Source organism: Streptomyces sp. NPDC008079, assembly GCF_042957385.1.
Classification (GTDB): domain Bacteria; phylum Actinomycetota; class Actinomycetes; order Streptomycetales; family Streptomycetaceae; genus Actinacidiphila.
In genome coordinates this window covers 1-55,523 of record NZ_JBIBIC010000012.1, presented here as the reverse complement: position 1 = coordinate 55,523, position 55,523 = coordinate 1, and the positions used below count along the sequence as shown (strand labels likewise).

The 55,523-nt window shown below is 72.8% G+C and carries 56 protein-coding genes; 24 read left to right on the top strand and 32 right to left on the bottom strand.

All coding sequences use genetic code 11. The annotated features are described in order from the left end of the window. Positions 1-44 precede the first annotated feature (44 nt). The gene (locus tag ACFZAM_RS23925; protein WP_391049142.1) at positions 45-1,865 is read right to left on the bottom strand and encodes a phosphoenolpyruvate carboxykinase (GTP); all 1,821 of its coding nucleotides are present in this window, start codon (positions 1,863-1,865) and stop codon (positions 45-47) included. Between the two features lie 256 nt (positions 1,866-2,121). Between ACFZAM_RS23925 and ACFZAM_RS23920 the strand changes: the two genes are divergently transcribed. The 3 genes from ACFZAM_RS23920 to ACFZAM_RS23910 all read left to right on the top strand — a co-directional run bounded on the left by ACFZAM_RS23920 (position 2,122) and on the right by ACFZAM_RS23910 (position 5,420). Further along, complete coding sequence (locus ACFZAM_RS23920; RefSeq protein WP_391049140.1) at positions 2,122-2,820, top strand: hemolysin III family protein; 699 nt, start codon at positions 2,122-2,124, stop codon at positions 2,818-2,820. A gap of 244 nt (positions 2,821-3,064) precedes the next feature. Continuing rightward, complete coding sequence (locus tag ACFZAM_RS23915) at positions 3,065-4,795, top strand: DHA2 family efflux MFS transporter permease subunit (RefSeq protein ID WP_391049137.1); 1,731 nt, start codon at positions 3,065-3,067, stop codon at positions 4,793-4,795. A 4-nt stretch (positions 4,796-4,799) separates the two neighbouring features. Beyond that, positions 4,800-5,420 (top strand): TetR family transcriptional regulator, encoded by a 621-nt coding sequence (locus tag ACFZAM_RS23910; RefSeq protein WP_355347827.1) that lies wholly within the window; start codon positions 4,800-4,802, stop codon positions 5,418-5,420. 148 nt (positions 5,421-5,568) lie between these two features. Here the strand turns inward: ACFZAM_RS23910 and ACFZAM_RS23905 are convergent, their stop codons facing one another. Both ACFZAM_RS23905 and ACFZAM_RS23900 read right to left on the bottom strand, forming a co-directional pair. Then, entirely contained in the window at positions 5,569-7,620 is a 2,052-nt protein-coding gene (locus tag ACFZAM_RS23905; protein ID WP_391049134.1) for a DUF255 domain-containing protein, read from the bottom strand. 141 nt (positions 7,621-7,761) lie between these two features. Continuing rightward, positions 7,762-8,175: an arsenate reductase ArsC gene (locus ACFZAM_RS23900; RefSeq protein ID WP_391049132.1), complete on the bottom strand. Its 414-nt coding sequence runs from the start codon at positions 8,173-8,175 to the stop codon at positions 7,762-7,764. A gap of 144 nt (positions 8,176-8,319) precedes the next feature. Here ACFZAM_RS23900 and ACFZAM_RS23895 point away from each other — a divergent pair, with 144 nt between their 5' ends. Next, positions 8,320-8,628 (top strand): metalloregulator ArsR/SmtB family transcription factor, encoded by a 309-nt coding sequence (locus ACFZAM_RS23895; protein WP_355350097.1) that lies wholly within the window; start codon positions 8,320-8,322, stop codon positions 8,626-8,628. After that, positions 8,619-9,767 carry an ACR3 family arsenite efflux transporter gene (arsB, locus tag ACFZAM_RS23890; RefSeq protein WP_391049129.1) on the top strand — a complete coding sequence of 383 codons (1,149 nt, stop codon included), beginning with the start codon at positions 8,619-8,621 and terminating at the stop codon, positions 9,765-9,767. Before ACFZAM_RS23895 ends, arsB begins: the two co-directional genes overlap by 10 nt. Positions 9,768-9,785: 18 nt before the next feature. Here arsB and ACFZAM_RS23885 read toward each other — a convergent pair whose 3' ends face one another. Further along, positions 9,786-10,331, bottom strand: coding sequence for a VOC family protein (locus tag ACFZAM_RS23885; protein WP_391049126.1), 546 nt, complete (start codon positions 10,329-10,331; stop codon positions 9,786-9,788). Between the two features lie 124 nt (positions 10,332-10,455). After that, complete coding sequence (locus ACFZAM_RS23880; protein WP_355350106.1) at positions 10,456-11,700, bottom strand: MFS transporter; 1,245 nt, start codon at positions 11,698-11,700, stop codon at positions 10,456-10,458. A gap of 127 nt (positions 11,701-11,827) precedes the next feature. Between ACFZAM_RS23880 and ACFZAM_RS23875 the strand changes: the two genes are divergently transcribed. From ACFZAM_RS23875 to ACFZAM_RS23860, 4 genes are all read left to right on the top strand, one after another. Beyond that, the gene (locus tag ACFZAM_RS23875) at positions 11,828-12,814 is read left to right on the top strand and encodes a LysR family transcriptional regulator (protein ID WP_355350109.1); all 987 of its coding nucleotides are present in this window, start codon (positions 11,828-11,830) and stop codon (positions 12,812-12,814) included. A gap of 152 nt (positions 12,815-12,966) precedes the next feature. Continuing rightward, a complete protein-coding gene (locus tag ACFZAM_RS23870) occupies positions 12,967-13,701 on the top strand; it encodes a trypsin-like serine protease (protein WP_391049122.1) in 735 nt (244 codons plus the stop codon). Positions 13,702-13,950: 249 nt separating this feature from the next. Beyond that, entirely contained in the window at positions 13,951-15,108 is a 1,158-nt protein-coding gene (locus tag ACFZAM_RS23865; protein WP_391049119.1) for a hypothetical protein, read from the top strand. A gap of 379 nt (positions 15,109-15,487) precedes the next feature. Next, on the top strand, positions 15,488-18,733 hold the full coding sequence (locus ACFZAM_RS23860; RefSeq protein ID WP_391049117.1) for a tetratricopeptide repeat protein: 3,246 nt from the start codon (positions 15,488-15,490) through the stop codon (positions 18,731-18,733). A 186-nt stretch (positions 18,734-18,919) separates the two neighbouring features. Here the strand turns inward: ACFZAM_RS23860 and ACFZAM_RS23855 are convergent, their stop codons facing one another. Both ACFZAM_RS23855 and mca read right to left on the bottom strand, forming a co-directional pair. Then, positions 18,920-19,207, bottom strand: coding sequence for a hypothetical protein (locus ACFZAM_RS23855; RefSeq protein WP_355350121.1), 288 nt, complete (start codon positions 19,205-19,207; stop codon positions 18,920-18,922). Positions 19,208-19,221: 14 nt separating this feature from the next. After that, positions 19,222-20,094 carry a mycothiol conjugate amidase Mca gene (gene mca, locus ACFZAM_RS23850; protein WP_355350124.1) on the bottom strand — a complete coding sequence of 291 codons (873 nt, stop codon included), beginning with the start codon at positions 20,092-20,094 and terminating at the stop codon, positions 19,222-19,224. 145 nt (positions 20,095-20,239) lie between these two features. On the opposite strand from mca, the gene ACFZAM_RS23845 reads away from it, so the two are divergent. Continuing rightward, positions 20,240-20,671: a DUF4307 domain-containing protein gene (locus ACFZAM_RS23845; RefSeq protein WP_355350127.1), complete on the top strand. Its 432-nt coding sequence runs from the start codon at positions 20,240-20,242 to the stop codon at positions 20,669-20,671. A gap of 230 nt (positions 20,672-20,901) precedes the next feature. Further along, positions 20,902-21,399, top strand: a complete 498-nt coding sequence (gene greA, locus ACFZAM_RS23840) for a transcription elongation factor GreA (RefSeq protein ID WP_188280881.1) — start codon at positions 20,902-20,904, stop codon at positions 21,397-21,399. Positions 21,400-21,531: 132 nt separating this feature from the next. Here the strand turns inward: greA and ACFZAM_RS23835 are convergent, their stop codons facing one another. From ACFZAM_RS23835 to ilvA, 3 genes are all read right to left on the bottom strand, one after another. Next, a complete protein-coding gene (locus tag ACFZAM_RS23835; RefSeq protein WP_355350130.1) occupies positions 21,532-22,383 on the bottom strand; it encodes an ABC transporter permease in 852 nt (283 codons plus the stop codon). Further along, complete coding sequence (locus ACFZAM_RS23830) at positions 22,380-23,399, bottom strand: ATP-binding cassette domain-containing protein (protein WP_391049111.1); 1,020 nt, start codon at positions 23,397-23,399, stop codon at positions 22,380-22,382. The genes ACFZAM_RS23835 and ACFZAM_RS23830 overlap by 4 nt, the downstream gene beginning before the upstream one ends. A gap of 282 nt (positions 23,400-23,681) precedes the next feature. Further along, complete coding sequence (gene ilvA / locus ACFZAM_RS23825; protein WP_355350136.1) at positions 23,682-24,911, bottom strand: threonine ammonia-lyase; 1,230 nt, start codon at positions 24,909-24,911, stop codon at positions 23,682-23,684. A gap of 207 nt (positions 24,912-25,118) precedes the next feature. On the opposite strand from ilvA, the gene ACFZAM_RS23820 reads away from it, so the two are divergent. The 3 genes from ACFZAM_RS23820 to ACFZAM_RS23810 are packed head-to-tail and all read left to right on the top strand — an operon-like array spanning position 25,119 to position 26,526. After that, the gene (locus ACFZAM_RS23820) at positions 25,119-25,676 is read left to right on the top strand and encodes a MarR family transcriptional regulator (protein ID WP_355350139.1); all 558 of its coding nucleotides are present in this window, start codon (positions 25,119-25,121) and stop codon (positions 25,674-25,676) included. A 32-nt stretch (positions 25,677-25,708) separates the two neighbouring features. Continuing rightward, positions 25,709-26,266, top strand: a complete 558-nt coding sequence (locus tag ACFZAM_RS23815; protein WP_391049108.1) for a sigma factor-like helix-turn-helix DNA-binding protein — start codon at positions 25,709-25,711, stop codon at positions 26,264-26,266. Then, the gene (locus tag ACFZAM_RS23810; RefSeq protein WP_391049106.1) at positions 26,263-26,526 is read left to right on the top strand and encodes a hypothetical protein; all 264 of its coding nucleotides are present in this window, start codon (positions 26,263-26,265) and stop codon (positions 26,524-26,526) included. The genes ACFZAM_RS23815 and ACFZAM_RS23810 overlap by 4 nt, the downstream gene beginning before the upstream one ends. A 95-nt stretch (positions 26,527-26,621) precedes the next feature. Here ACFZAM_RS23810 and ACFZAM_RS23805 read toward each other — a convergent pair whose 3' ends face one another. Together ACFZAM_RS23805 and ACFZAM_RS23800 are read right to left on the bottom strand one after the other, a co-directional pair. Then, positions 26,622-27,794 (bottom strand): cystathionine gamma-synthase, encoded by a 1,173-nt coding sequence (locus ACFZAM_RS23805; protein WP_355349930.1) that lies wholly within the window; start codon positions 27,792-27,794, stop codon positions 26,622-26,624. 22 nt (positions 27,795-27,816) lie between these two features. Beyond that, positions 27,817-28,380, bottom strand: a complete 564-nt coding sequence (locus tag ACFZAM_RS23800) for a PadR family transcriptional regulator (protein WP_355349927.1) — start codon at positions 28,378-28,380, stop codon at positions 27,817-27,819. A gap of 127 nt (positions 28,381-28,507) precedes the next feature. Between ACFZAM_RS23800 and ACFZAM_RS23795 the strand changes: the two genes are divergently transcribed. Continuing rightward, positions 28,508-28,960 (top strand): nuclear transport factor 2 family protein, encoded by a 453-nt coding sequence (locus ACFZAM_RS23795; protein ID WP_391049101.1) that lies wholly within the window; start codon positions 28,508-28,510, stop codon positions 28,958-28,960. 50 nt (positions 28,961-29,010) lie between these two features. Next, on the top strand, positions 29,011-29,901 hold the full coding sequence (locus ACFZAM_RS23790) for a DUF3626 domain-containing protein (protein WP_391049099.1): 891 nt from the start codon (positions 29,011-29,013) through the stop codon (positions 29,899-29,901). Here the strand turns inward: ACFZAM_RS23790 and ACFZAM_RS23785 are convergent. The 9 genes from ACFZAM_RS23785 to xylA all read right to left on the bottom strand — a co-directional run bounded on the left by ACFZAM_RS23785 (position 29,856) and on the right by xylA (position 36,999). After that, positions 29,856-30,194 carry an STAS domain-containing protein gene (locus tag ACFZAM_RS23785; RefSeq protein ID WP_355349918.1) on the bottom strand — a complete coding sequence of 113 codons (339 nt, stop codon included), beginning with the start codon at positions 30,192-30,194 and terminating at the stop codon, positions 29,856-29,858. The two genes, ACFZAM_RS23790 and ACFZAM_RS23785, sit on opposite strands and share 46 nt — an antisense overlap. Before the next feature lie 103 nt (positions 30,195-30,297). Continuing rightward, on the bottom strand, positions 30,298-30,624 hold the full coding sequence (locus tag ACFZAM_RS23780; RefSeq protein WP_391049097.1) for an Asp23/Gls24 family envelope stress response protein: 327 nt from the start codon (positions 30,622-30,624) through the stop codon (positions 30,298-30,300). A 4-nt stretch (positions 30,625-30,628) separates the two neighbouring features. Beyond that, positions 30,629-31,240, bottom strand: a complete 612-nt coding sequence (locus ACFZAM_RS23775; RefSeq protein WP_355349913.1) for a hypothetical protein — start codon at positions 31,238-31,240, stop codon at positions 30,629-30,631. Continuing rightward, the gene (locus ACFZAM_RS23770) at positions 31,231-31,803 is read right to left on the bottom strand and encodes an RNA polymerase sigma factor (protein ID WP_355349938.1); all 573 of its coding nucleotides are present in this window, start codon (positions 31,801-31,803) and stop codon (positions 31,231-31,233) included. Before ACFZAM_RS23770 ends, ACFZAM_RS23775 begins: the two co-directional genes overlap by 10 nt. 211 nt (positions 31,804-32,014) lie before the next feature. Continuing rightward, positions 32,015-32,521 carry an Asp23/Gls24 family envelope stress response protein gene (locus ACFZAM_RS23765; protein WP_391049094.1) on the bottom strand — a complete coding sequence of 169 codons (507 nt, stop codon included), beginning with the start codon at positions 32,519-32,521 and terminating at the stop codon, positions 32,015-32,017. A 260-nt stretch (positions 32,522-32,781) separates the two neighbouring features. Continuing rightward, positions 32,782-33,177, bottom strand: coding sequence for a VOC family protein (locus ACFZAM_RS23760; RefSeq protein WP_391049091.1), 396 nt, complete (start codon positions 33,175-33,177; stop codon positions 32,782-32,784). 152 nt (positions 33,178-33,329) lie between these two features. Further along, positions 33,330-34,013, bottom strand: a complete 684-nt coding sequence (locus ACFZAM_RS23755; RefSeq protein WP_391049088.1) for an ATP-binding cassette domain-containing protein — start codon at positions 34,011-34,013, stop codon at positions 33,330-33,332. A 24-nt stretch (positions 34,014-34,037) separates the two neighbouring features. Beyond that, positions 34,038-35,501 carry an FtsX-like permease family protein gene (locus ACFZAM_RS23750; RefSeq protein WP_391049085.1) on the bottom strand — a complete coding sequence of 488 codons (1,464 nt, stop codon included), beginning with the start codon at positions 35,499-35,501 and terminating at the stop codon, positions 34,038-34,040. 307 nt (positions 35,502-35,808) lie between these two features. Further along, positions 35,809-36,999 carry a xylose isomerase gene (gene xylA, locus ACFZAM_RS23745; protein WP_355349898.1) on the bottom strand — a complete coding sequence of 397 codons (1,191 nt, stop codon included), beginning with the start codon at positions 36,997-36,999 and terminating at the stop codon, positions 35,809-35,811. 91 nt (positions 37,000-37,090) lie between these two features. Here xylA and xylB point away from each other — a divergent pair, with 91 nt between their 5' ends. Together xylB and ACFZAM_RS23735 are read left to right on the top strand one after the other, a co-directional pair. Next, positions 37,091-38,512, top strand: a complete 1,422-nt coding sequence (gene xylB, locus ACFZAM_RS23740) for a xylulokinase (RefSeq protein ID WP_391049082.1) — start codon at positions 37,091-37,093, stop codon at positions 38,510-38,512. A gap of 785 nt (positions 38,513-39,297) precedes the next feature. Then, complete coding sequence (locus tag ACFZAM_RS23735; protein ID WP_355349892.1) at positions 39,298-40,428, top strand: ROK family transcriptional regulator; 1,131 nt, start codon at positions 39,298-39,300, stop codon at positions 40,426-40,428. 5 nt (positions 40,429-40,433) lie between these two features. Here ACFZAM_RS23735 and ACFZAM_RS23730 read toward each other — a convergent pair whose 3' ends face one another. After that, a complete protein-coding gene (locus tag ACFZAM_RS23730; RefSeq protein WP_391049079.1) occupies positions 40,434-41,774 on the bottom strand; it encodes an Ig-like domain-containing protein in 1,341 nt (446 codons plus the stop codon). A gap of 257 nt (positions 41,775-42,031) precedes the next feature. Continuing rightward, positions 42,032-42,382: a hypothetical protein gene (locus tag ACFZAM_RS23725; protein WP_391049076.1), complete on the bottom strand. Its 351-nt coding sequence runs from the start codon at positions 42,380-42,382 to the stop codon at positions 42,032-42,034. Positions 42,383-42,483: 101 nt separating this feature from the next. Here ACFZAM_RS23725 and ACFZAM_RS23720 point away from each other — a divergent pair, with 101 nt between their 5' ends. Continuing rightward, entirely contained in the window at positions 42,484-42,798 is a 315-nt protein-coding gene (locus ACFZAM_RS23720; RefSeq protein WP_391049073.1) for a hypothetical protein, read from the top strand. Between the two features lie 37 nt (positions 42,799-42,835). On the opposite strand, the gene hutH is transcribed toward ACFZAM_RS23720, so the two are convergent. The 8 genes from hutH to ACFZAM_RS23680 all read right to left on the bottom strand — a co-directional run bounded on the left by hutH (position 42,836) and on the right by ACFZAM_RS23680 (position 51,418). Continuing rightward, complete coding sequence (hutH, locus tag ACFZAM_RS23715; RefSeq protein WP_355349880.1) at positions 42,836-44,389, bottom strand: histidine ammonia-lyase; 1,554 nt, start codon at positions 44,387-44,389, stop codon at positions 42,836-42,838. A gap of 109 nt (positions 44,390-44,498) precedes the next feature. Continuing rightward, a complete protein-coding gene (locus tag ACFZAM_RS23710; RefSeq protein WP_355349877.1) occupies positions 44,499-45,650 on the bottom strand; it encodes a sensor domain-containing diguanylate cyclase in 1,152 nt (383 codons plus the stop codon). 112 nt (positions 45,651-45,762) lie between these two features. Continuing rightward, positions 45,763-46,575, bottom strand: coding sequence for an enoyl-CoA hydratase-related protein (locus ACFZAM_RS23705; RefSeq protein WP_391049069.1), 813 nt, complete (start codon positions 46,573-46,575; stop codon positions 45,763-45,765). A 132-nt stretch (positions 46,576-46,707) separates the two neighbouring features. Beyond that, the gene (locus tag ACFZAM_RS23700; protein WP_391049066.1) at positions 46,708-47,406 is read right to left on the bottom strand and encodes a hypothetical protein; all 699 of its coding nucleotides are present in this window, start codon (positions 47,404-47,406) and stop codon (positions 46,708-46,710) included. Further along, positions 47,406-48,329 (bottom strand): ABC transporter ATP-binding protein, encoded by a 924-nt coding sequence (locus ACFZAM_RS23695; protein WP_355349868.1) that lies wholly within the window; start codon positions 48,327-48,329, stop codon positions 47,406-47,408. Before ACFZAM_RS23695 ends, ACFZAM_RS23700 begins: the two co-directional genes overlap by 1 nt. Then, positions 48,326-48,853 carry a GntR family transcriptional regulator gene (locus ACFZAM_RS23690; RefSeq protein WP_391049063.1) on the bottom strand — a complete coding sequence of 176 codons (528 nt, stop codon included), beginning with the start codon at positions 48,851-48,853 and terminating at the stop codon, positions 48,326-48,328. Before ACFZAM_RS23690 ends, ACFZAM_RS23695 begins: the two co-directional genes overlap by 4 nt. Positions 48,854-49,036: 183 nt before the next feature. Further along, entirely contained in the window at positions 49,037-50,098 is a 1,062-nt protein-coding gene (locus tag ACFZAM_RS23685; protein WP_355349935.1) for an adenylate/guanylate cyclase domain-containing protein, read from the bottom strand. 423 nt (positions 50,099-50,521) lie between these two features. Further along, positions 50,522-51,418 carry a biotin--[acetyl-CoA-carboxylase] ligase gene (locus tag ACFZAM_RS23680; protein ID WP_391049059.1) on the bottom strand — a complete coding sequence of 299 codons (897 nt, stop codon included), beginning with the start codon at positions 51,416-51,418 and terminating at the stop codon, positions 50,522-50,524. Between the two features lie 133 nt (positions 51,419-51,551). On the opposite strand from ACFZAM_RS23680, the gene ACFZAM_RS23675 reads away from it, so the two are divergent. The 4 genes from ACFZAM_RS23675 (at position 51,552) to ACFZAM_RS23660 (ending at position 54,425) form a co-directional block, all read left to right on the top strand. Then, positions 51,552-53,141 carry a carboxyl transferase domain-containing protein gene (locus ACFZAM_RS23675; protein ID WP_391049056.1) on the top strand — a complete coding sequence of 530 codons (1,590 nt, stop codon included), beginning with the start codon at positions 51,552-51,554 and terminating at the stop codon, positions 53,139-53,141. A 79-nt stretch (positions 53,142-53,220) separates the two neighbouring features. Then, positions 53,221-53,427 carry an acyl-CoA carboxylase subunit epsilon gene (locus ACFZAM_RS23670; protein ID WP_355349856.1) on the top strand — a complete coding sequence of 69 codons (207 nt, stop codon included), beginning with the start codon at positions 53,221-53,223 and terminating at the stop codon, positions 53,425-53,427. A 100-nt stretch (positions 53,428-53,527) separates the two neighbouring features. Then, positions 53,528-53,659, top strand: coding sequence for a morphogenic membrane protein MmpB (mmpB, locus tag ACFZAM_RS23665; protein WP_262928358.1), 132 nt, complete (start codon positions 53,528-53,530; stop codon positions 53,657-53,659). A gap of 160 nt (positions 53,660-53,819) precedes the next feature. Beyond that, on the top strand, positions 53,820-54,425 hold the full coding sequence (locus ACFZAM_RS23660) for a Maf family nucleotide pyrophosphatase (protein ID WP_391049052.1): 606 nt from the start codon (positions 53,820-53,822) through the stop codon (positions 54,423-54,425). Between the two features lie 93 nt (positions 54,426-54,518). Here the strand turns inward: ACFZAM_RS23660 and ACFZAM_RS23655 are convergent, their stop codons facing one another. Continuing rightward, a complete protein-coding gene (locus ACFZAM_RS23655; RefSeq protein WP_355349849.1) occupies positions 54,519-54,983 on the bottom strand; it encodes a hypothetical protein in 465 nt (154 codons plus the stop codon). Between the two features lie 456 nt (positions 54,984-55,439). On the opposite strand from ACFZAM_RS23655, the gene ACFZAM_RS23650 reads away from it, so the two are divergent. Next, positions 55,440-55,523: biotin carboxylase N-terminal domain-containing protein (locus tag ACFZAM_RS23650; protein WP_355335748.1), on the top strand; the 84-nt coding region annotated here is incomplete at its 3' end.

The following is a 55,523-nucleotide window of genomic DNA, read 5'->3' as shown; positions in this document are numbered from 1 at the left end:
GGGAGGTCACCGCGAAGGGGCGCGGGCGATCCGCGCCCCCCACGTCAGCCCAGGCGCGCCACCAGGGACTCGTACTCGTCCCACAGCTCGCGCGGGGTGTGGGTGCCGAAGGTTTCGAGGTGGGCGGGGATGAGGGCGGCTTCCTCTTTCCAGACCTCGCGGTCGACGGACAGCAGCAGGTCGAGGTCGCCCTGGGAGATGTCGAGCCCCTCGGTGTCGAGGTCGCCGGGGGCCGGCAGGATGCCGATGGGGGTCTCGACGCCCTTGGCCTCGCCGTTGAGGCGTTCGACGATCCACTTCAGGACCCGGCTGTTCTCGCCGAAGCCCGGCCAGACGAAGCGCCCGGCGGCGTCCTTGCGGAACCAGTTGACGTAGTAGATCTTCGGCAGCTTGGCGGCGTCGTGCGTCTTGCCGAGCGAGACCCAGTGGCCGAAGTAGTCGCCCATGTTGTAGCCGCAGAACGGCAGCATCGCGAAGGGGTCGCGGCGCAGTTCGCCGACCTTGCCCTCGGCGGCGGCGGTCTTCTCGCTGGCGACGTTGGCGCCGAGGAAGACGCCGTGCTGCCAGTCGAAGGACTCGGTGACCAGCGGTACGGCTGAGGCGCGGCGTCCGCCGAAGAGGATCGCGGAGATCGGGACGCCGCGCGGGTCCTCCCACTCGGGCGCGATGATCGGGCACTGCGCGGCGGGGACGGTGAAGCGGGCGTTGGGGTGGGCGGCGGGCGTGCCGGACTGCGGCGTCCAGTCCTGGCCCTTCCAGTCCGTGAGGTGCGCGGGCGGCTCCTCGGTCATGCCCTCCCACCACACGTCGCCGTCGTCGGTGAGGGCGACATTGGTGAAGACGGAGTTGCCGTACATCGTCTTCATCGCGTTGGAGTTGGTGTGCTCTCCGGTGCCGGGCGCCACGCCGAAGAAACCGGCCTCGGGGTTGATGGCGTACAGGCGGCCGTCCTCGCCGAAGCGCATCCAGGCGATGTCGTCGCCGATGGTCTCGACGGTCCAGCCGGGGACGGTGGGCTCCAGCATCGCGAGGTTGGTCTTGCCGCAGGCCGAGGGGAACGCGGCGGCGACGTACTTGACGGCCTCGGGTCCCCCCTTGGGCGGGGTGAGCTTGAGGATCAGCATGTGCTCGGCGAGCCAGCCCTCGTCGCGGGCCATGACGGAGGCGATGCGCAGCGCGTAGCACTTCTTGCCGAGCAGGGCGTTGCCGCCGTAGCCGGAGCCGTAGGACCAGATCTCGCGGCTCTCGGGGAAGTGCGAGATGTACTTGGTGGTGTTGCACGGCCACGGCACGTCGGCCTGGCCCTCTTCGAGCGGGGCGCCCAGGGTGTGCACGGCCTTGACGAAGAAGCCGTCGGTGCCCAGTTCGTCCAGCACGGCCTGACCCATCCGGGTCATGGTGCGCATGGAGACGGCGACGTACGCGGAGTCGGTGATCTCCACGCCGATGGCGGACAGCGGTGAGCCGACCGGGCCCATGCAGAAGGGCACGACGTACATCGTGCGGCCCTTCATCGAGCCGCGGAAGACGCCCTTGTCGCCGGTGAAGATCTCCCGCATCTCGGCGGGGGCCTTCCAGTGGTTGGTCGGGCCCGCGTCCGCCTCGTTCTCCGAGCAGATGAAGGTCCGGTCCTCGACCCGCGCCACGTCCGAGGGGTCGGAGGCCGCGTAGTACGAGTTGGGGCGCAGGGTCGGGTCGAGCTTGGTGAAGGTGCCCTTGGCGACGAGTTCTCCGGCCAGGCGGTGGTACTCCGCCTCCGAGCCGTCGCACCACACGATCTCGTCGGGCTGGGTGAGTTCGGCGATCTCGCCGACCCAGCGGGTCAGTTCCTGATGGTTGGTGGGAGCCGCAATACCGCGCGCCACGATCGCTCCGTCCCGCCGGGTCCGCACAGAACCGGCGTCACAAATTGAGGGTTTGGTTCTCGGCCCCTTGGGGGCTGCGGCCCGGACGCGTTCGTGGAGTGCTCATCCGGTACCGACCGCACTCATATGAGTGTGGGCCCCGTCAAATGATTCTGTCCAGGGCGCCGCGAGTGAGCATCACCACTCCGGGAGTGTCCCGCGCCACCTTTGAATCTACTAACAGGTAACTTACGCGACCGTAGGTAGGATTGACGGCATGGCCCTTGGCAACGACACTTCAGAGGTGCTCCCCACCGTCGACGGCGTCGACTTGCCGATCCCCGTGAAACCCAAGCTCAGAGGGTGGTTGCACGCGGGGATGTTCCCCGCCGTGCTCGTCTCGGGAGTCGTGCTCACCGCCTTCGCCCAGAGCACCAGGGGACGGATCGCCTGCGGCGTCTTCACCGTGACCGCGTGCGCGCTGTTCGGCGTGAGCGCGCTCTACCACCGGGGCAACTGGGGCCCTCGGGGCGAAGCGATTTTGCGACGACTTGACCATGCGAACATCTTCCTGATCATCGCGGGCACGTACACGCCGCTGGCGATCCTGCTGCTGCCGGGCGACACCTCGAAGGCGCTGCTGTGGGTCGTCTGGGCGGGCGCGCTCGCCGGAATCGCCTTCCGCGTCTTCTGGGTCGGCGCCCCGCGCTGGCTCTACACCCCGTGCTACATCGCGCTCGGCTGGGTCGCGGTCTTCTTCCTGCCGGACTTCCTGCGGACCGGCGGCGTGGCCGTCATGGTCTGCGTCATCGTCGGCGGCCTGCTCTACAGCGGCGGCGCCGTCGTCTACGGCTTCAAGCGGCCGAATCCGTCACCGCGTTGGTTCGGCTTCCACGAGGTCTTCCACTCCTTCACGCTGGTCGCCTTCATCGTCCACTACGTCGGCATCTCGCTGGTCGCCTACCAGCACGCGTAATCCGCCGGGCCGCAGCCGCCCGCCCCTTCACCCACCCGCGCCCGTCCCCACGGGGGCGGGTTTTTTCGTACGCCCGCACGTCGGCGCGCGCCCGCGGGTGAGTGAGGGCGCGTACGCCGGTGCGTACGCGTACGCCGACACCCATCCGCGGACGCGCCCACCCGCGCGGGTTCCCATGCGGCGATCTGACAGCTACTCTTTTTTAGGAGTCACTCTCATTTGACACAGACCTTCAGGAGCCGTCATGGCAACCTCTTCCTCCCCGGCCCCGCCCCCGGCGGACGCGCAAGCCCCGCCGCAGGCGGACCCGCGGCGCTGGCTGGCGCTGCTCGCGATCATCGCCAGCGTCCTCGTCCTCAGCTTCGACACGACGATCCTCAACGTGGCGCTGCCGACGATGTCCGCGCAGATCGGCGCCGACACCGGCGACATGCAGTGGATCGTGGACTCGTACACCGTCGTCTTCGCCGCCGCGATGCTCCCGGCGGGCCTGCTGGGCGACCGGTTCGGACGGCGCCGGATGCTGGTCACGGGCCTCGTCGTGTTCCTGGCCGGATCGATGCTCGGCGTGCTGGCGCACAGCCCGGGACCGGTGATCGCCGCCCGTACGGTGATGGGCGTCGGCGGGGCCTTCATCATGCCGCTGGCGCTGTCGGTGCTGCCGTCGATGTTCAGCGGGCAGGAGCGCTCGCGGGCGGTCGCGATCGTGTCCACCGCGATGGCGCTCGGCATGCCGCTCGGCCCGATCATCGGCGGCACGCTGCTCGAACACTTCTGGTGGGGCTCGGTCTTCCTGATCAACATCCCGCTGGTCGGCCTGAGCGTCGTCGCCTGCATGACGCTGCTGCCCGAGACCCGCGACCCCGCCGCGCCCCGGGTGGACGTCCCCAGCACGGTGTTCGCCGCCGGGGGCCTCGGCGCCCTGGTCTTCGGAATCATCGAGGCGCCCGACCGGGGCTGGGGCGACCCGCTGGTGCTGCTGATGCTGTTCGGCGGGGTCGCGCTAATCACCGGGCTGGTGCTGCGCGAGCGCGGGGTGAGCAGGCCGATGCTCGACCTGACCCTGCTGCGGCAGCGCGGTTTCGTGTGGAACGCGGTCGCCGCCACCCTGGTCACCTTCATCCTCACCGGGCTGCTCTTCGTCCTGCCGTCCTACCTCCAGACCTCCCTGGGCTACGACGCGTTCGGCACCGGTCTGCGGCTGCTGCCGATGATGGGCGGGCTGATGTTCGCCGCCCGCGCGGGCTCCCCGCTGGTCAAGCGGTTCGGCCCGCGGCCGGTGATCGTCGGCGGACTCGCCGTCCTGGCGGGCGCGGCCTTCCTCGGCAGCACCACGCGCGTCGGTGACGGTTACGGCGTCACCGCCCTGTGGCTGTCGATCGCCGGACTCGGCTTCGGCCTCGCCATCGTGCCCGCCATGGACAGCGCGCTCGGCGCGCTCCCCCGCGAGCGCGCGGGCAGCGGCTCGGGACTGCTCCAGACGCTGCGGCAGACCGGCGGCGCGATCGGCGTCGCCATCCTCGGCAGCGTCCTCGCCGCCGGGTACACCGGACGGCTGGACACCGGCGGCCTGTCCTCGGCCGCCGCGCACACCGCCAAGGACTCCGTCGTCGGCGCCCACGCCGTCGCCGCCTCCCTGGGCGACCGCGCGCTGGCCACCGCAGCCGACGCCGCGTACCTGCACGGCATGAGCGTCGTCCTCACCGTCTGCGGTGTCGCGTCCCTGGTGGCCGCCGCGCTGGTGGCGGCCTTCCTGCCGAACCCGCGCACCGGGAAAGCGACGGACGGGGGCGCGGCCGACGGGGGCGCGAAGGGGTCTGGAGACGGGTCCGGATACGGGTCCGGGTCCGAGTCCGGGTCCGGAGCCGGGAGCGACACCGCGCCCGGCATCGTGACCGGCGCCGTGACCGGCTCCGACACCCGCGCCGGGGCATCGCTGCCCGTGGCAGAACGCACCACGGATGCCGGACAATGAGGCCATGTCCCCTCGCTCCAGCGGCATCATCCCGGCGAAGACCGGTCTGCGCGAACGCAAGAAGGCCCAGACCCGCCAGGCCATCCGCGCCGCCGCCTACCGGCTCTTCGCCGAGCAGGGGTACGACGCCACCCCCGTCGACCAGATCGCGGCCGAGGCGGACGTCTCGCCGAGCACCGTCTTCCGGTACTTCCCCACCAAGGAGGACATCGTCCTCACGGACGAGTACGACGCGGGCATGGCCGAGATGCTGCGGTCCCGGCCCGCCGACGAGTCACCGCTGACGGCGCTGGAAATGGTCATGCACGAATCGCTCAGCCTGCTGCTCCAGGACCCCGAGGGCCAGGCCGAGATGGTTCAGCGCGAGGAACTGGTCCGCGACGTCCCCGCCATCCGCTCCCGCTCGCACGAAACCATGTCGGAGACCGGTCGGCTGCTCGGCGGCATCATCGCCGAGCGGTCCGGCCGCTCGGCCGACGACCTCGAGGTACGCGTCTTCACCGCCGCCGTCTTCAGCGTCATCCACGAGACGACGATGTACTGGGTCGAACAGGGCCGCACCGAAGACCTCCTCCCCCTCCTCGACCGAGCCCTCGGCCTGCTGCGCGGTGGCCTGGAGTTCTGACCCGCACGCCTCCCCGGCGCCAACCCCCATGACCGAGCCCCCAGCCCCCACCCCCCGGTGACCCGGCCACCCCCGATCCGCCCCGCCGGGACGGCCGGTGACCCGCGGGAGCGTCGTGGCTGGGCGCGCACCCCCGCAGGGGGACCGGCTAGCTCGGGCGGGGTCCGGTCCACACGTCGGAGCGGAGCTGCGAGCGCAGGGTGCGGGCGTCGGACGTCGGCGCGTCGCAGACGAAGTTGCGGCAGACGTACGCGGCGGCCTGCCCGGCGCGCGTCGGCCGGGCGTGCAGCAGCGGGAATTCCGTACTGCCCTCCTCGCCGACCGCGACCACGGCGCCGGGCGCGGCGCCGAGCAGCGCGGTGAGGTGGAGTTCGTCGGTCAGGGGATCGCCGACCGCGCCGACGACGGCGACCTCGCGCGGCCCGTCGAGCGCGGCCTCGGCGACGGCCAGACCCCAGCCGACGAACCGCGGCGCGCGGGAGGCGAGCGCGCCGACGACACCCAACGCCCTTTCCGCGGCGGTGCGGTGGGCGTCGGAGCCGGTGTGGGCGGCGTACGTGAGCAGCGCACCCGCGGCGGCCGTCCAGCCGGACGGCGTCGCGTTGTCGGTGGGGTCCTGCGGGCGGCGGATCAGGGTCTCGGCGTCGTCGGCGGTGTCGTACAGCCCGCCGTCGTCCGCGGTGAAGTGGACGATGACGGAGTCGAGCAGCAGCCCGGCGAAGTCCAGCCAGACGCCCTCGCCGGTCACCGACGCGAGCGCCAGGAAGCCCTCGGCGACATCGCCGTAGTCCTCCAGCACACCGTCGTTGGCCCCGGCGACACCGTCGCGCGAGGTGCGCGAGAGCCGTCCGCGCTCGTCCATGTGGACGCGTACGAGCAGGTCGGCGGCGTCGACCGCGGCCTGTACGAGGTCGGGCCTGTCGAAGTAGGCGCCGGTCTCGGCGAGCGCGGCGATGGCCAGGCCGTTCCAGGCGGCGACCACCTTGTCGTCACGCCCCGGACGGGGGCGCGACGCGCGGGCGGTGAGCAGCCGTTCGCGTACGGAGGCGACCCGGTCGGCGTCCACCACGCCGTTGCCCTGCGGGAGTTGGAGTACGGAGGCGCCCTCCTCGAAGGTGCCCTCCTCGGTGACGCCGAAGTAGCCCGCCGCGAACTCCCCGTCGGCCGCGCCCAGTACCTCGGTGAGCTGCGCGGGCGTCCACGCGTAGTAGGCGCCCTCGGCGTGCTTGCCGGTGCCGTCGTCGCTGTCGGCGTCCAGCGCGGACGCGAACCCGCCCTCGTCCGTGGCCAGTTCGGCGATCATGAAGTCCGCGGTCTCCAGCGCGACGCGGCGCGCGAAGTCGGAGCCGGTGGCCCGCCACAGGTGCGCGTACACGCGGGTGAGCAGCGCGTTGTCGTAAAGCATTTTCTCGAAGTGCGGGACGGTCCAGGTGCGGTCGACCGCGTACCGGGCGAAGCCGCCGCCGAGTTGGTCGTAGATCCCGCCGCGCGCCATCGCCTCGCAGGTGTCGCGGGCCATCTGCAACGCGCCCTCGGCGCCGGTCCGCGCGTGGTGCCGCAGCAGGAACTCCAGCGCCATGGACGGCGGGAACTTCGGCGCCCCGCCGAACCCGCCGCGCCGCGCGTCGTATTCACGGGTCAGCCCGAGCAGCGCCGCCGACAGTTCGCCTTCACCCGGATGGACGGCCGCGCCGTACGCGTCCGCCCGCTCGGCCAAGTCCCGGACGATCCGCGTCGCGACATCCGCGACCTCCTCGCGCCGGTCACGCCACGCCGCGACGACGCCCTCCAGCACGTCCCGGAAGCCGGGCATCCCCTGCCGCGCGGCCGGCGGGAAGTACGTACCGAAGTAGAACGGCTCGCCCTCCGGCGTCAGAAACACCGTCATCGGCCAGCCGCCCTGACCGGTGGCCGCCTGCACAGCCTCCATGTACACGGCGTCGACGTCCGGCCGCTCCTCGCGGTCCACCTTCACCGACACGAAGTGCTCATTGAGATACGCGGCCGTCACCTCGTCCTCGAAGGACTCGTGCGCCATCACATGGCACCAGTGACACGCGCTGTACCCCACGCTCAGCAGCACCGGCACACCGCGCTTGCGCGCCTCCGCGAACGCCTCCGCCCCCCACGGCCACCAGTCCACGGGATTCGCGGCGTGCTGGAGAAGATAGGGCGAGGTCGCGTCAGCCAACCGGTTCACGCGGCCTAGCCTCTCACAAAGCAAGGCCCGCGAGACGATCGCGCGCGGCGGCGGGAGGCTGTCGTTCGGGCATCTCGACGCACCGGGCGGGAGCGGGAGCGGGACCGGTGGGGACGGGGTCCGGCGGGGGGGGCGGGGCGGTCAAGGGGCGGGGGGTGGGGCGATCTCGTGGAGGAGGGTCTCGACCAGGGACTTGATCTCGTCGCGGATCGGACGCACGGCTTCGACGCCCTGGCCGGCCGGGTCGTCGAGCTTCCAGTCGAGGTAGCGCTTGCCGGGGAAGACCGGGCAGGTGTCGCCGCAGCCCATCGTGACGCACACGTCGGACTCGCGTACCGCGTCCACGGTGAGGATCTTCGGGGCCTCGGCGGAGATGTCGATGCCGACCTCGGCCATGGCCCGGACGGCGGCCGGGTTGACGGCGGTGCCCGGGTCGGACCCGGCGGAGCGGACCTCGACGCGGTCCCCGGCCAGGTGGGTGAGCCACGCGGCGGCCATCTGCGAGCGGCCGGCGTTGTGGACGCAGACGAACAGGACGGAAGGCTTGTCGGACATGGGACTTCCCTGTTCCTTCCTCGGTTGAACGGCGTGGTGGGACCGGCGTGACGGGACGGGTTCGCTGCGGCGACGTGGCGAGGCGAACGAACGATTCAGCCCGCGCTGGTATCAGCGGCGACTGATGTGTGACAGTATCAGTCCATGCTGACATCAGTCGACACTGATCTGATGCGGGTGCTGGCCGACCCGCTCAGGCTCCGGATCGTGACCCTGCTCGCCCGCGAGACCCTGTGCACCACGCACCTGGTCGAGGAGACCGGAGCCAGGCAGACCAATCTCTCCAACCACATGAAGGTCCTGCGCGAGGCGGGCGTGGTGGACACCGAGCCCTGCGGCCGGTTCGTCTACTACAAGCTGCGCCCCGAGGTGCTGGCCGGACTGTCCGAGCGGTTCGCCGCGCTCGCGGAGTCCGCGCGTACCGCCGCCGAGAACAAGCGGGCGTGCCCGTGACCTCGGCGGAACCCCGACCCGCGCCCTCCGCGGAGCCCGCCGCCGCCCGCTCACCGGACGGCGGTCCGGCCCCGCGCGACTCGGTCGTCGCGAAGCTCTCCGCCCTGGACCGCTACCTCGCGGTCTGGATCCTGGCCGCGATGGGGGCCGGTCTGGGGCTGGGCCGCGCCGTCCCGGGGCTGAACGACGCGCTCGCGAAGACCGAGATCGGCGGGATCTCGCTGCCGATCGCGCTCGGCCTGCTCGTGATGATGTACCCGGTGCTGGCCAAGGTCCGCTACGACCGGCTCGACCGCGTCACCGGCGACCGGAAGCTGATGGCGTCCTCCCTGCTCCTCAACTGGGTCGTCGGGCCCGCCATCATGTTCGCGCTGGCCTGGCTCTTCCTGCCGGACCTGCCCGAGTACCGCACCGGTCTGATCATCGTGGGACTCGCCCGCTGCATCGCCATGGTCATCATCTGGAACGACCTCGCGTGCGGCGACCGCGAGGCCGCCGCCGTCCTGGTCGCGCTCAACTCGGTGTTGCAGGTGCTCGCGTTCGCGCTGCTGGGCTGGTTCTACCTCGACCTGCTGCCGCGTCTGCTCGACCTCGGCGACGGCCAGGGCCTGGACGTCTCCGCCTGGCACATCGCGCTGAACGTCGTCGTCTTCCTCGGCGTGCCCCTGCTCGCGGGGTTCCTCACGCGCCGCGTCGGCGAGCGGCGCGTGGGGCGCGAGCGGTACGAGAGCGCGTTCCTGCCGAGGATCGGCCCGTGGGCGCTGTACGGGCTGCTGTTCACGATCGTCGTCCTCTTCGCGCTCCAGGGCGGGACGATCACCTCGCGCCCGCTGGACGTCGTACGGATCGCGGCTCCGCTGCTGGTCTACTTCGCGGTCATGTTCTTCGGCGCCTTCCTCCTCGGCAAGGGTGTCGGTCTGGCCTACGACCGCACCGCGACCCTCGCGTTCACCGCGGCGGGCAACAACTTCGAGCTGGCCATCGCGGTCGCCGTCGCCACCTTCGGGGTCACCTCCGGCCAGGCGCTGGCCGGGGTCGTCGGCCCGCTGATCGAGGTCCCCGTCCTGATCGGCCTCGTCCACGTCGCGCTCGCCTGGCGCCGGAGGTTCACCGCCGACGCGCTGACGACGGCTGATTGACGCTGATTGACCTACGCCTTACGCGTCCTGGCCGCGGGGCCAGGTCCTGACGGGGGCGCTGCTGCGGCCGGCCCGGCCGCTCAGCTCGGCGTCGAGGGTCTCCTGGGCCACGCGCATGGCCTCGGCGTACACGGGGTCCTCCAGCCGCTTCCACATGTCGTCCGCGGAGACGTCCTCCACGCGGCTGACCACCCACCAGATGTTGCCGAAGGGGTCCTTGATCCGGCCGCCGCGCTGTCCGAAGGCGTCGTCGGCCAGCTCCGTGACGATACGGCCGCCGGCCGCGACGGCCCGCGCGAACGCCTCGTCGGCGTCGGCGACGAACACCCGCAGCAGGCTCGGCACGACGGGCCAGTCCGCGTGCCGGTCGAAGGCCAGCACCACGGTGTCGCCGATACGGATCTCGCCGTGTCCGATCAGGCCGTCCTCCGTCGCCACCCGCCCGAGTTCCTCACCCCCGAACGCCGCGGCCACGAAGTCGAGGAACGCCCCCGTGTCGTCGGTGACCACCCAGGGCGCCACCGTGGTGTAGCCCTCGGGCGCGGCATTGGTCTTCTCGGGCATCGCGGTCCTTTCGCTGACATCGGTTGTCGACAGCGACGCTAGGCGCGATTGCGGTCAGTTCCGGTCCGCAACGGCGCAGCGGCGGTGCCGCGATCCGCCGATACCCCCGCCCGGGCCCGGTCGGTCACGGCCGGCCGGGGGCCACGGCCGGCTCGGGGCTCGGGGTGAGGTCGCGGCGGGGCAGCAGGAGCGGGGTGGTCAGGATGAGCAGGCCCACGACCGTGAGGGCGGTGCGCGGGCCGGTGACGTCGGCGAGCAGCCCGGCGAGCGCGGTGAGGACGGCGATGGCCGTCTGCTGGCCGATCGACCAGGCCGACAGGGTCCGGGCGACGAGGTGCCGGGGGGTGTGTTCGAGCCGGTAGGTGGCGAGCACCGGTGTGTACAGGCTCATGTTGACGATGATCGCCAGCTCGACGGCGATCACGGTGAGCAGGCCGACGACGCCGGGCCGGACGAAGGCCAGCCCGATCAGCCAGACGGCGCGCAGGGTGCCGACGGTCCGGAAGACCCACTGCTGCCCGTGGCGGGCCACCACCCGGCGGGCCAGCCGCGAGCCGATGAGCCCGCCGACGCAGGGCGCGGCGAAGGCGAGGCCGTACTGCCAGGGCGGGAAGCCGAGTTGGCGCAGCAGGAGCACGGCGAGCAGCGGTTCTGTGGCCATGATCAGACCGCCGACGAGCAGCTGGTTGAGGTAGAGCGCCCGCAGTCCGGGGTGGCCCAGGAGGTGCCGCCAGCCGTCGAGCAGCGCGCCCGCCCGGGTCGTCGGTGTGCCGGTGGGCCGCGGCGCGTCCTCCCGGCCGCGGATCGCGGTGACGCACAGCGCGGAGCACAGGTAGCTGAGCGCGTCGGCCACGACGGTGACGACCGGCCCGAACAGGCCGATGGCCGCTCCGCCGAGCGGCGGCCCGACCGCGATGGAGCTCCAGTTCGTGGACTCGAAGCGGGCGTTGGCCACGAGCAGGTCGTCCGGCCGGACGAGCGCCTTGAGGTAGGCGCCACTGGAGGCGTTGAAGGCGATCTTGGCCGCGGCGGACACGGCGGAGACCACGAGCAGGTGGACGAAGCTGAGCCAGCCGAGGGCGTACGCGGCCGGGACCGTCGCCATGACCGCGAACCGGGTCAGGTCCATCGCGACCATGACCGGGCGCTTGCGCCGGAACTCCACCCACGGCGCGAGCGGCAGCGCGATCAGCGCTCCCACCGCGGGCCCCACGGCGGACAGCGCGGACACCTCGGCGGGGCCCGCGTGCAGGGCCAGCACCGCGATCAGCGGCAGCGCGCCGAAGCCCAGCCCCGACCCGTATGCGCTCACCGCGTACGCCGCCCACAGCCAGCCGAACGGCCGCCCCAGCGCTCTCCTGCCCCTCATGCGCGGCGCTCCCCCTTCGACGGGCCGACGTGCACCGGTGAGAGCTAAGCGAGCGGCACAACCGCAGGTCAAACAACCGCACCGCCCGCGATCCACAACCATTCGTTGTTCACTAAGGTGAATCGACGTGGACCTCGAAGCCGTACGCACCTTCGTCGCCGTCGCGGACGCGGGCCAGTTCCAGAAGGCCGCCGCCGACCTGTCGATCACCCAGCAGGCGGTCTCCAAGCGGGTCGCCGCGCTGGAACGCGCCCTGGGCATGCGGCTGTTCGCCCGCGCCCCGCGCGGCGCCGAACTCACCATCGACGGCCAGGCGTTCCTGCCCCACGCGCGCGAACTGCTGCGCGTCGCCGAACGCGCGGTCGCGTCCGTACGCCCCGGCCGCCGTCCGCTGCGCGTCGACGTGATGGCCTCGCGCGGCGCGCAGGCGGGCCTGATGCGCGGCTTCCACCGCGCGCACCCCGAGATCGACCTCGACGTGGTGATGCTGCTGGAATTCGGCACGGCCGTCGGCGCCGTCAGGTCCGGTGCGATCGACGCGACCTTCCGCGCCGTCGCCGCGCCCGGCCTGCCGCTTCCCGAGGACGTCGCGTCCGTACGGGTGCTCGACGAGCCGCTCCAGCTCCTCACCGGCCCGGCCCACGCGCTGGCGGGGGCCCGGTCGGTGACCGTCGAGCGGCTCGTGGGGCACCGGATCTGGATGCCCGGCATCGTCCCCGGCTCCGAGTGGGGCGCCTACTACGACGACCTCGTCGACGAGTTCGGCCTCACCATCGAGGCGACCGGCCCCAACTTCGGCTCCGACGCGCTTCTCGACACCCTCGCCGAGACCCCGGCGCTGGCCACCTTCATGGGCGAGCCCACCCGTCTCATCTGGCCCGCGGGCCACGGCCTGCGCCGTATCCCGGTGACCGACCCCACCCCCGTCTACCCGCACGCCCTCCTGTGGCACCGCGACAACCCCCACCCGGCGCTGGCCGTTCTGCGCGCCCACCTCGCCGCCGCGGCGACCGCCCACGACGCCGCCGGGACCTGGCGCCCCGACTGGGTGATCCCCCCGTCTCCGGTGTCACCGCCGACGAACTCCGGGCCGGATGCGCCGGGTGGCGGCTGACCGACGTGACGCCCGGTGCGCGTCCGGTCCGGAAAGCCGGGGGTCGGCGCGTACGCTCATGGGCGGATGTTCCGGAAGTGGCGGAAGTGGTGCCAATGGCACCAGTGGCGCCAGCGGGAGCGGTGCCGGGTGAGCGTGAGGGGTGGTCGCGGATGGCGGGGCGGATTCGGGTGCTGCTGACGGCCGTACTGGTGGCCGTGACGGGGATCGTGACGGCGTCGGCACCGGCCTCCGCGGTGATCGGCGGGTCGAAGAGCACGTACGGGCCGTGGGCGGTGCGGATGTTCGTCGACGGGAAGCCGGTGTGCACCGGGACGGCCGTGACGCGCCGGTGGATTCTGACCGCCTCGCACTGCTTCTTCGAGCAGGCGCGGCCGGTCGCGGACAAGCGGATCACGTTCCGGGTGGGCAGCCTCGACGTCCGCAAGGGCACGACGGTCCGGCCGGTGCCCGGCGGGCGCGTGGGAAGCGCCGTCGCCGACATGATGCTGGTCGAGGTGCCGGCCATGAACGTCCGCACGGCGCGCCTGTCCACCGCGCCCGTCCGCCCCGGCCGGACCGTGCGGGTGTACGGGTGGGGCGCGACGTGCGCCGGGGACGAGAACTCCTGCCAGTCGCCGGTGCTCAAGCAGTCGCGGCTGCGGGTCGTCCGGCCGGACGACCCGCGGTGCGACGGCGCCACCGCGCCGGGCGGCTCGGACTTCTGCATGGTGAAGGTGTCCGGGATCCCCGCGGGCGGGGACTCCGGCGGACCGGTGATGAGCGTCGCCCCGCACGGCGCGGAAACCCTCCTCGGCGTCTTCGACGGCTCCGACCGGGAGAAGGTCGCCGAGGCCGGGGACGTCGGTCAGCAGCTCGCCTGGATCCGCTCGGTCACCCGCCGGTAGCCCCCACCGCCCGCCTCGATCCGCACCGATCCGCACACGGCGGTGGCCGCGACCGCTACCGGGCCTGCTGGGTACGGAACAGGCGGCGACATGGCCTGGAAGTCGGCGGGGCGCGTGGCGCGGGCTTCGGCGAGGGGTCGGACAGCTGCCGGACAGGTGCGGGACAACCGCCGTACACCGACCGGATAGACTGCCGCAATTCTGCACCTCACCCGTATGCACCGTTTTTCACGCCAAAGAGGGAGCGTCGTGGCGCTGCTCGACCACACCCGGCCGGCGCCCGCGGCGGAGCCCACTGGCCGGGGAGACGCGCTGCGGCGCGCGGCCCGCGCGGCGGCGCCCGCGGTCCTCGGCTATCTGCTGGTGCGGCTCGCGGCGACCGCGATGCTCTGGATGTGGGCGCGGTCGGAACACAAGAGCCTGCTGGGGCTGCTGGGCCGCAAATGGGACTCGCTGTGGTTCCTGGGCATCATCGAGCACGGCTACGACCACGGCACCCCGGCGCAGAGCAACCTCGCGTTCTTCCCGCTCTACCCCCAACTGGTGCGCGGTACCGCCGCGCTGTCCCCCACCGGGCCCGCGACCACCGGCGTCGTCCTCGGCTGGCTCTTCGCGCTGGCCGCCGCCTGGGGCATCTACGCGGTCGGCGCGAAGCTGTACGGCCAGCGCGCCGGGGTGGTGCTCGCCGTGCTGTGGGGCGTCATCCCGCACGCCGTCGTCGAGTCGATGGCGTACACCGAGAGCCTGTTCACGGCGCTGGCCGCCTGGACGCTGTACGCGCTGCTCTGCGAACACTGGCTGAGCAGTGCCTTCCTGTGCCTGCTCGCCGGGCTGACCCGGCCGACCGCCTCCGCGCTGGTGCCGGTGGTCTGCCTGGCCGCGCTGTTCGCGATCGTCCGCGCGCCGCGCGCCTGGCGCGCGTGGGCGGCGCTGCTGATCGCGCCCGCCGGCTGGATCGGCTATCTGGTGTGGGTGGGCCTGCGGGTGCACCGGCTGGACGGCTGGTTCCATATCCAGAAGGACGGCTGGGGATCGTCGTGGGACGGCGGCCGGTTCACCGTCGACAGCGCCCGGCACATCCTCAGCACGCCGTCGGCGCTCGACCTGTACGCGGTGACCGTCGTCCTGCTGCTGGCCGTGGCGCTCTTCGTCCTCGGCGTGCTCGACCGGCAGCCCTGGCCGCTGCTGCTCTTCAGCTTCCTGCTGCTGGCCACCTCGATCGGCGGCTCCGGCTACTACCACTCCAAGGCGCGCTTCCTCGTCGCGGCCTTCCCGCTGCTCATCCCGCCCGCCGTGGCACTGGCCAAGGCCAGGACCGGTACGGCCGTCACGGTCGTGACGACGCTGACGCTGGTGTCCGGGTACTTCGGCGGCTATCTGCTGCTGGTCTGGAACCACTCCCCGTGAGCCGGGCGGTTCACAAGCCGTAGCGCCGACGCCGTCGAAGACGCGCGGCATCGCGGACTGCCACGGCGCGCGGGAGAGCCGGCCGCCGACGCCGAGGCGCACGAGAAGCTCGACCTCTGCCTCGGCGACAAGGCGCCCTACGGCCTGATCGGCCTGTTCACCGGCGCCGCACCACCGGAACCCGCCTCCCCCGCGCGGGCCTGAACCGCGCGCGTGCGCGCGGCGGCGACGGCGGCTCCGCGCCCAGGAGGGGCGCGCGGGGACGGCGCTGTGGGATCCACAGGGCCGCGGGGGCTTGACGCGGGCGCTGGGTGGGCACCAAACCCACTCATGGGTTGTCCGCACGTCGAAGTTGTCGAAGCCGTACGCGGGAGGACATGTGCCGGAGTCACGGGCCGCGCTGCGCGCACCGCACCGGGCCGAGGTGGTGCGCCTGCTGGAGCGGGCGGTGGCCCAGCAGGGGCAGGGCGTGGACGGGAAGGCGCTGCTGGCGCGGGGGTTGGAGCGGCTGGAGGAGATCGCGGCCGCGGCGGACGAGGAGTACGGGGCGTACGTCAGGGCGCTGGAGGCCGGTCAAGCGGCCGGACCGCAGGAGCGCTCGGGGCGCGCCACCGCCGCGGTGCAGGGCCTGGTCGCGGGCGTAACGGCCGCGGTGGCCTTCGGAGTCGACCTCGGCTACGGACTCGCGGCGGGACCCGCGCTGGTGACCGGCCTCGCGGTCGGCGCGGCGGGAGCGGTGACGCTGACCGGAGCGGGCAAGCAGGGAAAGGCGCGGCGCGCGGGCGCCGGCCAGGGCTTACCGGGCGGTCCGGAACAACTGCGGCTGCTGTGGCTGGCCGCGCTCGACCGCCGCGGCGTACGGCCGTTCATCGAGGCGCAGCGCGCGGTCGTCCCCGCGCCGCCCCGCAAGCAGTCCGCCAAGGTGCCCAACCAGCCCTCCCCGCCGCGCCGTTCGGGCAACGACCGCAGCGCGGCGGCCCGCACACGCGCCGTACTGGAGCAGTCGTTCGGCCATCTCCCGGACGCGGAAGGCCCGTTCGCCGGGCGCCGCGCCCATGTCGCGCGGATCGCCCAGTGGGTGCACCAGGCCCGGGTGTCCACGGCGGTACGGCCCACCGTGGTCGTCCTGCACGGCCCGGCGGGCAGCGGCCGTACGACGCTGGCGGTGCGTACCGCACGGCAGTTGAGGGACCAGTTCCGCGGCGCGTGCGTGGTGGACCTGCGCGGCGCGAGCGACGGCAGGACGCCGCTGCCCACCAGGGAGGCGCTGCTGCACCTGCTCAACCGGCTCGGCGCGCCCCGCGACCAGCTCCTCTTCCGCGAGCGGCAGAATCAGGAACAGCACCTGCGACGGCTCACCGAGCAGTACCAGCAGCACCTCAGGGACGTGCCCGTGGTGATCGTGCTGGACGACGCCACCGACGCGGCGCAGATCAGGACGCTGGTCCCCGAGCGGTCCGAGAGCCTGGTGCTGGTCACCAGCCGCGCGCCGTTCGACCCGGAGGAACTGGCGCTGCCCGGCGCCTTCGTGCACAGCCTGGACGTCGGCGCGCTCGACGCGGACGACACCTTGGAGCTGCTGGGCGAACTGGCCGCGGCGGGCGGCGCCGCCGCCCCGCTGCGGGAGGAGGCCGAGCGGCTGCGCGACCTGTGCGCGGGTCTGCCGATAGCCCTGCGGATCGCCGGAGCCGCGCTCCCCGACCACCACGGCGCGACCGAACTCGCCGCAGACCTGGAGGTGTTCGGCCCGCGCGACCCGGTCGACCGCGTCCTCGCACTGCGCTACCACGACCAGCCGGAGCCCAACCGCCGTCTGCTGCGCCGCCTCGCGCTGGCCGGGCGCGCCAGCTTCGGCGCCGCCGCCGCGGCGGCCCTGATGGCCACCGACGAACGCGAGGCCGCCCGCAGGCTCGACGAACTCGCCGCCGCGGGGCTGATCGAGAACGTCCGCGGCAGCCGCTACCGCCCGCACGACCTCGTCCGCGCCTTCGCGGGCGAACGGCTGCTGGACGAGGAGGACCCGGTGGAGCGCGGCGCCGCCCACGAGCGGCTGATCCGTTCGTACGCGGACCTCGCGAACACCGTCATCCGGCTGGTCGAGGGCAAGACCTCCACCCGCGCCGGGCGGTTCGGCCAGCACGGCTTCGCCTCACTGGAGCTGGCGCTGCGCTGGCTGGACGAGGAGTCCAGCTTCATCACCGCCGCGCTGCGCGACACCGAGGGCGTCGACCGGGCCGCCGTACAGGCGCTGCTCGGCGCGCTGTGCGACTACTGCCTGCTGCGCGGCGACCTCTACCGGCTCGGCGAGATCAGCGAGATGGCGCAGGCCCAACAGGCCGCCGGGCAGCAGAAGTCGGGCCCCGACGAGGACCGCTCGGTGCTGGTGCGGTCGGTGCAGTGGCGTACGGGCATCGCGGCCCGGCAGCTCGGCGAGCTGGACAAGGCGCGGTCGACGCTGACGTCGGTGGTCGACCTGTACTTCGAGGCGCGGCACCCGTCGGGCGCGGCCCGCGCGCTGGACAGCCTCGGCATCACCCTGCACCACCAGGGCAACCTCAAGGAGGCCGAGCGCAGGCTGCGCGAGGCGCTGGAGATTCAGTCCGCCCCCGAGCTGGACGAGGACCGGGCCTGGACGCTGCACGCGCTGGCCGCCGTGCTGCGCGACATGGGCCAGGTCGGCACGGCGCTGGAGCTGCTGCGCGAGTCGCTGGCGCTGCACCGCGAGAACGAGAGCGTGCAGGGCGAGGCGTGGGCGCACCTCCAGCTCGGCCAGGTGTACCTGCGGCTCGGGCGGCTCGACCTCGGCGAGGCCGAACTGCGCGCCGCCGGGCAGTCGTACGCGCTGGCCCGCGACCCGCGCGGCGGCGCGTGGACCGCGACGCAGCTCGCCCGGGCCCTGCTGCTGCGCGGCGAGGCCCGGCAGGCCGCCCAGGACCTGGACGAGGCGGTGCAGCGGCACCGCGCCTGCGAGGACGCGCGCGGCGAGGCGTGGACGCTGTACTACCTCGGGCACGCGCTGGAGGAGTCCGGCGACACCGACTCGGCGCTGCGCACCCTGGAACGCGCCCGCACGATGTTCTCCCGCATGCGGGACGTCTACGGGCTGGCCTGCGCCCGGCACCACTCCGCGCGGGTCACCCGTGACCAGCGGGCGGCCCGTACCGGCAATCTGCGCAACAGCGGCTTCGCCCGGCAGCTCCTCCAGGACGCCCGCCAGGACTTCCGCCGGATCGGCGTCGAGCACGGCGAGGCGTGGTCGTGCGTCGAGCTGTCCGTCATCGACGCCGGGAACGGGCGGCTGCCCGAGGCCCTCGCCCTCCTCGACGAGGCCGTCGAGCTCTTCCGTGGGCTCGGCGACCGGCGCGGCCACGACTGGGCCGTCTTCCTGCGCGCCACCGTCCAGCCGCTGCTCTCCGAGGACGGCCTGCCCCTGGCCCGCTCAGCCCTCGCCGGGCTCCTCGCCGACGCCTATCCGGGGCGGGACCCGGACCTCGAGGAGTACGTCGAGGCGTACGCCCTCCTCCTGGAGCGCGGCACCGTCGCCCCCGGCGGACCCTGGGACACCTGGCGCCTCGGCATGACCCCCGGCCGCTCCGCCCGCATGGTCATGGCCGTCCCCGTCTGACCCCTTGCACACGATGTGCCCCGTCGGGGGCGCGGGGAACCGCGCGGCCGGCCACGACGCTCCCGCAGGTCACCGCCCGCCCCGGCGGGGCAGATCGGTGGTCTCCGGACCACCGGCCGGTGGCGGGTTGCTCGCGCGGTTCCCCGCGCCCCTGAAAAGCACGCCCTGCGCAAGGGCCGCCCCCCGTCAGGGGCGTGGCGGCTCCGGGGCGGAGGAGGCGGAGGCGGAGGCAGCGGGAGAGGCGGAGGGAGAGGCCGCGGGGGCCTCATGCGGCGGGCGAGCCGCGGGCTCCTCGGTGAAATCGATCTTCTTCATCTGCTTGCCCATGTTCTTCATCAGCAGCCACAGCCCGATGGCGATGGCGGCGAAGATCACGAAACCGAGGAGCCCCGGCGTCACCTTGTCCTGGTTCAGCTCACCGGCGGCGTTCGAGGCGAGCGGGACCAGCGTATTGAATCCGTGGGAGGCGTTCACCCGCCCATTGTCGCCTAGGCCCTCTCGATCCCCGCAAAGAGGTCGTCCTCAGGGATCGAGGTGTCCACGCGGGACTGCGCCAGCTCGTAGTCCTCGGTCGGCCAGACCTCCCGCTGGAGGTCCATCGGGATACGGAACCAGCCGCCGTCCGGGTCGATCTGCGTGGCGTGCGCGAGCAGCGCCTTGTCACGGATCTCGAAGAAGTCCGAGCAGGGCACGTGGGTGGTGAGCTGCCGCTCCGGGCGGTCGAACTCCTCCCAGCGCTTGAGCCACTCGCCGTACGGGGACTCCATGCCGCGCGCGAGCAGCGCCTCGTGCAGCGCGAGGGTGCGCTCCTTGTTGAAGCCCTGGTTGTAGTAGAGCTTCAGCGGCGTCCACGGCTCCCCGGCCTCGGGGTAGCGCTCGGGGTCGCCCGCGGCGTCGAAGGCCACCGCCGAGATCTTGTGCGTCATGATGTGGTCCGGGTGCGGATAGCCGCCGTTCTCGTCGTACGTGGTGATGACGTGCGGCCGGAACTCGCGGATCAGCTTCACCAGGGTGCCCGCGGCCACGTCCACGTCCTGGAGGGCGAAGCAGCCCTCGGGCAGCGGCGGCAGCGGGTCGCCCTCGGGCAGTCCCGAGTCGACGTAGCCGAGCCAGGACTGGCGGACGCCCAGGATCTGGCGCGCCTCGTCCATCTCCTTGGCGCGTACCTCGTGGATGTTCTCCTCGATGTAGGGGTCGCCCTGGAGTTTGGGGTTGAGCACCGAGCCACGCTCGCCTCCGGTGCAGGTCGCCACCAGTACGTCCACCCCCTCGGACACGTACTTGGCCATGGTGGCCGCGCCCTTGCTCGACTCGTCGTCGGGGTGGGCGTGAACGGCCATCAGTCGAAGCTGCTCAGTCAAGGCTGGGTCCTCAGGTCTTCGGGGTCCGAGCGGCGCCGAGCCCCCGTCTTCTAAGCCCCCTCCGTCGGCCGAGAGGGCGCCTCCTATAGTGACCGAGTGAGGGGACGATTAATTCCGCCGTTCCCGCGCTCGGGAGGAAAAGCCTATGACCGCCGTGCGGCCCGGTGAGCCGGGCGCCCGCCCCGCCCTGCCCGACGGCAGGTACGGTCCGGGCGCCGACGCGCGGGCGGACCGCAAGCTGCGGATCGCCGCCGTCGTGCTGGGCGCGCTGATGGTCGTCGGCGTCGGCTGGTACGGCTGGCACGCCCTCACCGGCACCAAGGTCAGCGGTCAGGTCATCGCCTTCAAGGCCGTGTCGGACCAGGCCGTGGAGATCCACCTGGAGGTCCACAAGGACCCGGGGACCGTCGCCGTCTGCACCCTGCGCTCGGTGGACGTCGACCACAACGAGGTGGGCCGCAAGGACGTCCGCCTCGCGCAGCACGCCCGGCAGGTCGACACCGTCGTCACGGTGCGGACGACCTCGCGCGGTGAGACCGGTGAGCTGGTCAGCTGCCAGACCGCCCCGCGCGGCTGACCCCGGACCCCGGCACCCGCGTTCGTTTCTCGTCCCCTTGACCGACGAGTAATTGTTAGGCTCGTGGTTTCGTCCCGGCGACCGGTGGCAATGGACTTGTTCATCGGGGCGCACCCCGGCACCGGCCGTGGGGACGAGCCGTCGGCCCCACGGGTGCGACGGCACACACCGCCCCGCGGGGAGTCCGCGGGACAGGCACACGGCATGACCAGTACCGACGAGGAGCACCTGTGACCCAGACCAGCGAGAACGTCACCTGGCTGACCCAGGCGGCGTATGACCAGCTCAAGGCCGAGCTGGAGCATCTGTCTGGTCCGGCGCGCGCCGAGATCGTCGCCAAGATCGAGGAAGCCCGCCAGGAAGGCGATCTCAAGGAGAACGCCGGCTATCACGCGGCGCGTGAGGACCAGGGCAAGCTGGAGCTGCGCATCCGCCAGCTCAACCAGATCCTGGAGTCCGCGAAGGTCGGCGAGGCCCCCGCGGACGACGGTGTGGTGGCGCCCGGCATGGTGGTGACCATCGCCTTCGACGGCGACCCCGACGACACCATGACCTTCCTGCTCGGCTCCCGCGAGGGCGTCTCCAGCGACCTGGACACGTACTCGCCGCAGTCGCCGCTCGGCCGCGGTGTGGCGGGCAAGAAGCCGGGCGAGGACGCCACGTACGAACTGCCCAACGGCAAGAGCGCGTCGGTGAAGGTCCTCGACGTGAAGCCGTACCAGGGCTGAGCGGACAGCGGTGTGCCGCCCGTCCCCGTGGCACGGGCGGCACATGTGTGACGCGGCTCTCCGCGAAGGCGTCGGGCGTGACGCGATCGTCGAGCGTGAGGCGGTCGTCCGGCTCTCCGCGGTGACCGGCTGTTAAGCGGTCGCCGAGCGGTACTTGCGGACCGCGAGCGTACGGAAGACCACGATGATGAGCACGGACCAGATCAGCGACGCCCACACCGGGTGCTGCATCGGCCAGGCGCCGGACTGCGAGACGCCCGGGTTGCCGAAGAGCACGCGGCACGCCTGCACGGTGGCGCTGAACGGGTTCCAGTCGGCGACCGCCTGGAGCCAGCCCGGCATGTTGGACGAGTCCACGAAGGCGTTCGACACGAACGTCACCGGGAAGAGCCAGATCAGGCCGCCCGAGGTGGCCGCCTCCGGGGTGCGGACCGACAGGCCGATCAGCGCGCCGATCCAGGAGAAGGCGTAGCCCAGCAGGAGCAGCAGCAGGAACGCGCCGATCATCTTCGGCACGCCGTTGTGGATGCGCCAGCCGACGAGCACGCCGACCACCGCGAGGACGACGACGGTGAGCGTCGTCTGGACAAGGTCGGCGAGGGTGCGGCCGGTGAGCACCGCGCCGCGCGCCATGGGCAGCGACCGGAAGCGGTCGATGAGGCCCTTGTTCATGTCGTCGGCGATGCCCGCGCCCGCGCCGGCGGTGGCGAAGGTGACCGTCTGGGCGAAGATGCCCGCCATCAGGAAGTTGCGGTAGTCCGAGGCGCTGAGGGAGCCGCCGACGGCGACCGAGCCGCCGAAGACGTAGCTGAACAGCACCACGAACATGATCGGCTGGATCAGCCCGAAGATGATCATCTCGGGGATGCGCAGCATCCGGATCAGATTGCGCTTGGCGACGACCAGCGAGTCCCTGACGGACTGGACGACGCCGCCCGCGCCCTTGGGCGCGGCGGTGGTCACGATGTCGGTCGTGGCGCTCACTTGACTGCCTCCTTGCGGGACGCGTCGGCCTTGCGGGCGCCCGGGTCCTCGGTCTCCTCGTCGGCGGCGTTGTCCTGCTCGGCCGCGTGGCCGGTCAGGGAGATGAACACGTCGTCCAGGGTGGGTCGGCGCAGGCCGATGTCGTCGATCTCGATGCCCTGCGCGTCCAGGTCGCGGATCACCTCGGCGAGCAGCTTGGCGCCGCCGGTCACCGGGACGGTGATCTTCCGCTGGTGTTCCTCGATCTTCGCGTCGCCCTTGCCGAATCCGGCGAGCGCGCGGGCGGCGTCGGAGATGCGGTCCCGCTCGTGCACGACGACCTCGACGCGTTCGCCGCCGGTCTGCGCCTTGAGCTGGTCGGAGGTGCCGCGCGCGATGACCTTGCCGTGGTCGATCACGCAGATGTCGTGCGCGAGGTGGTCGGCCTCTTCCAGATACTGGGTGGTGAGCAGCAAGGTGGTGCCGCCCGCGACCAGTTCCTGGATGACCTCCCAGAGCTGCTGGCGGTTGCGCGGGTCGAGTCCGGTGGTCGGCTCGTCCATGAACATCACCGGCGGGCTCACGACGAGCGCGGCGGCGAGGTCGAGGCGGCGGCGCATACCGCCGGAGTAGGTCTTGGAGGGCCGGTTCGCGGCGTCCGCCAGATTGAAGCGCTCCAGCAGTTCGTCGGCCCGCGCGCGGGCCGCCTTGGCGCTCATCTGGTAGAGCTGGCCGACCATTTGGATGTTCTCCCGGCCGGTCAGATACTCGTCGACCGCGGCGAACTGGCCCGACAGGCCGATGTGCCTGCGGACCTCGTTGGGGTGCTTCAGTACGTCGATGCCCGCGACGACGGCTCTGCCGCTGTCGGGTTGCAGGAGTGTGGTCAGGACCCGGACGGCGGTGGTCTTTCCCGCGCCGTTCGGCCCGAGCAGCCCGAGGACCGTGCCCTCCGGCACGTCGAGGTCCACTCCCCCCAGTGCCTTGACATCGCCGAAGGTCTTCACAAGACCCTCTGCATAGATGGCGCCCGGCATTTTGTCACTCCGTCCGTTGGTGCGGTGTGCAGCTCTCACGACTGGTGCGGTGTGCGGCTTCATGACTTCGACCGCCCGAACGGCCGAAACTCATCGCTCAGCGCGCGGCGGACCGCGCGGCGAACCGCGATGGAACGCGAGAATGACAGACGCGATATATCGCGTCAAGCCAATTTCGCGTCCGCCACGGAACCTGGTACACGGCGCGCCGCCGCGGGGCTCGGCGGGCGGTTCCCCCGCGGCGGCGGGTCGTACGACGGCGAGCTCCGCCCGCCGGGGCGGTCACCGGATGACGGTGTAACCCGCGTTCTCCAGTGCCTCGCCCACGGCGACACAGTGCTCAGGTCCCTTGGTTTCCAGGTGCACCTCGACCTCGGCCTCGGTGAGGCCGAGCCGCGGGTCGGTGCGCACATGGCTGACATCGAGGACGTTAGCGTCGACCACTGACAACACCCCCAGGAGCGTGGCGAGCGCGCCGGGCCGGTCGGTGAGACGCAGCCGCAGGGACAGGTAACGGCCGGCGGCCGACATGCCGTGCCGCAGGATGCGCTGCATCAGCAGCGGGTCGACATTGCCGCCGGAGAGCACCGCGACGACGGGCCCCCGCAGCGCCTCGGGCGCGGCCAGCAGCGCCGCGACCGGACTGGCCCCGGCCGGTTCCACGACCAGCTTCGCGCGTTCCAGGCAGAGCAGCAGCGCGGAGGAGAGCTGGTCCTCCGTCACCGTCACGACCTCGTCCACCAGGTCCCTGACCAGGGCGAACGGTATGTCGCCCGGACGGCCGACCATGATTCCGTCGGCCATCGTGGCGACCGTGCCGAGCGCCACCGGGCGGCCGACGGCGAGCGAGGGCGGATACGCGGCGGCGCCCGCGGCCTGCACGCCGACGATCTTCACATCGGGCCGCAGCGCCTTGACGGCGACCGCGAGACCGGCGGCGAGACCGCCGCCGCCGATGCCGACCACGATGGTGCCGACCTCGGGGCACTGCTCAAGGATCTCCAGGCCCACCGTGCCCTGCCCGGCGATGATGTCCGGGTGGTCGAAGGGGTGGATGAAGACCGCCCCGGTCTGCTCGGCGTACTCGATGGCCGCCCGCAGCGTCTCGTCGACGACCGCGCCGTGCAGCCGTACCTCGGCGCCGTAGTCACGGGTCGCGGCCACCTTGGGCAGCGGGGCGCCGACGGGCATGAAGACGGTCGAGCGGACGCCGAGCAGGGAGGCCGCGAGGGCCACGCCCTGGGCGTGGTTCCCGGCGCTGGCCGCCACCACCCCGGCCGCGCGCTCCTCCGGGCCGAGGCCCGCGATGCGGACGTACGCGCCGCGAATTTTGAACGAACCTGTGCGTTGAAGATTCTCACATTTGAGGTGCACAGGTGCTCCGACCAGCGACGACAGATGGCGGCTGCCTTCCATCGCGGTGATACGGGCCACCCCGGAGAGCATTTTGTGCGCTCCTCGCACGTCATCGAGGGTGATCGAAGGGGACGCTGCGGGCACCGAACTGTCCATGGGCCCAGTCTCCCAGCTCCGGCGGACCGCCACCGCCGGGGGCCAAGGGTGTCACCGGCGGCCGGAATACGTGTCAGGGCCGGGGCCGCGGCGGGCGGCGTATTGCCGGTGAAGGGTCACGGGGCCTTCCGCGCCGCGTACTCTTCTCCACAACTTCCGCCTTCCCGTTCCCCTTCACAGGACCGACAGAACGCGAGCTTCAAGGTCATGTCCAACCCCACGGAGACCTCGACCGAACTCCTTGAGCGCCTCCAGCACCAGGTCGCACTTTTCGCCCGTCGCGCGGAACAGACGCGGCTCGGCGGAGTCGGCAAGGCCCGCAACTCCATGGACCGCGCCGCCTACCTGCTGCTCAACCGGCTCGACCGCGAAGGCCCGATGGGCGTCAAGGCGCTCGCCGAGGCCATGGGCATCGACTCCTCCACGGTCACCCGCCAGGTCGCCCCGCTCGTCGACACCGGCCTGGTCAAGCGCACCTCGCACCCGGAGGACGGCCGCGCGGTCGTCCTCGCCCTGTCGCCGCGCGGCCGGTCCCGGCTCGACGCGGTACGCGACTCCCGCCGCCGGCTGATGGCCGAGGTCACCGACGAGTGGACCCCGCGGGAGCGGGAGATCTTCACCGAGCTGCTGGCCCGCTTCAACACCTCGCTCGCCGACTGGCACACCGGGGCGGGACAGCGCGAAGAGCCGGAGTCCGACGAGGCCGGTGGGACCGAGGGGACCGGCGGCGCGACCGGGTCGCGGGGAGACACGCAAGGGGCTTGACCCGGAACGCCCGGTTGCCGTCCCATGGCCGCGTGGGGAAGCGCCGGGCGGCAGCGGAAAACCGACGGGACGCCGAATTCGCGGCGTTCACCGCGGGCGCGGCGGGCCGTCTGCTGCACGCCGCCACACTGCTGGCGGGCGACCCTGAGGCCGCCGACCGCCTCCTGACCGCGACGCTCGCGCACGTCTACGCCAACTGGCTCACGATGCGCGCGGAGGACCCGTACGAACGGGCCAGGAGCGAGCTGGTACGGCGGTTCGCCTACCGCCCGTGGTGGCGGCGGCCCCGCGGCGGCACCCTGGACCGGCTCAGCGGCCAGGAGCGGCTGATCGTCGTGATGCGGCACTTCGAGGGCGTCGCGGAGGAGCAGACCGCGGCCCAACTCGGCCTGCCCGTCGAGCGGGTGCGCGCCATCTGCGCCCGCGGGACGGCCACGCTGCGCAGCAGGCCCGAAGGGGACGATCCGGCGGCCGCGGCGGCGGCCAGGGCCGTGGCCGCCGCCGCGGCGCGGGCCCGCAGAGCCCCCGGGGAGACCGAACCGGCTTCCGAGGCAGCGGAGTTGGCCGAGTCCAGCGCGGTGGCGCCGTGAGCCGCCTGCCCAACCGCCGCGACGACGAGGTGCGCCGCCTGCTGGACACCCCGCACCCGGTGGTCCCGCTCGATCTCACCGCCCGCGCCGCCGCCCGCGGACGCCGGATCGTACGCCGCCGCCGGGTCGTCCGACTCGCCCTGTGGCTGGTGCTGTTCGCGGCCGTCGTGGCCGGTCTGGTCCTGGCCGCGGTGGCGTGGCCCGACCACTCGGCCCCTACGACGCCGACGGACGGCAGTTGGTGGTCGGCGACGGGCTGACGCCTTTCGTGGGAAAGGCGCCGGGCCCGTACGGTACGCGGCGCGCGCGACCGTACGGGCCCGGGAGTTCACGCTCTCACGACCGTGTCACGACCTCAGCCGAGGGCCTGCGCCAGGTCGGCCAGCAGGTCGTCCGCGGCCTCGATGCCGACCGACAGGCGTACCAGATCGGCGGGCACCTCCAGCGCGGAACCGGCCACCGAGGCGTGCGTCATACGGCCCGGGTGCTCGATCAACGACTCGACGCCGCCGAGGGATTCGCCGAGCGTGAAGAGCTCCGCGCGGTCGCAGACGGCGACCGCCGCGTCCTCGCCGCCCACGACGCGGAAGGACACCATGCCGCCGAACGCCTTCATCTGCTTGGCGGCCACCTCGTGCCCCGCGTGCTCCGGCAGACCGGGGTAGTACACCTGCGCCACCTTCGGGTGCGCGGCCAGCATGCCGGCCACCCGCGTCGCGTTGGCGCTGTGCCGGTCCATCCGTACCGCGAGCGTCTTGACGCCGCGCATCACCAGCCACGCGTCGAACGGCCCGGCGACCGCGCCCATCGCGTTCTGGTGGTACGCCAACTCCTCGCCCAGGCCCGCGTCCGAGGTGACCAGCGCGCCGCCGACCACGTCGGAGTGCCCGCCCATGTACTTGGTCGTGGAGTGCACGACGACGTCCGCGCCGAGCGCCAACGGCTGCTGGAGGTAAGGGCTCGCGAAGGTGTTGTCGACCACCAGCCGCACCCCGGCCTGCCGGGCGACCCCGGCGACCGCCGCGATGTCGGTGATGCCGAGCAGCGGGTTCGAGGGCGTCTCGACCCAGATCAGCTTGGTCTCCGGCCGGAGCGCGTCCCGTACCGCCTGGACGTCGGAGGTGTCGGCCACCGACCAGCGCACGCCCCAGCGCTCCACGACCTTCGCGAAGAGCCGGAAGGTGCCGCCGTACGCGTCGTTCGGGATCACCACGTGGTCGCCCGGCGCGAGCATCGTACGCAGCAGGCAGTCCTCGGCCGCGAGCCCCGAGGCAAAGGCGAGGCCGCGGCTGCCGCCCTCCAGCGCCGCCAGGTTCTCTTCGAGGGCGGTCCTGGTCGGGTTGGCCGACCGGCTGTACTCGTAGCCGCCGCGCAGGCCGCCGACACCGTCCTGCTTGTACGTCGACACCTGGTAAATCGGCGTCACCACGGCCCCGGTCTGCGCGTCCGCGGCCTGGCCGGCGTGGATCGCGAGGGTCTCGAAGTGCTGGTGGCCGATGTCCTGGTGCCCGATGTGCTTGTCGCTCATGGCCCCGAGCGTAGTGCCGCCGTCAGGCCCGCGCCGACAGCCTCGCACGCAGCACGGCCGCGCTGCGCTCGCACCACTCGGCGTTTCCCCGCTCGAAGGCGAGGCCGCGCAGGCACGTCAGATACGGGCCGATGCGGGTGCCGTGGCGCAGGAAGTCCTCCTCGTCCCGGTCGCCGCGGAGCTTGCCGAGCAGGGTCGTGAACAGCTCGGCCTTCGCCGCCGCGAAGGCGGCGCGCTCCATGAGCTGGGCGATGACGGCCTCGGTGCCGAGGCGGTCGGCGGTCTGAACCTTCACAAGGAGTTCATCACGGATGAAGGACGGTTTCGCGGGCGCCGCCGCGAAGCGTTCCAGTTCGGCGAGGCCGGCGTCGGTCACCTGGAAGAGGCGCTTGTTCGGCCGCGTGTCCTGGACGACCTCCCGGCCGGTGACCAGGCCGTCGCTCTCCAGCCTGGTCAGTTCCGCGTAGAGCTGCTGGGGCAGCGCGTGCCAGAAGTTGGCCACGCCGACGTTGAACGCCTTGGCCAGCTGGTAGCCGCTCAGCTCCTCGTCCAGCAGCGCCGCGAGGACCGCGTGGCGCAAAGCCATCGCCCGGCCTCCTCCCGTCCGCCCGGTCCGTTGTACGCTCGACATGGTACTCAAGAAAGTGACTAATCAGATGCACGACTAGGGGGTCCGCCCAGGGCAGCCCTCCAGAACCGAAGGAGCAGCCGCCGTGACCGCGACGGACGCCGTGACCGCAGACCCCTCCGCCTTCCGCGCCGCCGTCGAGTCGGGCGACGTCGAGGCCCTCAGCCGCCTGTTCACCGACGACATCCGGCTCTACAGCCCGGTGAAGTTCACCCCGTTCGAGGGCAAGCCGCTCGTCGTCGGCCTCTTCCACGTCCTGGTGCGCACCTTCGAGGACTTCCGCTACATCGGCCGGTTCGACGGCTCCGCCCGGACCACCGGTGACGGCACCGACACCCCGTCCGCGATCCTGCTCTTCCGCGCCACCGTCAACGGCAAGGAGATCCACGGCATCGACATGCTCCAGTTCGACCCGGCCGGGCTGATCAAGGAGATCACCGTCATGGTCCGCCCCCAGTCCGCCGTCCAGACCCTCGGCGAAGCCGTCCTCGCCGGCCTCGTCGCCGACGGCCTGGCCCCGGCCCCGGCCCCGCGCTGACGGCCGACGGCTCGGCCCGCACAGGAGGCAGGGGGCAAGGGGTGGATGACGTGACCGGGGAACCGCCGCTCGCGGCGGATGAGGCGTTGCGCCACGTGACCGGCCTGGCGCGGGCCGGGACGCCGGTTGCCGCCGGGGTGCGGGTGAGTGTGAATTTCCATCCGGACCGCGGCGGGATGCTGGAGGCGCTGGGACGGGAGGGCGTGTACCGGTCGCAGTTCGTGACCGGTACGAGCAACGGGGGCCTGACCGCGTATCCGGGCGGAGACCGGTGGCGGTGGGAGAGCCGGATCTTCGGGGGCGCGTACGACCGGGCGGACGGGCGGGCACGGCCGGTGTACGGGGCGTTGAACTTCCGGCGCGAGCGGGTCGGCGCGGCCCCGCGCTTCGGGTCCGCGCACTTCCGGCTGCGCGCCGGGACGCTGGCACGGGCGACCTTCTGCTATCCGGACAGCGCCCGGGAACCGTCCGACTTCGGGGTCGAAGGGACGGTGTCGGCCCTGGTGGAGCTGGCCCGCGCGGACACCGCGGCCGGGCGGGGGGACGCGCTCGACGGCTATGTGGAGGCGCAGGTGCACGGTCCCGTGGTGCTCGCCGAGGACGTGGAGGCGCTGGTGCTCGACCCGAGCCACCGCGGCACCGCCGTGGAGGACGCCGCGCGCCTGCTGCCGTGCCCGCTGGAGTGGCACGCCGGTTTCCGCCTCGCCGTCACGGAGTTGCGCCGCCACCCGGACTACCGGGGGCCGGAATTCGTCGCGCTGGGCGCCGAGATCGCGGAGGGCGGATTCCTCGACCCGCGCGTCATCGGCGAGGCCGCCCGCACCGGCCGCCACGACCCGCAGTCGCTCAAGCGCGTCTGGCACTGCGTGGCCCGCTTCGGGGCGCCGCCGGAGGGTCAGGCGGTTGTGGTGGGGGAGGTCGGGGAGGTGGGGAGGCGGTAGTCGGACAGGGAGAGCATGCGGCGGTGCTGGGGGCGCAGACCCGTGATGTGGAGCGGGAGCGCGAAGGCGGTGCAGCGGGCGTGCAGGCTGCTCAGGAAGCGCAGCGCCGTCGTGTCCATGAAGGGGACGGCGTCGAAGTCGAGGTGGACCCCCCGCAGGCCGGGGCGCAGCGCCAGTTGGGCCTGGGTCAGGGCCGGGCGCGCTTCGAGGTCGATGTCCCCGCACGGCCGGAGGGTGAGTATCCCGTCGTCGTCCAGCGCGGTCGGACAGGTGAAGGGAGCCGTGGCGTCCATGGCGGTCTGTGTCCTCTCTCGAATCTCGAAGGGTCTGCACCCTTGGACACCGTGGGCGGACGGACATCACGCGCGGGGACGTACCCGGTGAAAACGGGCGGTCTCAGACGATCGCGGTGACCGTCACCGACACCGTGACCGGCGTGGTCAGCGTCTGCGGATACGTCGTGTAGACCGCCTCGACGACCGCCTCCCGCACGTGCTGGGCGACCCGGGCCGCCTGGTAGCCGGTGCGTACGGCCAGCGAGACCGTGACCGCGCACTGCGCGGGGTCGGTCCGCCACCGCACGGTGACACCGGGGGCGGTACGGGAGCGCAGCCGGTCGGTCAGGCGCGGGCTGAGGTAGGCGACGCCGGGGACGTCGGCCGCGGCGGCGCCCGCCGCGGTCGCGGTCTCGCGCTCTTCCGGTGTGCGGGTCAGCGGGTTCATCGGGTCAGCCCTCCCCGGAGGTCGCGTCGTTGAGCGGGCGGTCGGCCGCCGCCCCGTCGTCCAGAACGTCCACCACCGACACATCCACCGCGGCGACGTCCAGGCCGATCACCGCGTGCGCCGCGTTCATGACGCGTTCGCGGACCGCCGCGGCGGCCTCGGGGACGGTACGGCTGAGGACGACGGCCACTTCCAGGCGGACCCGCAGCGGCACGCGCGGCAGCGGCAGCCCGGGCAGTACGTAGCGCGCGGGCTCGCGGGCCGCGGTGATCCGGCAGCTCCCGGCCACGACACCGGGAACCGCGTCCGCGGCCTGCCGGAAGAGCCGGGCGGCGGCGGTCTCGGTGATCCAGTCGTCGGCCGCGGGGTCGCCGAGCGGTACGAGGCGGCCGGGCCGCAGTTCGGTCCGCACCAGGTCCATCACGCGGGCGGCCAGATCGGGCGCGGGCAGGTCGCGTACCGCCAGCGCCTGGTGCACGGCCTGGTCGAGCTGGGCCAGTTCGGCGAGCGAGTCCCGGCAGTGCGGGCAGTCCTCGTGGCCGGGGGCGGGCTCGCCGCCCTCCCACAGATCGGCCAACGAGGCGTCGCAGGGCAGGAGTTCGTCGTCTAGCGCCATGTGTCCATCGCCTCCGTCAGATAGCGGCGGGCCCGGAAGATCCGTCCCCGGACGGCCGGTTCGCCGATCCCCACGGCGGCGGCGATCTCGTCGTACGACAGGCCGTGGAATTCGCGCAGCACCCAGCACGCGCGCTGCTCGGGGGTGAGCCCGGCCAGCGCGCGGTGCAGCGCCTCGGCCGACGCGGCGGACTCCGCGGCGCGGACGGGCGAGGACTGGTACTCGGGCGCGGCGGGTTCGACGATCGAGTCCAGCGGCTGGGTGGGGCGGCGGCCCCTGAGGACGTTGAGGCAGCGGTTGGTCACGATGCGGTACATCCACGTGCCGAAGGCCGCGTTCCTGCGGAACTCCGGCAGCCGCCGCCACGCGCTGACATACGCGTCCTGCACCGCGTCCTCCGCCTCGGCGTCGTTGCCGAGCAACCGGCGTGCCAGGCGCAGCAGTTCGCCGCTGTGCCGCCGTACCAGGATCTCGAACGCCTCGTCGTCGCCCTCGCTCGCGCGGGCGACCAGCAGGTCTTCCTCCCGCCCGGACGCCGGCGGCTCCGGCTCGGGCGGGGGCACATGCGACGGCGCCCCGTCGGACGCCTCACCGGACACGGCACCGCGCCGGGTCCTCGGCGGCGAGCAGAGGCACGTACAAGCAGGTCAACGTCGTCCGTCCAACAGGTGATCGCGGTCCACGGGGGTGTGCCGTACGGCACCGGGTTCGTGCGAGCGGCAGCGGCGTGCGGGGGCGCCGGGGTGGGACAGCCCCGGCGCCCCCGGAGAACGGCTACTGCACTCGTCCCTCGGCGGGGATGTCGTCGTCCTCGTCGGGCAGGTGCACGTCGACGATCGAGACGTTGACTTCGACGACCTCGAGGCCGGTCATGCGCTCGACGGCGGAGATCACGTTCTCCCGTACGTCGGCGGACACATCGGTGATGGCGACGCCGTACTCGACCACCAGCTCCAGGTCCACGGCCGTCTGCCGCTCGCCGACCTCGACCTTGACGCCGCGGGTCACGTTGGGGCGGCCACCGGGGACGCGGTCGCGGATGGCGCCCATGCTGCGGGCGAGGCTGCCGCCGAAGTCGTGGACGCCGAGCACCTCGCGTGCCGCCATGCCCGCGATCTTCTCCACGACGGAATTGGCGATGGACGTACGGCCTCGCTCGGCGGGCACGCGGAAGGCGCCGTCGGCCCGCTTCTCCAGGCCCTGCCCCTTGCTGCCGTCGTCGTCGCGGTCCGTGCTGGTGCGCTGGGGCGAAACCGGCGCTTCGGCCTTCGTCGTGGTCATACCGGGTCTCCTGGTGTTCGCAAGTACACCGGCCGGGTCGCGCGGATCCACTGACGCGGATCGCACGACGGTGGATCGTACGAATACGCCGACCCTACGGTGCATGTGGCGGCCTCATGGGCCCTGACATTCTTAAGACACCCCTGATCCGGAGACCTCACGCGCGAATCCGGGATCTTCTCGAAGAGATTCCCGCGCGGGTCGGCGGGAGCGGGCCCGGCCCGGGTCCTGAGGCTCCGCACCCCCGGTCCCGGCGGGGCTCAGACGTCGGTGCGCACCCAGAGGCAGAAGGGGTGCCCGGCCGGGTCGAGGAAGATCCGCGTGTCGTCCTCCGGCTGGTACGCGGCGAGGGTGGCGCCGCAGGCCAGGGCGGTGGCGGTGCCCGCCGGGAGGTCGGTGACCTCGAAGTCGAGATGCAGCATCATCTGCTGCGCGGCGGGGGCGGAGGGCCAGGTCGGCGGGGTGTAGAGGGGCTCGGTCTGGAAGGACAGGCCCGTGCCGCCGCCGGGCGGGTTGAGCTTGACCCAGTCGGGCTCCCGCGCGGTGACCTCCCAGCCGAGCAGCCGCCGGTAGAAGTCGGCGAGCGCCGTCGCGTCGGGCGCGTCGAGGACGACGGCGGTGAAGGTCGTACGCAGTGGTGCGGTCGGCTCTGACATCGGTCTCCCCTGGTCGCGGCGGCCCGGCTCTCGGGCGTGCGGCCCGTCCGCGGTCCAGCGTGGCACCGGGCACCGACAACGCGGCGCCGCCTCTCCGCCGCCGGACGGATCGACCGGCGGAGGGGAGGCGAGGGGCCCGCCGCGCTCCCGACTCAGGCGGCCGTGCGCTCGCGCAGCGTCAGCGTCCCCTTCCTGATCGTCGCCAGCCGCGGCGCCCGCTTGGCGATGCCCGAGTCGTGGGTGACGAGGATGAAGGTGAGGCCGCGGTCGCGCCAGAGCCCTTCGAGCAGGCCCATGATGTCGTCGCGGGTGCCCTCGTCGAGGTTGCCGGTGGGCTCGTCGGCGAGCAGCACCTTGGGCTCCTTGACCAGGGCGCGGGCGATGGCGACGCGCTGCTGCTGGCCGCCGGAGAGCTCGGACGGCAGGTGGGTCAGCCGTTCGCCGAGGCCCACCGACTCCAGTGCCCGCGCGGCGCGTTCGCGGCGGGCCGCGCCCTTGACCCCCATGGGTACGAGGGCGGTCTCGACGTTCTCCTGCGCGGTGAGGGTCGGGATGAGGTTGAAGCTCTGGAAGATGAAGCCGATGTTCTCCGACCGCACCTTGGTGAGCTTGGCCTCGCCGAGCTTGGCGAGGTCGACGCCGTCCAGCTCCACGGCGCCCGACGTCGGGCGGTCGAGGCCGCCGAGCATCTGGAGGAGCGTGGACTTGCCGCCGCCGGTGGGGCCCTGGATGACGAGCTGGTCGCCGTCGGCGATGGCCAGGTCGATGCCCTTGAGGGCGTCCACGGTGGCCTTGCCGCGCCGGTAGCGCTTGGTCACGCCGGTCAACTGATACATGGTCAATTCCTTCTGGACGAGGGGCTATTCGACGCGGCGCAGGGCGTCGGCGGGGCGCAGCCGGGAGGCGCGCCAGCCGCCGAAGGCGCCCGCGATCAGGCCGCCCGCGACGGCCAGGCCGACGGCGAGGGCGATGGTGTGGACGCTGACCGGGGCGCTCAGCGCGATGTCGACGGTCTTGGCGGCGGAACGGGCCGGGCCGCCGAAGCCGCCGCCACCGCCGCCTGCGCCGCCACCGCCACCGCCACCGTTGGAGCCGAGTTGAGCGCTGAGCGTCGGGCTGATCGCGGTGACCGCGTACGCCCCCGCCAGGCCGAGCGCGATGCCGAGGACACCGCCGAGCAGCCCGTTGACCAGCGCTTCGCCCATCACCTGCCGGGTGACCCGGCCGCTCTTCCAGCCGAGCGCCTTGAGCGTGCCGAATTCCCGTACCCGCCTGCTGACGGCGGAGGAGGTGAGCAGCCCCGCGACCAGGAAGGCCGCGACCAGGACGGCGATCGACAGCCACTTGCCGACGTTGGTGGCGAGCGAGGACGCCGTCGACAGCGAGCCGGAGACGGTGGAGGCCAGGTCGGCCGAGGTGGTGACCGTGGTCCCCGAAATGTTCTTCTGGATGGCCGACTTGACGCTGTCGATCTGCTGCGAGCCGGACGCCTTGACGTACACCGTGGTGATCTTGTCCGCGGAGTCCGAGAGCGTCTGCGCCTGTTTCAGCGGCAGGTAGAGGTTGGCCGCCGCCTGGCCGCTGTCGGCGGTCGCGATGCCGATGACCTTGTACTTCGTGTCCTTGACGGTGACCGTCGAGCCGACCGAGAGCTTGTTCTCCTTGGCGTACGCGGAGTCGGCCACGGCGACCTCGGCGTCCGCCTGGGCGGCGGTGAAGGTGGCGCCGAAGGTGATCTTCGACGAAGTCAGCGGGCCGAGCGCGAGGTTGGAGACATCGACGCCGTACAGCGTGTAGCTGTTGGCGTCGAACTGCGCGCCGCCGCCCCGGACTTCGCCCTGCGGCGGGGTGTTGCCGCCGCCGCGCCCGCCGCCGCTGGCGCCGGAGGTGCCCTGCTTCTGCTGGAACTGTCCTTGCGTGAACGAGCCGTCGATCTTGAGCACTTGGAGGCTGAGGCCGCCGACCGCGCCCGCGACGTGCTGCTGACCGCTCACCTTGCCGACGACCGAGGACGCCAGCGTCTGGAAGCCCTGGACCATGACGCGGTCGCTGCTCTGCGTCTTTCCGTCGCTGTTCGCGTCGAAGTCGAACTTGGGGCGGGTCGTACCGCCGCTCGCGGTGGCGGCGGGCGCGGCCTTGGTGACGGTCATGTCCGTACCGAGGCCGTACAGCGACTGGAGGACCTTGTCCTGCGCCTGGCCCATGCCGGACGAGACGGAGTTGACGGTGATGACCAGCCCGATGCCGAGCGCGAGGCCCAGGGCGACGACGAGTGCCGCCTTGCGTCGGCGGCGCAGCTCGCGCCGGAGATACGTGAAGAACATCCGATTCCTCGTGGGTGGCAGTGGGTGGAGCCGGGAGTGGAGTGGACGCGAGGAGGGGGTGCGTCCACTCCGCTCCCGCTGCCGCGAACGCTAGGAATCAGCGGTGACGTTCCGGTGAGGCGGGTGTGAGGGAGTGCTGAGAAACAGGGTGCCGCGATGAGCCGGGGATAAAGCCCGGGTGAGGAGTTCCTTGAACAGCTCTCCCACGGGCCCTGCACAGGCCCGTGACAGTTCGCTCGGGAAGTCTGACGCGGGGTGCGACCCGCACCCCGCGGGAGTCACCGCGGGCCGGGCCGCCTGTCCCCGGTCAGCGGACACCCAGCAGGTGGTCCATGGCGAGCTGGTCGAGCGCTTCGAAGGCCATGCCCCGCTCGGCCGCCGCCGTGACGTCGAAGTCCTCGTACGCGCCGCGGTCGGCGAGCAGTCCGGCCAGCCGTCCGCCCAGCGTGTCCTCCGCGCCGAGCGTCGGCAGGGCCAGCTCGTCCAGGCGCGAGGCCCGCAGCGCGGCCTGCACCTCGGGGTCGGCGCGGAAGGCGGCGGCGCGCTCCTTGAGGATCAGGTAGTTGCGCATGCAGCCCGCGGCCGACGCCCACACCCCGTCGTAGTCCTCGGTACGCGGCGGCTTGAAGTCGAAGTGCCGCGGCCCCTGGTATCCGGCGGTCTCCAGCAGGTCGACCAGCCAGAAGGCGGAGCGCAGATCGCCCGCGCCGAAGCGGAGGTCCTGGTCGTACTTGATGCCGGTCTGGCCGTTGAGGTCGATGTGGAAGAGCTTGCCGTGCCACAGCGCCTGGGCGATGCCGTGCGGGAAGTTGAGCCCGGCCATCTGCTCGTGGCCGACCTCGGGGTTGACGCCGACGATGTCGGGGCGCTCCAGCGAGTTGATGAAGGCCAGCGCGTGGCCGACGGTCGGCAGCAGGATGTCGCCGCGCGGCTCGTTCGGCTTCGGCTCGACCGCGAACCGCAGGTTGTAGCCCTGCTCGGTGACGTACTCGCCGAGCAGGTCGAACGCCTCCTTCATCCGGTCGAGCGCCAGCCGTACGTCCTTGGCGCCGCCGGACTCCGCGCCCTCCCGGCCGCCCCACGCCACATACGTCTCCGCGCCCAGCTCGGCGGCGAGGTCGATGTTGCGGAGGGTCTTGCGGAGGGCGAAGCGGCGGACGTCGCGGTCGTTGGCGGTGAAGGCGCCGTCCTTGAAGACCGGGTGCGTGAAGAGGTTCGTGGTCAGCATCGGGGTGGTCATCCCGGTGGTGTCCAGCGCCTGCCGGAACCGCTTGACCAGCGCGTCGCGCTCCGCGTCCGTCGAGCCGAACGGGATCAGGTCGTCGTCGTGGAAGGTGACGCCGTACGCGCCCAGCTCGGAGAGCCGGTTGACGGACTCGACCGGGTCCAGCGGGGCGCGGGTGGCGTCGCCGAACGGGTCGCGGCCCTGCCAGCCGACGGTCCACAGGCCGAAGGTGAACTTGTGCTCGGGGGCCGGGGTAAGACTCTCGGAAGTCATTGCGACTGGCTCCTATTCGTCAGACTGTTAAACAAATTAGTATGCGAGACCAGCGATGGGAAGTGGCGCTCGCGAAGGGATCGGGAATCGCATGGGGTCGAAAGCAGGGACGGGACGGGTCGTGCTCGGGGTGGACAGCTCCACACAGTCCACGAAAGTGCTGGCCGTCGACGTGGACAGCGGCACCGTCCTGGCCGCCGGGCAGGCGCCGCACACGGTCAGCTCGGGGGCCGGACGCGAGACCGACCCCGAGGTGTGGTGGACGGCGCTGCGCGACGCGATCGGGCAGACCGGGGAGTACGCGGCGCGCGCCGAGGCGATATCGGTCGGCGGGCAGCAGCACGGGCTGGTCGTCCTCGACGCCGCCGGCCGCCCGCTGCGGCCCGCGCTGCTCTGGAACGACGTACGGTCCGCGCCGCAGGCCGCCGCGCTCGTCGAACGGCACGGCGCGCAGTGGTGGGCCGAGCGCTTCGGCTCCGTCCCCGCGGCCAGCTTCACCGCCGCCAAGTGGGCATGGCTCACCGAGCACGAGCCCGAGGTCGCGGCGGCCGCCGCGGCCGTACGCCTCCCCCACGACTTCCTCACCGAGCGGCTCGGCGGCGCCGCCGTCACCGACCGCGGCGACGTCTCCGGCACCGGCTGGTGGGCCTCGGGCACCGAGACCTACGACGACGGGCTGCTCGCCGAGATCGGGCTCGACCCCGCGCTGCTCCCGACCGTCCTCGGGCCCGGCGAGGAGGCGGGCACCGTCTCCGCCGGTCTGCCCCTGCGGCCCGGCACCCTCGTCGCCTCCGGCACCGGCGACAACGCCGCCGCCGCGCTGGGCCTCGGCCTCGAACCCGGACGCGCCGTCCTCAGCCTCGGTACCTCCGGTACGGTCTACGCCGTTTCGCGGCGGCGGCCCACCGACGCGTCCGGGACCGTCGCGGGGTTCGCCGCCGCCGACGGGGGCTGGCTGCCGCTGGCCTGCACCCTCAACTGCACGCTGGCCGTCGACAAGGTGGCCGCGCTCCTGCGGCTCGACCGGGAGGAGGTGGAGCCCGGCGGCTCCGTCGCCTTCCTCCCCTTCCTCGACGGTGAGCGCACTCCCAACCTGCCGTACGCCTCGGGGCTGCTGACCGGCCTGCGCCACGACACGTCCGCCGGACAGGTGCTCCAGGCCGCCTACGACGGGGCCGTCTACGCGCTTCTCTCCGCCCTCGACCATGTGCTCGCCGTGGACTCCGCCCCCTCCGACCAGCCCCTTCTCCTCATCGGCGGCGGCGCCCGGGGCGCGGCCTGGCTCGACACCGTCCGCCGCCTTTCGGGGCGGGCCGTTCAGGTGCCGCGTGCCGCGGAGCTGGTCGCGCTGGGCGCCGCCGCGCAGGCCGCGGCTCTCCTCACCAAGGAGTCTCCCTCCGCCGTCGCGCTCCGCTGGGGTACCGCGGCCGGGGCTCTCCACCCGCCCCTTCCCCGCGATGACGCTGCGCTCGCCCGCCTCTCCTCCGCGCTCCCGCTGGCGGCCGGCCGCTGACGCCTTTCTGGGGGCGGCGCCCGTTTCTTTCCCACCCGCCCACCCGTGCGAGTGCTTTCTTCGTCTGCGGGTGCCGCCTGTGCCTGGTCGGTCCCGGCCCGGGGCACCTCCTCGGGCGACGAACCTGCGGCCACTTCCATGACGTCCAGCCCTTGCCCGTTCGTCCCCCTGCGGGGGCACCCCGCACCGTCCCCTCCTCGCCCGTCGGCGTCCGCCTGTCCGCTGTGGCTGAGGGGGGGAGGGGGTGGGAGGGGGTGCGGGCCCTGCGACGCCCAACCCTCCGGCGGGGTGGGCGCAAGGGGGTGGGGGGAGCCCGGCCCCTGCGCCACCCGACGTCCAGTCGGGTGGGCGGGGGCTGCGGGTGCTGGGGAGTGGGGGGTGGCAGGGGCTTCGTCGGGCGCCTGGGGAAGGGCCCGGTCTTTCCGGAGCGGCCGGGAGGGGGCACCGGCGCAGGGCGGCCCGCCGAAAGAATCCCCCTCCCGGCAACCCCCACCGGCAGGCGGACGCCGACGGACCGGGAGGGGACGGGCCGGGGTGCCCCCGCAGAAATGCGGTGACAGGGAGGGTGCCGGATACAGGAGACCAGGTAGCCGCATTTCGAGGAGGTGCCCCGGACCGGCACCGACCAGGCACAAGCGGCACCCGCAGACGAAGAAAACACCCGCACGGGTGGGCGGGCGGGCAGAGAACACCGCCGCGGCGCAGCCGCACATACTTGGGGGGATGGGATGGAGGACGGCGTGGGTAAGGGAATGGGCGCGCAAGCGGGCCTGAGGCGCCGCAACATGGCACTGGTCATGCGTGCCCTCGCCGCAGGCGAGAACGTCACGCGCGCCGCCGTCGCGGCAGAGGTCGGCCTGACGAGGGCGACCGTCTCGACGCTGGTGGACGAACTGCTGGCGGCCGGCCTGGTGGAAGAGCGCGGCGCGCAGCGCCCCGGCACCGTCGGCCGCCCCGGCACCGCCCTGGCCCTGAGCGAACGCGGCCCCGCCGGCCTCGGCGCCGAGGTCGGCGTCGACCACCTGGCCGCCTGCGTGGTGGACCTGCGCGGCACCGTCCGCTGCCACGCCGAGGCGAAGGCGGCGAACCGCGGCCGCCCGGCCGCCGAAGTGCTGGCGGAACTGGCCGAGTTGACGGCGAAGGTGACCAGGGAGGCGGCCGGGAGCGGCCTGCGCCCGGTCGCCACGACAGTGGCGGTCCCCGGCCTGGTCGGAAAGGACCGCGGCACGGTCCTGCGCGCCCCGAACCTGGGCTGGGAGGACGTGGCCGTCGCGGCCCCCCTCGGCGAGGGCACGGTCGTGGAGAACGAGGCGAATCTCGGCGCGCTCGCCGAATTGTGGCTCGGCGGCCACGAGAGGCTCGCGGACTTCGTGCACGTCTCCGCGGAGATCGGCATCGGCGCCGCCCTCGTCGTGGAGGGCCGCCTGTTCCGCGGCGCCCGCGGCTTCGCGGGCGAGCTGGGCCACGTACCGGTGCACCCGGACGGCCCCTTGTGCTCGTGCGGCGCGCACGGCTGCCTGGAGACGTACGCGGGCGAGGAGGCGCTGCTGCGGGCGGCGGGGGTGGGCGCGGGCGGCGGCCCGGCACTGCGGGCGGCGGCGGCCGACGGCGACCCGGCGGCGCTGAAGGCGCTGGAGGAGGCGGGCGCGGCGCTCGGCATCGCGCTGAGCGGCGCGGTGAACCTGCTGGACCCGCAGGCGGTGGTGGTCGGCGGCCCGCTGGCCGAACTGGCGCCGTGGCTGCTGCCGGGCGTCCGGCGGGAGCTGGCGGCCCGCGTCACCGACCGGCAGTGGCGCCCTGAGGACGTGGTGACGTCCAGGCTGGGCCGCGACGGGGTGCTGCGGGGCGCGGCGTACAGCTCCGTCCGCACGGTGCTGGAGGACCCGGCGAGCTGGGCCCTCCAGCAGGAGGCGTGAAAGCCTTACGCCTGCGGAGCCGTCCACGCCGCCCAGGACAGGTTCCAGCCGTTGAGCCCGTTGTCCGGCTGGATCGTCTTGTCGGCGGAGTCCTTGACGATGACGACGTCACCGACCATGGAGTTGTTGTAGAACCAGGCGGCCGGGGTGTTGGGGTCCTTGCCGCCCTTGGCGTCGCTCAGGCCCACGCAGCCGTGGCTGGTGTTGGTGGCGCCGAAGATCGACTTGCTGCCCCAGTAGTTGCCGTGGATGAAGGTCCCGGAGTTGCTGAGCCGCATGGCGTGCGGGACGTCGGGGATGTCGTACTCGCCCTTGCCGTCGTCCTCGGTGAAGCCGACCGTCGCGCCGTTCATCCGCGTGGTCTGGTACTTCTCGGAGATGACCATCTGGCCGTTGTACGTGCTGTGGTCCGGTGCGCCCGCCGAGATCGGGATGGTCTTGAGGACCTTGCCGTCGCGGACGACGGTCATCTGGTGGGTCGCGGCGTCGACGGTGGAGACCTGGGAGCGGCCGACGGTGAAGTTCACCGTCTTGTCCTGGACGCCGTAGATACCCGCGCCGCCCTTGACGCCGTCGAGCTTGAGCTTGAGGGAGACGTGCGAGCCCGCCTGCCAGTACTGCTGGGGGCGGAAGTCGAGCCGGGTGGAGCTGAACCAGTGGCCCTCGACCCGCTGGCCGCTGCTGGAGGTCACCGAGACCGCGGCCTCGACGGCGGCGCGGTTGGTGATCGCCTTGTCGAAGTTGATCGAGACCGGCATGCCGACGCCGACGGTGGAGCCGTCCTCCGGCGTGAAGTAGCCGATGAAGCTGCTGGCGGCGGAGACGGTCGAGAAGGTGCCGTTCGCCGCGGCCGTACGGCCCTGGGAGTCGGTGGCGGCGGCCGATATCGCGTACTGCGTGCCGCGGGCCAGCGCGACGTCCGGGGTCCAGCTCGTGCGGTCGGCGGATATGGTGCCCGCGATCTTGTTGCCGGTGGCCTTGGACGTCATGGTGACCGAGGTCAGGGTGCCGCCCGCCACCGTGACCTTGGCGTCGTTGTGGATGCTCGCGCCGGTGCTGCCGTCCTTGGGCGTGATGGTGATCTTCGCGTCGGACGCCTGCTTCGCCGCCGCGGCGTCCTCCTTGGACTGGGCGGCGGCCGACGGGGACTGCCCGGCAGACGGGGACGAGCTGGCGGAGCTGGTCGGTTTGTCGCCGCCCGCGGCCTTGTCGCCACCGCCGCCTCCGCCGCCGCACGCCGTCAGCGTGACGGCACCGCCGATCAGCACCGCGGCGGCCGCGAGTGCGCGGCGGCGGGTGAAGGGCGAGCGCTTGGCGGGGGCATGTGCGTTGTCGGGCGGCGTCACGCGTGTCTCCAATGGGCTGGGGTCGCTCGCGGGTGAATGACGAGCTTCGTCCACATGCCATGAAAACAGGCCGACACCGGTAACCGTGCCCCGAGTGCCGGAATTGTGGGGTAACGCACGCGGGCCGGTTCCGGCCGCACGCGACGGGAGGCGGCGCGTTCGCGCAGGTGGGAGGGGTTGTCCCGGCGCCGCCTCCGGGCCGGTCGGCGCGGAGCGTCCGGCTCCGCTTCCGGCGCCGCCGGACCCCCGGACAGGCCCTAGTCCTCGGCGTCCCCGTCCGCGTCCTCCTCGTCGAGGTCCCACTCGTCGGAGTCCGGGTCGTACTCGGTGTGCGCGCACGACCACGACGCCTGGACGAGGTCGACGCCCGGCACGGCCGAGAGCAGGTCGGCCGGGTCGACCAGGTACGCGAGCGCCTCCGACTCGTCCTTGCCGACGGCGTCGCGGGCGTGCAGCCGTTCCTGCGGCGGCATGAACTCGTCCGCGCCGATGTGGTCCAGGGCCGCGCCGCGCAGCTCGTCGGGCCCGGAGACCTCCAGGACGAGTTCCACCTGGAGTCGTACGTACCGCGGACCGCTCTCGCCGCGGGGAATCTCAGTAGCGCTCATGCCACGGAGCGTAAGCGCCTTCGCCGCGGCTTCCCACGAGCCACACCAAGTCACTACCATCTGCCCCTACGGTCAATTCGCCGCACCAGCTGGGGGATCCGTTGACCTCGCCCCGTCCCTATGTCGCCGCAGCAGCCGCCGCCGCGCTCGCGGCGCTGTTCTTCGTCCCGTCCGCGAGCGCGAGTCCCGACGACGCCGCGACCTCCGCGCACACGAAGACCGCGGCCCACACCCGTACGACAAGCACGGCCAGCACGGCCAGTACGGCCGCCACGCGCTCCGCCGCGGAGCAGATCGGCCTCGCCGACACCGGCAGCATCGACACCAAGCCGTATCTCATCGGCGGTGCCGCGTTCCTGGTGGCGGGCGCGGGGCTGATCGTCAACGCCGGCCGCCGCGCCCGCCAGAGCTTCTGACGGCGTCGCTCACACGGTCGCCGTTCCGCTCACGGATTCACGCGAGCGGGCCGGTGACCGACTCCGCCGCGCGCGCCAGCTCTCCGGCCCGTACGAAGCGGTAGGCCGCCTCCAGGTCTGGTGACAGGAAGCGGTCGGGGCCCGCGCCCAGCACGCCCGCGGCGCGTACCGCCGCCAGGACCGCGGCCGAAGCGGGCGCCGGGCGCTGCTCGCCCGTCGTGGTCCTGATCTCCAGCGCGCGGGTGGCCGCGTACATCTCGACGGCGATGATCCGGGTGAGGTTGTCGACGGCCGTACGGAGCTTGCGCGCCGCCGACCAGCCCATGGAGACGTGGTCCTCCTGCATCGCGGAGGACGGGATCGAGTCCACCGACGCGGGCACCGCGAGCCGCTTCATGTCGCTGACCAGCGCGGCCTGCGTGTACTGGGCGATCATCAGACCGGAGTCGAGGCCGGGGTCGTCGGCCAGGAACGGCGGCAGGCCGTGCGAGCGGTTCTTGTCCAGCAGCCGGTCGGTGCGGCGCTCCGCGATGGAGCCGAGGTCGGCGGCGGCGATGGCGAGGAAGTCCAGGACGTACGCGACCGGCGCGCCGTGGAAGTTGCCGTTGGACTCGACCCGGCCGTCCTCAAGGACCACCGGATTGTCGACGGCGGCGGCCAGTTCGCGCTCGGCGACCAGGCGGGCGTGCGCGAGGGTGTCGCGGCCCGCGCCCGCGACCTGCGGGGCGCAGCGGATGGAGTACGCGTCCTGCACGCGCGGCGCGTCGTCCTGGTGGTGGCCGGTGAGCCCGGAACCCTCCAGCACCCGGCGCATGTTCTCGGCGCTGGCCGCCTGGCCGGGGTGCGGGCGGATCGCGTGCAGCTCGGGGGCGAGGACCTTCTCGGTGCCGAGCAGGGCCTCCAGGGTCAGCGCGGCGGTGATGTCGGCCGCGGTGAAGAGCCGGGCCAGGTCGGCGCAGGCCATCACCAGCATGCCGAGCATGCCGTCGGTGCCGTTGATGAGGGCCAGGCCCTCCTTCTCCCGCAGGACGACCGGCTCGATGCCGTGCTCCGCGAGGAGTTCCGCGGCGGGGCGCACCGTACCGTCCGGGCCCTCCGCCTCGCCCTCGCCCATCAGCACCTGCGCGCAGTGCGCCAGCGGGGCGAGGTCGCCCGAGCAGCCGAGTGAGCCGTATTCGTGGACGACGGGCGTGATCCCGGCGTTCAGCAGCGCCGCCATCGTCTCCGCGACCACCGGGCGCACCCCGGTACGGCCGGACGCCAGCGTCTTCAGCCGCAGGAACATCAGCCCGCGGACCACCTCGCGCTCCACCGCCGGACCCATCCCCGCCGCGTGCGACCGTACGAGGCTGCGCTGCAACTGGGCCCGCAGCTCCGGGCTGATGTGCCGTACCGCCAGGGCCCCGAAGCCCGTCGACACCCCGTAGACCGGCTCGGGCTTCGCCGCCAGCGCCTCGATCACCTCACGCGCCCTGGCGATCCCCGCCAGCGCTTCCGGCGCCAGCTCCACCCGCGCGCCGTCGCGCGCCACGGCGAGTACGTCGTCGGCGGGGGCGCCGTGCGCACCGATGACCACGTTATGCATATTCATATTCACGCACCCTAAGCACTGAAAGCCGCCCTGTCACTCCCCTCTGCGACCAGCACTCTCCGGCCCCGCCCCCGCGGGTCCCGGCCGGACGGGACGTCGCGGACACGCCCTAAGGACGGTTGCCGCGGATGCGGCGGCGCTCGCCCTCGCGGGCCGGCGGCGAGTCGGCGAGCCGCACGACGGGGTCCTCGGGCCCGGCGCGCCCCGCGACGACGGGGTGCGCCGCGCGCAGCGCCTTGGCCTGGTACTGCGCCGCGTCGGCCAGCCGGAACAGCCGCCGCGCCGAGCGCACGGGCCCGATCGGATCGCCGGTGGACGCCACACCGCAGGCCACGCCCTCGCCGACTTCGAGCTGCGCGGCCCGCCCGCACAGCTCGTCGGCCGCCGCGACCACCTCGTCCGGCTCCTGCCCGACGGCCACGACGCAGAATTCGTCACCGCCGAGGCGGGCGGCCAGGCTGCCGGGAAGCATGGCGCCGCACAGCGAGAGCAGCGAGCCGAATCGTTCCAGCAGCCGGTCGCCGACGGCGTGCCCGAGCCGGTCGTTGACCTTCTTCAGACCGTTGAGGTCGCACACCACCAGGCTGACCACGGCCCCGTCCGCCCGGTGCCGTTCCAGCGCCTCGTCGAGGCGTACGTCCACGGCCCGGCGGTTGCCGAGCCCGGTCAGCGGGTCGGTGAAGGCCAGCCGCTGCACCTCGGCGAGCCGTTCGGTCTGGGCGATCCCGGACGCGATGACGGCGGCCAGCACCGTCGCGAAGTCGGCGTCCCCTCGGTCGAAGCCGGACACCCCGGCGCGCCTGGCCACGTACAGCTCGCCCCACGCCCTGCCGTGCAGCACGATCGGCGCGACCACGCAGGAGCCGCGTCCGCGCCGCCGCAGCGCCGCGGCCCGGCCCCAACTGCTGCCGCCGGGCGACGCGCCGGTTCCTTCGGCGGTCTCCACCCAGGCGTGCGGCTCGCCGCCGCGCGCCCACTCACCGTGCAGGAACTCCACGATCTCCGGGAAGTCGTGCACCGAGTACGACTCGTCGTCCGGCTCCGGCTCCTCACCGGGCGCCAGCTCCCCGTCGTTGACCAGGACCCGCAGCCGCCCGGTCTCCCGCTCCCACGTCGAGATCGCCGCGAAGGACGCGTCCATCGCGAGCCGCGCCCGCCGCGCCCCGGCCCGTACCGCGGCCAGCGGCGTCTGTTCGGTCGCCAGTGCCTGTGCCAGCTCGACGACCGCTCGAAGCCGGAGATCGGCCGTCCCGTCCACCATCTGTCCAGGCTAGGGAGGTTTGTCCGGTTTGGAGCGCTGGCTGCGCCGAACGGAGCCCGTTCGGCGCTGCGCCCGCCCGTCGGCGACTACGCACAGTGGCCGCGCGCGGCGATCACGCGCCGGGCCACCGCGGGGGCCGCTTGTCGTTGAAGGCGGCCACGCCTTCCGCGCGGTCGGCGGAGAAGGCGGTGGCGCGCCAGGCGGCGTCCTCGATCTCCAGCCCGGCGCGCAGGTCGAGACCCTGGCCCAGGCGCAGCGCGCGCTTGGCCGAGCGCAGGCCGACCGGCGAATTCGCGGCGATCCGGTCGGCCAGCGCCAGCGCCTCGGCGCGGGCGTCGTTCCCGGCCGCGAGCTGGTCCACCAGGCCGAGGGCGAGCGCCTCGGCGGCCGGTACGCGGCGGGCGGTGAAGACCAGTTCCGCCGCGCGGGCGGCGCCGACCCTGCGGGGCAGCAGTTGGGTACCGCCACCGCCGGGGATGACGCCGACCGAGACCTCGGGCAGGCCGACGACGGCCGTCTCGTCGGCCACGATCACGTCACAGGCGAGCGCCAGCTCGAAGCCGCCGCCGAGCGCGTAGCCGTGCACCGCCGCGACGGCGGGCATCGGCAGTTCCAGGACGCCGGTGTACGCGGCCCTGGTGTGCGGGCGCTGGCGTACGAGGTCGGCGTCGGTGAACGCGTTGCGCTCCTTGAGGTCGGCGCCGACGCAGAACGCCTTGTCATGGGTGGACGTCAGGACCGTGACGCTGACGCCGGGGTCGGCCGCCAGCGCCGCGCAGGCGTCGCCGATCGCAACGGCCATCCGCGTGGAGACGGCGTTCATCGCCTTCGGCCGGTCGAGCACCAGTTCCGCGACGCGCTCGCCGTGCCGGCGGACCGCCACCCACTCCCCGAACCGCCGTTCCGCCGTCCCCTGCGCTTCCATTCGCCCGCCCTCCGGTTAACGACCGTGAACCCCCATCCTGCCATCCCCCTCCCCGCGGGGACGGCACGGTCGCACAGGTCCGGACGGCGCTCGCACCGCACCGGGCCGGACGGCGCTCGCCTCACGTCGGATTCATACGGTCATACGGTGGACGGTCGCGAATCCCCCGGCCAGCAGCACGGCGACGACGGCCGCGAGGACCCCGGTGACCCCCAGGGCGGTGAGCCCGGCGAAGAAGTGGCCTATGCCCTTCCAGCCGTGCGCCCATGTGGCGATCAGCGCGACCAGGGCCAGCACCCCGAGCTGCGCCCCGCCGAAGGCGGTGGTGCCGGGCAACCCGGCTCGGCGGAAGACCAGGCCGTACCACATCCCGTAGACGAACAGCAGGAAGAAGGCGACGGCGGCGGTGAGCCACGAGACGTACCAGGCGCCGTCCAGCAGGAACGGGACGCGGAAGTAGGCCATGCGCATGCCCCAGCCGCCGGTCGCGCGTTCGAGGACCTGGCCGACCGCGACGACCAGCCCGAAGGTCACGGCGAGGGCCCCGGCCAGGGCGGTGACACCGCGCAGGTAGGTGCGTCTGCTGACACCGAGGGTGAGGGCGAACGGCAGCGCGCGGGCGACGGTCTGGAGGCCCACGGCGAACATCACGAGGAAGGCCGCGGCCAGGCCGCCGACCCAGCGGTGGTCGGCGTGGGCCGCCGGGGTGAGCCGCAGGATCACCACGTCCAGGACGAAGCCGAAGGCGGCCCACTCCCAGGGCAGGACGAGGTAGGTGAAGCGGTCCAGCAGCAGATACCGGACGACGGAGAGCACCGGGGTGGGACGCATCAGGATGCCCTCGCAGTCGTGAGGCCGGACGGGTCGTGGGGTCCGGCGCCGGGCGCGCCGTGACGCTCGGCCGCGTGGACCGCGAGCTGCTGGAGGGTGCACTCCTCCAGGCGCAGGCGCAGGTGTGCGGCCAGCTCGCGGTCGCGGTCGTCCAGGCGGCCTACCATCACCGCCCTGGTCTGCGCGCCCATCGTGCGGCGGCTCAGCGTCGCACGGGCGGCGATGAAGCGGTCCACGGCGGTGGCCGGGCCGGTGACAGTCGTGGCGGTGCCGCGCAGTTCCTCGGTCGGCGCGTCGAGGACCAGCCGGCCGCGGTCCAGGACCAGGACGCGGTCGAGGAGTTCGGCGGCCTCGTCGATGAGGTGGGTCGAGAGCACGACGCACCGGGGGTGGGCGGCGTAGTCGGCGAGGAGCTGGTCGTAGAAGAGCGAGCGGGCGACCGCGTCGAGGCCCGCGTACGGCTCGTCGAACAGCGTGAGTTCGGCGCGGGCGGCCAGCCCGATGATGATGCCGAGGGCGGTCCGCATGCCGCGCGAGAGCTTCTTGATCGGCCGGGTCGGCGGCAGCTCGTACGCGTCCAGCAGCGTGCCCGCCAGCTCCTTGTCCCAGTTCGGGTAGAGCAGCGAGGCCGCCGCGACGGCGTGCCGCACCTTCAGGTCGGGGTACGTCTGGTCCTCGCGGACGAGGATCATCCGGCGCAGCACCGCGTCGTTCTCCAACGGCCGGGCGCCGAAGGCGTGCACGGTCCCGGAGGTGGCGATCTCCTGGCCCGCCAGGATGCGCAGCAGCGTCGTCTTCCCCGCGCCGTTGCGGCCCACCAGTCCGGCGATGCACGGCGTGTCCAGCTCGAAGCTGACGTCGGTGAGCGCCTGGTGGTCGCGGAAGGCGCGTCCGACGCCGGTCAGCGAGACGACCGGGCTCATACGTCGCCCCCGACCGTCGCCGCCGTGGTCGTGGTGGCGGTCGTGGTACCAGGCGGGGCGGTCGCGCCAGCGGTCGTGGCGGCCGGTGTTCCGGCGGACGGCGCGGAGTGCGGCGCGGAGTGCGGCGCGGTGGCGCCCGCCGCCTGCGACGTCACCGCGACCGAGGCCAGCTCGTCGCGCAGCAGGCCGAGCAGTTCGTCCTGCCCGATCCCGAGGCGCGCCGCCTCGACCGCCAGCGGCCGTACGTACCGTTCGGCGAAGCGCCGCCGCCTGCCCCGCACCAGCCTGTCCCGCGCGCCCTGGGCGACGAACATGCCGACGCCGCGCCGCTTCTCCACCAGATCCTCGTCCGACAGGACGGTGAGCGCGCGCGCCGCGGTGGCCGGGTTGACCCGGTAGAAGACCGCGAGCTCGTTGCTCGACGCGACGCGCTCGCCCTCGCCCACCGTCCCGTCGGCGATCTGATTCGCCAGCTCGGCCGCGATCTGGGCGAAGATCGGCCCGCCCTCTTCCAGGAGTGACATCCTGCCTCCGTTGCTCTGGTGGTTCCCTACTGTACTAAGGAACCAATGGGGCGGGCAAGAGGGCACGCCAAAAGAGGCGAAGGGATGTCGGGTGATCCGGCGGAAGCGGGACACGGCGTCAGGGATGGGGCGCGCGGGCAGGCCGGAGCGCGCGCCCGTGGCGCGGTCGGGGCGGAGCGGACCTCAGTCCCGGCGGGAGAGCAGCCAGGGCTCGACGACGCCGAGGCCGCGCACGGGGCGGCGCCACATCGGCTGGAGGGCGAAGCGGTACTTCTCCGCCTCGGTGGCGTCCACGTCCGCCTCGGACAGCGGCGCGTCACCGGCCTCGCCCAGCGCCTCGGCGAAGTCGCCGTCGACGAGGACGGCATCGCGCGGCGCTATCGAGGTGAGCCGGGAGGCGAGGTTCACGGTGGTGCCGAAGACGTCGCCCATGCGGGTGGTGACGGTGCCGAAGGCCATGCCGACGCGCAGGGCGGGCATGCTGTCGTCGCCGGTCATGGTCTCGATGAGGCGTATGCCGATCTCGGCGGCGGTGCCGGGGTCGTCGGCGACGAAGAGGACTTCGTCGCCGAGGGTCTTGATCAGCCGTCCGCCGTACGCGGCGACCTGGTCGGCGGCCGTGGTCTCGAACGCCTCGACCAGCTCGCCCAGTTCCTCCTCCTCCAGGCGCCGGGTGAGCCGGGTGAAGCCGACGAGGTCGGCGAAGCCGACGGCCAGCCGCCGGTCGACGGCCTCCTCGTCGTCGGACTGCACGACCCGGCTGGTGGCGGCGGCGACCTGGCGGCGCCAGACGTAGATGAGGAACTCCTCCAGTTCCGGCAGGAGGAGTTCGACCAGCGGGTACGCGACTTCCGCGCGGGTCATCCCCGGCTCGGGCGGCTCGGTGAGACCTTCGAGGAAGGAGTCGGTCTGCCAGTCGGCGAGCCGGGCCGTGGTCTGGCCGGTGGAGCGGGCGACCTGGATGGCCATCGACTCGCTGAGCAGCCCCGCCTCGACCAGGCCGGCCAGCCGCCGCAGGGCGAGGACGTCCGCCTCGGTGAGCGCGCGCGCCTGGCCGATGTCGGCGAAGCCCATGGCCCGCCAGAAGCGGGAGGCCAGGTCCATGGAGACGCCCGCGGTGCGGGCGGCCTGGAAGGGGGTGTAGCGGCGGGGCGCGCCGAGGATGAGCTGTTCCAGGCGCAGCGCCAGCGGGTGCTCCCCCGACTCGCCCGGCTCCCCCGGCTCCTCAAGATCGACCGGATCCACTGGGTCGGCCGGGTCGGCCGGGTCGGCCGGGTCGGCCGGGTCGGCCGGGTCGGCCGGGTCGGCCGGATCTGACGCGTCCGTGCCGTCGACGGAATCGGCCGGATCCGGCGCGTTCACGGGGTCGGGTACGTCCGCGGCGTCCGGTGCGATCGGAGGGTCGGCGGGATCGACGCCGTCCGGCTCCGGGGCGGCACCCGGATCCGAGTCGTGCGGCTCGTCTGGCGGGGTGCCCGCGTTCTCCACGCTCACCGCCCAGCCCTTGAGGAATCCCTGCGCACAGCCCTTCCGATCATCGAGACGACGCAGCCCCTCAACGATACGGCAGGTGTGCCGTGGCTCACTCTCACCTGGGCGCCGGTGAGACACCCGTGACGCGCGACGGAACGGCGCGCGAGCCGGTCTCCGCGGCGGTGTCCCGCCGCGTCAGCGCGCGGGCCTGAGGTGGACGACGTCGCCCGCGGCGACCGGCTGCTCGGCGCCGTCCGGGGTGGCGATCACCAGGCGGCCGTCGCCGTCGATCCCGACCGCGGTACCGGCCAGTTCCTTGTCTCCCGGCAGCTCCGCGCGGACCTCCCGGCCCAGGGTGGCGCAGCCCGCCGCGTAGGTCTGCTGGAGCCGGGACGCGGCGGGGTCGCCGTCCTCCGCGCGCCAGGCGCCGTACCAGTCGGCCAGCGAGCGCAGGACCGCCCGCAGCAGCGGGTCCCGGTCGGTGCCCTTGGCCCCGGCCAGGGCGAGGGACGCGGCGGTGGGGACGGGCAGCTCGGCGGCGCGCAGCGACACATTGAGGCCGATGCCGATGACGACGCCGTCGTCGCCCGCGCGCTCGGCGAGGATGCCGCCCGCCTTGCGTTCCTCGCCGTCCACGGTGACCAGCAGGTCGTTGGGCCACTTGAGTGCCGTGTCGACGCCCGCGGCCCGCGACAGGGCGGTGGCGGTGGCGACCCCGGCGAGCAGCGGCAGCCAGCCCCAGCGGTGCACCGGCACCGGGGCGTGCGCCGGGAGCGGCGTGCCGTCGGGCGCGGTACGGGCGGCCATGGCGCCACCCGGTCGGAGCAGTACCGAGAAGAAGAGCCCGGAGCGCGGCGGCGCCGACCAGCGGCGGTCCAGCCGTCCGCGGCCCGCGGTCTGCTCCTCGGCCACGAGGACCGCCCCCTCGGGGGCGCCCCGCGCGGCGCGGGCGGCCAGGTCGCTGTTGGTGGAGCCGGTGGCGTCCACCACGTCCAGCGCGGTCCACAGCGCGTCGGGGGTGACCACGGCGCGCCGCAGCGCGGCGGCGTTGAGCGGCGGTCGTTCCAGGTCGGACCAGCGGCTGGGCGTCATGTCCTCACCCTATGAGGCGGCTACCGGAGTGTGTCCAACGCCGCACTGCTCGTACCCCAGAGTCGCCACTACGCTACGGAACAGCGTTACCGGCCAGTCAGCAAGTCCCGCCGAGAGCAGGAGAGCCGCCTCCATGTCCGAGCAGGAACACGACATCCACACCACCGCGGGCAAGCTCGCGGACCTGCGCCGCCGTATCGAGGAGGCGACGCACGCGGGCTCCGGGCGCGCGGTGGACAAGCAGCACGCCAAGGGGAAGGGCACGGCCCGCGAGCGGATCGAACTGCTCCTGGACGAGGGATCGTTCACCGAGCTGGACGAGCTGGCTCGGCACCGCTCGACCAACTTCGGCCTGGAGAGCAACCGGCCGTACGGCGACGGTGTCGTCACCGGCTACGGCACGGTCGAGGGCCGCCCGGTCGCGGTGTTCTCGCAGGACTTCACGGTCTTCGGCGGCGCGCTCGGCGAGGTCTACGGCGAGAAGATCGTCAAGGTGATGGACTTCGCGCTGAAGACCGGCTGCCCGGTGATCGGCATCAACGACTCCGGCGGCGCCCGCATCCAGGAGGGCGTCACCTCGCTCGGCATGTACGGCGAGATCTTCCGCCGCAACACCCACGCCTCCGGGGTGATCCCGCAGATCAGCCTGATCATGGGCCCGTGCGCGGGCGGCGCGGTGTACTCCCCCGCGATCACCGACTTCGTGGTGATGGTCGACCAGACCTCGCACATGTTCATCACGGGTCCCGACGTGATCAAGACGGTGACCGGCGAGGACGTCGGCATGGAGGAGCTGGGCGGCGCCCGTACCCACAACTCGACGTCGGGGAACGCGCATCACCTGGCCGGTGACGAGAAGGACGCCTTCGAGTACGTCAAGGCGCTGCTGTCGTACCTGCCGAGCAACAACCTCCAGGAGGCGCCGTCCTTCGCCGCCGAGACGGATCTGGCGGTCACGGACGAGGACCTCGAACTGGACACGCTGATCCCGGACTCGGCGAATCAGCCGTACGACATGCACAAGGTGATCGAGCACGTCCTGGACGACGGCGAATTCCTGGAGACCCAGGCGCTGTTCGCGCCGAACATCCTCACCGGTCTCGGCCGTATCGAAGGCCGTCCCGTCGGTGTGGTCGCCAACCAGCCGCTCCAATTCGCGGGCTGTCTCGACATCAACGCCTCCGAGAAGGCGGCGCGTTTCGTGCGGACCTGCGACAGCTTCAACATCCCCGTGGTCACTTTCGTCGACGTTCCCGGATTTCTCCCCGGCACCAGTCAGGAGTGGGACGGCATCATCCGCCGCGGTGCCAAATTGATCTACGCGTACGCCGAGGCCACGGTTCCGCTGATCACGATCATCACTCGAAAGGCGTACGGCGGCGCGTACGACGTGATGGGCTCCAAGCACCTGGGCGCGGACCTGAACCTGGCCTGGCCCACGGCCCAGATCGCGGTGATGGGCGCGCAGGGCGCCGTCAACATCCTGCACCGCCGCACGCTGGCGGAGGCGGCCACCCCGCAGGAGGCGGAGGAGCTGCGGGCGCGGCTCATCGCGGACTACGAGGACACGCTGCTGAATCCGTACATCGCCGCGGAGCGCGGCTACGTGGACGCGGTCATCGCGCCCTCCCAGACCCGCGCGCAGCTCGTGAAGGCGCTGCGGACGCTGCGCAACAAGCGGGAGAGCCTGCCGCCGAAGAAGCACGGCAACATCCCGCTGTAGACGGACCGCGCGGGGCCCGGGGGCGAGGACCCGCGGGACCCGCCGGGCAGGGACCCGCGAGCCGAGGAGGAGAGCGCTCATGGTGATCAAGGTGGAGCGGGGCAGCCCGACCCCCGAGGAACTGGCGGCCGTCGTCGCCCTCGTCCAGGCGCGGGCCGCGGCGGCCGGGAAGAGCGCCGACGGCCCGGCCCCGCTGGACGGCTGGGCCGACCCGGCGCGCAATGTGCCGCGCGGCGTACCGGCGCCGGGGCCCGGCGCGTGGCGGGCGTCGGCCTGGCCCGCGTGAGCGGAATGTCGGGTCGGCGGCGGATGTCACACCAGTAACAGGGTGATCCTGAGTATCCGTACTCAGGCGCTCCGGTTCGCCGGGGCGCAACCCTGGAGACATGTTGTGGTCGGACCCGCGGGACGAACCGCCGGAGGAGATGCGCAAGGCGCAGGCGATGCTGCGCCGCGCGATGCTGGTGATCGCGCTGGCAGCCGCCGTGGTCATGCTGGTGGCGACCTGGAGGTCGTGAACCCGCGCGTCCCGGCCAGGACCGGCCCGGAGAACGGCCAGGACCGGCCCGGACCGGCCCGGAGAACGGCACCGGCGCCGCCAGCCGCCCCGGACGCGGCCGTGAACCCGCGTCCTGAACCGGCGTCCCCCGTACGGGTGTCGGTGCCTACGATGGGCCGATGAGCAGCTCCAGAACCCTTGTCCTCGCGTCCGCCTCGCCCGCCCGGCTCGGGCTGCTGAAACAGGCGGGCCTCGACCCGCGCGTGATCGTCAGCGGTGTCGACGAGGACGCGATCACGGCCGCCACGGCCGCCGAACTGGCCCGCGTACTGGCCGAGGCGAAGGCCAACGCGGTGGCCGGGAGCGGCGCGCTCGACGGCGGCGAGCTGGTGATCGGCTGCGACTCCGTACTCGAACTCGACGGCCAGGCGCTGGGCAAGCCCGCGGACGCGGCCGAGGCGGTGGCGCGCTGGCAGGCGATGCGCGGGCGCAGCGGGGTGCTGCGGACCGGGCACTGCGTGATCGACACCGCGAGCGGCAAGCAGGTCGCCGAGACCGCGTCCACGACCGTACGGTTCGGGACGCCGGACGACGACGAGGTCGCCGCGTATGTGGCGAGCGGTGAACCGCTGTACGTGGCGGGCGCGTTCACCCTCGACGGCCGCTCCGCGCCCTTCGTGGAGGGCATCGAAGGCGACGCGGGCAACGTGATCGGCCTGTCCCTGCCGCTGCTGCGGCGGCTGCTGGCCGAGCTGGGGGTACGGATCACCGACCTGTGGGTCTGAGCCGCCGTCAGCTGGCGCGGGAGGCGGGGTCCGGGGTCGGTCCGGGGTCGGTTCCTGGGCCGGTTCCGGGTCCGGGGTCGATTCCGGGGGCGCTCAGGCCGTGGCGGGCGGCGGGAGTTCGCCGCCGTTGCCGTTCGCGGTCCCGCTCTCGGCGGCCTCCCGCGGCCGGTCCTCGGGCGCGTACATCAACAGCGTGGCGACGAGGCCGCCCAGTATCACCATCATCAGCACGAACGCGTACCAGCCGATCAGGCCGACGACCAGCGCGCCGACCACGCCGTGCACCACCGCGCAGACGATGAGCACGATCCTGGCGACCCGGCCGGTCATCTCGTCGCGGCGCACTATCCGCACGACGAGCACCGCGCACAGGATGAGGAAGAGGCCGAACAGCGCGCCGCCCACCCACGATCCGATGGCCATGGCGTCGGAGTCGAGACCGGCGAGCGACATGGACTGATGGCGTACGGCGAGGCCGAGTATCCAGTTCACGAAGGCGATGGTGAGGGCTTCGAGAACAAGGACCACGGCGGTGCCGACGGCTATACCTCTGCGCACACTGTCCCCTTCGGCCGTCGTCCGGGGCCCGGTTACCGCTGGTACCCCCGCCTGTCGCAGGCTACTCACCGGTACAACCGGCGGCAAGGGGTCTGGCCACGCCGGTCGTTCCACCCGTACGGGGAGTCCGGCGCGCGCGATCCGGAACGTCACCCCACTCGTTCGGGGACACCGGCGGCCGGTCGGGAAACACCGACGGCAAAGATTCCGCTCGCTATTCGTAGGGTTTCCACAAAAGAACGTCAGGTCTCTTCGCAGACTTACAGGGAGATCTCCCCCACACCGATGAGTGCGGGACATCGGCCCGAGCGGGGCCGTACCGTGGACTGAGCAGGCGTTCACGGGTTCTTCAGGCCCATGGATCACCCTCCGTGTGGGGAAGCTCACGTGCAGGGGTGCCTCGGCACCAAGTGTGGCCAGTACCTAAACTCGGCTTGTTTCAAGGAGGGAGCCATCGTGCGCAAGGTGCTCATCGCGAACCGCGGTGAAATTGCTGTCCGCGTTGCCCGTGCCTGCCGGGATGCGGGGATCGCGAGTGTG

Coding starts and splice junctions, on each gene's coding strand:
- ACFZAM_RS23920 (WP_391049140.1), top strand. CDS start 2,122: ATGGCCCTTGGCAACGACACTTCAGAGGTGCTCCCCACCGTCGACGGC.
- ACFZAM_RS23915 (WP_391049137.1), top strand. CDS start 3,065: ATGGCAACCTCTTCCTCCCCGGCCCCGCCCCCGGCGGACGCGCAAGCC.
- ACFZAM_RS23910 (WP_355347827.1), top strand. CDS start 4,800: ATGTCCCCTCGCTCCAGCGGCATCATCCCGGCGAAGACCGGTCTGCGC.
- ACFZAM_RS23900 (WP_391049132.1), bottom strand. CDS start 8,175: ATGTCCGACAAGCCTTCCGTCCTGTTCGTCTGCGTCCACAACGCCGGC.
- ACFZAM_RS23895 (WP_355350097.1), top strand. CDS start 8,320: ATGCTGACATCAGTCGACACTGATCTGATGCGGGTGCTGGCCGACCCG.
- ACFZAM_RS23885 (WP_391049126.1), bottom strand. CDS start 10,331: ATGCCCGAGAAGACCAATGCCGCGCCCGAGGGCTACACCACGGTGGCG.
- ACFZAM_RS23880 (WP_355350106.1), bottom strand. CDS start 11,700: ATGAGGGGCAGGAGAGCGCTGGGGCGGCCGTTCGGCTGGCTGTGGGCG.
- ACFZAM_RS23870 (WP_391049122.1), top strand. CDS start 12,967: ATGGCGGGGCGGATTCGGGTGCTGCTGACGGCCGTACTGGTGGCCGTG.
- ACFZAM_RS23845 (WP_355350127.1), top strand. CDS start 20,240: ATGACCGCCGTGCGGCCCGGTGAGCCGGGCGCCCGCCCCGCCCTGCCC.
- ACFZAM_RS23830 (WP_391049111.1), bottom strand. CDS start 23,399: ATGCCGGGCGCCATCTATGCAGAGGGTCTTGTGAAGACCTTCGGCGAT.
- ilvA (WP_355350136.1), bottom strand. CDS start 24,911: ATGGACAGTTCGGTGCCCGCAGCGTCCCCTTCGATCACCCTCGATGAC.
- ACFZAM_RS23820 (WP_355350139.1), top strand. CDS start 25,119: ATGTCCAACCCCACGGAGACCTCGACCGAACTCCTTGAGCGCCTCCAG.
- ACFZAM_RS23805 (WP_355349930.1), bottom strand. CDS start 27,794: ATGAGCGACAAGCACATCGGGCACCAGGACATCGGCCACCAGCACTTC.
- ACFZAM_RS23800 (WP_355349927.1), bottom strand. CDS start 28,380: ATGGCTTTGCGCCACGCGGTCCTCGCGGCGCTGCTGGACGAGGAGCTG.
- ACFZAM_RS23785 (WP_355349918.1), bottom strand. CDS start 30,194: ATGGACGCCACGGCTCCCTTCACCTGTCCGACCGCGCTGGACGACGAC.
- ACFZAM_RS23780 (WP_391049097.1), bottom strand. CDS start 30,624: ATGAACCCGCTGACCCGCACACCGGAAGAGCGCGAGACCGCGACCGCG.
- ACFZAM_RS23775 (WP_355349913.1), bottom strand. CDS start 31,240: ATGGCGCTAGACGACGAACTCCTGCCCTGCGACGCCTCGTTGGCCGAT.
- ACFZAM_RS23765 (WP_391049094.1), bottom strand. CDS start 32,521: ATGACCACGACGAAGGCCGAAGCGCCGGTTTCGCCCCAGCGCACCAGC.
- ACFZAM_RS23760 (WP_391049091.1), bottom strand. CDS start 33,177: ATGTCAGAGCCGACCGCACCACTGCGTACGACCTTCACCGCCGTCGTC.
- ACFZAM_RS23755 (WP_391049088.1), bottom strand. CDS start 34,013: ATGTATCAGTTGACCGGCGTGACCAAGCGCTACCGGCGCGGCAAGGCC.
- ACFZAM_RS23750 (WP_391049085.1), bottom strand. CDS start 35,501: ATGTTCTTCACGTATCTCCGGCGCGAGCTGCGCCGCCGACGCAAGGCG.
- xylA (WP_355349898.1), bottom strand. CDS start 36,999: ATGACTTCCGAGAGTCTTACCCCGGCCCCCGAGCACAAGTTCACCTTC.
- xylB (WP_391049082.1), top strand. CDS start 37,091: ATGGGGTCGAAAGCAGGGACGGGACGGGTCGTGCTCGGGGTGGACAGC.
- ACFZAM_RS23735 (WP_355349892.1), top strand. CDS start 39,298: ATGGCACTGGTCATGCGTGCCCTCGCCGCAGGCGAGAACGTCACGCGC.
- ACFZAM_RS23725 (WP_391049076.1), bottom strand. CDS start 42,382: ATGAGCGCTACTGAGATTCCCCGCGGCGAGAGCGGTCCGCGGTACGTA.
- hutH (WP_355349880.1), bottom strand. CDS start 44,389: ATGAATATGCATAACGTGGTCATCGGTGCGCACGGCGCCCCCGCCGAC.
- ACFZAM_RS23710 (WP_355349877.1), bottom strand. CDS start 45,650: ATGGTGGACGGGACGGCCGATCTCCGGCTTCGAGCGGTCGTCGAGCTG.
- ACFZAM_RS23705 (WP_391049069.1), bottom strand. CDS start 46,575: ATGGAAGCGCAGGGGACGGCGGAACGGCGGTTCGGGGAGTGGGTGGCG.
- ACFZAM_RS23700 (WP_391049066.1), bottom strand. CDS start 47,406: ATGCGTCCCACCCCGGTGCTCTCCGTCGTCCGGTATCTGCTGCTGGAC.
- ACFZAM_RS23695 (WP_355349868.1), bottom strand. CDS start 48,329: ATGAGCCCGGTCGTCTCGCTGACCGGCGTCGGACGCGCCTTCCGCGAC.
- ACFZAM_RS23690 (WP_391049063.1), bottom strand. CDS start 48,853: ATGTCACTCCTGGAAGAGGGCGGGCCGATCTTCGCCCAGATCGCGGCC.
- ACFZAM_RS23680 (WP_391049059.1), bottom strand. CDS start 51,418: ATGACGCCCAGCCGCTGGTCCGACCTGGAACGACCGCCGCTCAACGCC.
- ACFZAM_RS23675 (WP_391049056.1), top strand. CDS start 51,552: ATGTCCGAGCAGGAACACGACATCCACACCACCGCGGGCAAGCTCGCG.
- ACFZAM_RS23670 (WP_355349856.1), top strand. CDS start 53,221: ATGGTGATCAAGGTGGAGCGGGGCAGCCCGACCCCCGAGGAACTGGCG.
- mmpB (WP_262928358.1), top strand. CDS start 53,528: ATGTTGTGGTCGGACCCGCGGGACGAACCGCCGGAGGAGATGCGCAAG.
- ACFZAM_RS23660 (WP_391049052.1), top strand. CDS start 53,820: ATGAGCAGCTCCAGAACCCTTGTCCTCGCGTCCGCCTCGCCCGCCCGG.